Below are 55,930 nucleotides of genomic sequence, written 5' to 3'. Positions count from 1 at the left end.
GGTTCAAACGAGGTGCCGATACATCTGAAGAGTGAAGGGGAACCCCAAGAACCCTACCAGAGCGGAATCCAGGAACCTGAGTCCTAAGACGTACAGGGGGGACCTTTTGGACGACCTCAAAGCTGCAGTCCCTCATGATAACCCTCGTCTCAAAACCGGTTTCTTCCCCCAAAAAATCGGAGATGATAGATTTTAGAACGTCCTCCGGAGCGCTTACAGATGGGTACCCTCTAGCACTCACGCGAAGCCTGAGGATGTCCCTGCCAGTAACCCCGTGGAGCAACTTGCCATTGAGTGCCATGCGCTCGATTGCAATCCCGGAGAAATGTGCCCCCTTAACTATCCTGGGGACCGCACCTTCAACGCGAAGGGCTATCTCCGCGGGGAGATTTGACAGGCTGGCAGAGTACTTAAAGACAACAGCTGATGGAGTACTCTTCTTTTTTTCCGCACCATTGGAAGGGTGGAGGAGTTCGAGAAACTCAAGCTTCTCCAGAGAATACACCTCAACGTTCTCAAGGTTCTCAGAGAGGTGAGATTCAATGGGTATTACTTTACCGCTCCCATCAACCAGGAATGCTCTCCTACCATTAACCACTACCAGTAGGGGCCTTCCGAAGAACGGGCGGAGAGACTCAAGAAGGGCATTCTTTCCAATTTTAGTGTACATTGCAAGCTTTCCATTTTATCACCACCGGTGACACAATATCGGGATGTTCACAGAAATCTCCAAAATTTAATAAACATTTCGCGGGGAGAATCACGGGATAAATAATCTCCTGAATAACGACGGCCCGGGTCCCTAAATACTCCCAAGACGAAGTAATTAATGACCACAATTAGGTTTTTTGCTCCTAATATCACATAAATTTTGTAACAATTAGTTAAGTGCATACCCCCAATTTTCCGAGTAACACCCCTATTACCTCAACAGAATGAAACACGTATTATATGGTGATATCAACATGTTGAAAATTTTACGAAAATTTTATAACTGGAACGACCCATTCTTAAAACTGAAAACCAACACAAGGGGGGACCGATATGAGGACTAAAATCGACAAGGTCGATATCAAGATAATAAAGCTCCTCTCCCAGAACGCAAGGATGACGTACAAGGAACTTGCGGAGAGGCTTGGAACGACTAGGCAGAGGATATCGCGCAGGATGGACAAGCTTGAGCGCAACGGTGTTGTCATCAAGTATACGGTTATTCCTAATTTTGAGAAGCTCGGCTACCTCCACGCCATACTCGGCATAACCCTCAAAGCAGGTGTTGACCTGGACGAGATTGTGGAGAAGCTGAAAGGGATAGAAGAGATCAAAGTGATCGAGAAGGCGATAGGAGCCCACAACATCGTCGTCCACGTAGTAACTCAAAGCGATATGAAAAAGATGCAGGGGATAATAAACGCAATCTCCAAGGAGATACCGGGCATAGAGCACATGGACATAACTTTCATAACCGAAGTGTGCAAGCTCGAAGTTTTCTGACTCATTTCCTCTTCTGTCCAATTTGTCCTCGACAATAGTCGAGGGAAAGAGTAATAAACGCTTACTCTCAACCGGTTCAACAAGAGAGGGCACAAGCTCCCCCTTAAATCCCAGAGAGGTGACAATAATGCTATCTCCCCACGCACTCACTGCGGGCTCCATATTTGTATTAGCCCTTGGCGTCGTAGCCTTGAGACTTCATGCTCTCGACGGTAGGGGGGCGGCCGGTGCGGTTGTTCTAGGAATATTCCTCCTATGGCTCGGAGGGGTATACCCGTTTCTCGCAATGATGGTGTTCCTCATGATAGGAGTTGCCGCAACGAAGTACCGGTTCGAGGAGAAGGTTAGAAGGGGTTTTTCCTCAAAGAGTGAGAGGGTGCGCGGCCTTGGGAATGTTCTCGGTAACGGTCTCGCGGTGGTGGTCTTCCTAGTGGTTGAGATGATCACCCGGCAGGACATATTCTGGGCCGCAACGTTCTCGGCGATAGCCACCGTCAATGGGGACACCCTAGCAAGCGAGCTTGGAAAGGTGTTCGGGAGAAGGCCCAGGCTGATAACCAACCTCAAACCCGTCAAACCGGGCACCAACGGTGGTATTTCGCTCCCAGGAGAGTTCTTCGCGTTGGTGGGGGCTGCCCTTATAGTCCCCTTTGCCCTGCCGCTCACATCGCACAAGCTCCTCATGGGCGCGGCTATAGTAGTGGGCGGCTTCGTGGGGGTAAACCTGGACAGTCTCATCGGTGCGACCCTTGAGAACAGGGGTATAACAGACAACAACACCACCAACTTCACAGCATCGCTTCTCGGTGGGTTGGTGGGGGCGCTCACCTTCACCGCCCTGGGCGGATGATGAAACGGCGGATTCCCTTTTCTTCCGAAAGCCTCGTCCTTTAGAGTGGGAGGCAGTAATTGAGAAAGCAGCCTTCAATCAGGAAAGCAAACTATTTTAAGCTTCATAACCCATACCATACTTCAGTATGAAGCGGTCAGTAACCCTTAAGCTCCAGCCCTCGAAGGTTCAGGAGAAAGCCCTTTCCGAGTTAGTTCTCACTAGCTCGAAAGTCTGGAATAGGGTGAACTATCTTAGAATACAAGGATTCTTCGAGGGAAAACCCATAGACTTCCTCAGAACCGAGAAAATAGTTTATGAAGAGTTCAAATCCGAGATAGGCTCGGCAACGGTTCAACAAATTTGCAGGAAAAACACCGAGGCTTGGCGTTCATTCTTCTCCCTCCTTCGGAACAAAAGAAGCGGAGAACTCCCCGGCTGGCTCAAGCCGAAACCTCCAAACTACATCAAGGATGGAGGCTTAATCGTTCTAAGAAACGACCAATACGGAATTGAAGAGAACAAACTTATTCTAAAAGGCCTTGGAAAGTTCAAGCGCTTAGAAGTCCAGTTCAAGGGCAGAATTCACTTGAAGGGGAAGCAAGGCCGGTTGGAGATAACTTTCGACCCCGTGAGGCGAAAGTGGTATGCTCACATCTCATACACGGTGGAAGAAAGGCGTTATGGCCAAGAGGGGGTTAAACTTCCAAGAGAACCCTTAGGCAGTCTCTCCGCTGGAATTGACCTCGGAGTGAACAACTTAATGGCCGTTTACGTTGAAAACGGGGAGAGCTTCTTAGTGAACGGAAGACCGTTGAAAAGCATAGCCTTTTACTGGCAAAAACGGATAGCGGATTATCAATCCAAAATCAATAAGTCTGGAGCTAAGAAGAGTAAGAAACTCTCCAGAATGCACCAGAAGGCTAAACTTCAGGCGAAGCACTACATTAACACGGCGGTAAGGCAAACCGGTGAGAGGCTTTATCACCTCGGAGTTTCCAGAATTGTAGTTGGCTACCCGAAGAGCATAGCTAGGAACTCTGACAGGGGTAAAAAGCAGAATTATCTCCTATCTCACGTTTGGCGGTTTAACTCAGTCATTAAACGTTTAAAGGAAGCCTCTGAAGAGTATGGTATCCAGGTTTTGGTCGTCAATGAGGCTTTCACTTCGAAGACTTGCCCCGTTTGCGGGAAGCCCCACGAAGGGGCTCGTTTCGTTCGTGGATTGTTTAAGTGTCCCGAAACGGGGCTTGTCTTTAATGCTGATTTAGTTGGAGCCTTCAATATTTTGAAAAAGGTTGTGAAAACCATAACCCCGAATCTGAGCGGTCTTTACGCTCAGAGGAGGGGTAATTGGCCGAAGACCCGGCCAGAGGGGTCGAAGACCCGCTTTAACTTGGGCCTGAATGAGACCCCTCAAACCTCTCTACCAATGGCGAGGGGTTAATCCTTTAAGGTGGGGAGGAGGCCAGGATAGTTTTAAGGCATCAAGCTTTTATAGTGGGAGAGAGAAGGATAAGGGGTGATAACATGAAAGCTTACCTATCCGAGAACGTCAGGGGCGTCTACGCTTTTGATGAAGCTGGAAACCTCATCGCGAGCAAACCTTTCACCGAAAACGCAGAGGTAAAGCTCAACAGCCTCCTGAATGGAGAACCGTGCGATGGGCTATTAGGCCTTCTCGACGGACTAAAAAGTGATGGATACGACGAGTTCATCGTGGAGGATGCAGAACTCGGGAGAAGACTCAAGGAACTCGGATACAACGCAACCGGCGAGTTCCCAAACATAGCAGGGGAGAGGCTCCGCTCAAACCCCGCGGAGTTCATGGGCGAGAACTGGTTCGAGGAGTACTTCAACGTGGGCGTTGCCCTTACCAGGATGCGCATACAGGAGCAGAGCGGGGCAAGGGACAAGATGGTCATCCAGGCCATAGAGGCCCTGGACGACATAGACAAGGTCACAAACCTACTTATCTCACGCCTTAGGGAATGGTACGGCCTTCACTTCCCGGAGCTTGATGAACTCCTTCCAAAGCACGAACAGTACGTGGCGTTCGTGAGAACAGTGGGTTCCCGCGAAAACCTGAGTGAGGAGAAGTTGAGGGAGCTTGGTCTCTCCGAAGCGAAGGCGGAGAAGATCCTTAACGCCGCAAAGAACTCGATGGGGGCTCTCCTGGGTAAGTTCGACGAGAGAATCATTGTAAGGCTCGCGGGCGAGATAAACGACCTCTACAAACTCAGAAAGGAGATAGAGGACTACCTTGAGACGGCTATGGACGAAGTTGCTCCAAACATCAAAGCCCTCGTCGGGGCGAAACTTGGAGCGAGACTCCTCAGCCTCGCAGGCGGGCTGAAAGAGCTGGCCCTAATGCCTGCATCAACTATACAGGTTCTGGGAGCGGAGAAGGCCCTCTTCAGACACCTCAGGAGCGGTGCCAAGCCTCCAAAGCACGGCGTCATCTTCCAGTACCCGGAGATAAACCGCTCGCCGTGGTGGCAGAGGGGTAAGATAGCCCGCGCCCTCTCAGGCAAACTGGCGATAGCAGCTCGCGTCGACTACTTCTCCGGAGAATACATCGGAGAGGAGCTCAAGCAGGAAGTTGAAGCGCGCATCAGGGAGATAAAAGAGAAGTACCCCAACCCGCCGAAGAGGAAGGCCAAGTCCGAAAAGAAAAAGGAAAAGAAGAAGTTCAAAGGCAAAAAGGGCAAAGGCAAACCGGAGAAGGGCAAAAAGTTCGAAAAGAAAGAGAAGAGAGAGAAGTTTAAAGGCAAGAAAGACAAAGGCGGCAAGAAAAAGAAGGAGAAGAAGGGCAGGAGGTGAGCTGAATGCGCATAAAACCCCACAGGTTCCCCGGAGTTTTCACGTTCGTCGATGAGGATGGAAGTGAGAAGATAGCGACCAAGAACCTCGTTCCAGGTCAGAAGGTCTACGGCGAGAGAACCGTAAAGTTCGAGGGCGAGGAGTACAGGATATGGAACCCCAACCGCTCCAAGTTAGGCGCAGCGATACTCAACGGCCTCAAGAACTTCCCGATAAAACCCGGCACGACCGTCCTCTACCTCGGTATCGCCAGCGGTACGACCGCCTCCCACGTCAGCGACGTCGTCGGCTGGGAAGGAAAGGTCTTCGGCGTTGAGTTCTCACCGAGGGTTCTCAGGGAGCTCGTTCCCCTCGTTGAAAAGAGAAGGAACATAGTCCCCATACTCGGCGACGCTACAAAGCCCGAAGGCTACCGTGCGCTCGTCCCCAAGGTGGATGTAATCTTCGAGGACGTTGCCCAGCCGAGCCAGGCGAAAATCCTGATAGACAACGCGAAGGTCTACCTCAAGAGCGGCGGCTACGGCATGATATCAATAAAGAGCAGGAGTATAGATGTGACAAAGGAGCCGGAGCAGGTGTTCAAGGAAGTCGAGGAAGAACTATCGACGTACTTTGAGATTGTGGAGAAAGTCTCGCTTGAGCCTTACGAGAAGGACCACGCGCTCTTTGTCGTTAGAAAGCCTTGATGAGGTTTTGATTGATGCTACCCTTTTCTTTGAATTTTTCACTTCTTAACCGTTTAAGAGTCGGCGTTTCTATGGCGCTCCCAAAAGGGCGATCAGGGGGAGGGAGAAAAGGGCCACAATCAGAAGGGGCAGGTAAAGGCCCAGAAACCTCAATTTTGATTTTACGGATTGATAGAGCCGTACTAACTCATCCGCAACCTGAAATGCCTGGGGAGGAACATCGATTGGTTCATCAACGAGCGGTTCAACCCCAAAGCTTTTTCCATCCCACCTTAACACAGCCAGCGCGATCCCCTCAACGTTCCTCATGGGAATTTTGGGATCCAGGTGTCTCAGGTTATCTCCATTCGTTTGAATCGTCCTCCCATCCGTCCAGACGAGACGGTGGACGAAGTTTCCGGCTCTGGACATGTAGCGCGCCGGGATCCGAACGTCGAGCACCATTCCGGGCTTGAGCTCCTCCGGAACCTTCTTTGAGATTAGAACGACGTCTCCCTCAAAGATCGTAGGGTTCATGCTCGTCCCTTGGACAGTGCTTAGCTTGAAATCAAGAAAATTCCTAGGTCTTAGGAGATATATCAAGATGGACTGGACCGTGTGTCTGGTGAGGACGAAGACGGAAACCGAGAACGACCCCAGAATCGTCAGCTTCGTGGTTGAATCAAATGGCGCCGGTCCGTTCAGGACGGTGAAGGTGAAGAGGAAGGGGAAGAAGAAGCGGTCGTAGAGCCAAGAGGCATGGAGCCTCTCAAAAACGAAGGCATCAAGGAGGGTCAGCAGGGACGCGGTTATGAGAAGGCCGTCTCCGATGTAAACCAGGGTGTACCAGAACGGGGGCTTTGAAGTTTTCCCCGCGAGGTAGAGGTGATTTGAGTACTCGAAGTTTGCCGCTATGAGGAAGAGGAACAGGGAGAGAGCGGCGGAAGAGCCTATTCTCAGGAGCATTCTAAGCAGGAGGTTAACGCGGGTGTCCCCCTCCTCGTACTTCCAGATGAACAAAGACCACAGGGCAAAAAGGATGAGCGCAATAGTCCCCATTACGGTGGCTAGGGCAAACAGCTCAGGGAGGCCCTGGGGTAGGATAATCCTCCAGTAACTGAAGAGCAGTCCCACGCCAGCGCCCGCCAGAAATGCAATGTTGGCGCTCCTCAGGACATTCTCACTGCTCCCATGGGATATCAGTCCCATCACCGGTTTACATTCATTTAAGGATTAAAAAGTCTTCCTGAAATAGTAAAAAATATGTTAAGTGTGTCTATCGTCAATCGTCTAAAAACTCTTTCACTTTTACCGAAAGACTTTTATAAGCCCTCCTCCAACTCCAAGAGGACATTTTCAAAGCTTGAAGGTGGTGTCATATGAGAAAACTCCTGAAGCCCAACAGAGAAGTGGGCATAATAGGCTACGGTGCCTACGTTCCAATGTATAGAATCAAGGCGGAAGAGATAGGACGCGTCTGGGGCTCCACCGCGTACCCAATACAGGAGAAGTCCGTGCCAGGACTTGACGAGGATACCATTACAATAGGGATAGAAGCAGCAAGAAACGCCCTGAAGAGGGCTGGCATTGACCCCAAACTTATCCGGGCCGTGTGGCTCGGAACTGAGAGCAAGCCCTACGCCGTTAAACCGAGCGGAACCGTTGTCGCCGAGGCGATAGGAGCCACCCCCGATTTGAACGCCGCCGACTTTGAGTTCGCCTGTAAAGCCGGAACCGAGGCCATCCAGGCAGCAATGGGATTTGTAGGCTCTGGAATGGCCGACTACGCGATGGCCATCGGTGCCGACACATCCCAGGGAAGACCGGGCGATGCCCTCGAGTTCACGGCTTCGGCAGGGGGAGCCGCTTACATCCTCGCCCCGAAGAGTCCTGAAACTCTTGCTTATTTCGAGGCGAGCTATTCTTACGTTACGGACACCCCCGACTTCTGGAGGAGGCAGCACGAGCACTACCCGAGGCACGGCAACCGCTTCACCGGTGAGCCGGCCTACTTCCACCAGATAATAAACGCCGCCAAGACCCTCATGGAGGAAATGGGCTACACTCCGAGCGACTTCGACTACGCGGTCTTCCACCAGCCGAACGTCAAGTTCCCTCTCACCGCCGCCAAGATCCTTGGAATCCCGAAGGAGAAGGTTCTTCCGGGCCTCCTCAGTGGAATAATCGGCAACACTTACAGCGGCGCAACTCTCGTCGGCGTTTCAGCGGTTCTCGACATAGCCAAACCCGGAGACAGGATTCTCTGGGTGAGCTTTGGAAGCGGTGCCGGAAGCGACGCCTTCAGCCTCGTAGTTCAGGACGCTATAGAGGAGAAGAGAGACCTAGCTCCAAAGACCATGGAATACGTGAACAGGAAGAAGTACATCGACTACGCGCTCTACGCAAAGGCAAGAAGGAAGTACATTGTATGAGGTGGTTGAAATGGAGAAGCCCGTCATAATTGGTGCAGGTATGGTACCCGTCGGTGAGCACTGGAGACTTTCACTTAGGGACATAGCCGTTGAGGCCCTCCTAAACGCGATGGATGATGCTGGAATCGACAAAGTTGACTCCCTCTACGTCGGGAACATGGCCTCCGGCTCCTTCATAGAGCAGGAAAACCTCGGCGCCCTCATAGCCGACTGGGCCGGGCTCGGCCACATCCCTGCGGTTAAGATCGAATCCGCCTGCGCCTCAGGTGGTGCTGCGGTTCAGGAAGGTACAAAGGCGGTTATGAGCGGACTCGAGGATGTTGTGGCGGTAGTCGGCGTCGAGAAGATGACTGACGCCTGGCCGAGTGACGCAACGAGATACCTTGCCTACGCCGCAGACGCTGACTGGGAGCTCTTCCACGGCGCGAGCTTCGTCGCCCTCAACGCCCTCCTCATGAGACTCTACATGAAGGAGCACGGCTACACAGAAGAGGACCTTGCTCACTTCGCCGTCAACGCCCACGCAAACGGTTCCAAAAACCCATACGCTATGTTCAAGCGCCCGATAACCGTTGATACTGTCCTTAAGAGTCCCTACATTGCCGACCCGCTCAAGCTCTTCGACGCCTCGCCGGTCTGCGATGGTGCCGCGGCGGTGATAATAACCTCAAAGGAGAAGGCACGGGAGTTAGGAGTTCCAAAGGAAAAGATGGTCGAGGTAGCCGGCTTTGGAAGGGCCATAGACACAATAAACCTCGCGAACAGGGAGGATCTCCTCACGCTCACTGCAGCCAAGATAGCGGCGGAGAGAGCCTATAAAATGGCCGGGGTAACCGCTAAGGACATCGACTTCTTCGAGGTCCATGACGCCTTCACTATCATGGCAGCGCTCAGCCTGGAGGCCATTGGCGTTGCGGAGAAAGGTAAGGGTGCCCTCGTTGCTAGGGAAGGACAGATAGCAATAGACGGTGACTACCCAATACAAACGATGGGCGGTCTAAAGAGCAGAGGACACCCTGTTGGAGCCACTGGTGTTTATCAGACGGTTGAAGCCGTTCTTCAGCTTCGCGGAGAAGCTCCCGAAGGGATACAGGTTCCCGACGCTGAGGTTGGCCTTACCCAGAACATAGGTGGAACCGGCTCAAACATAACCATAAACATCCTTAGGAGGGTCTGAAATGGGGAAGCCGATGCAGGTTGCCCGTCACTGGAGGCACTTCGGTGAGAAGTACAGGTTGGTCGGCGGAAAGTGCGAGAACGGACACGTTTTCTTCCCAGGAAGGGAAGTCTGCCCAATCTGCGGCTCAAGGAACGTTGAGCCCTTCGAGTTCAGCGGAAAGGGCAAGGTAATAAGCTGGACCCTAGTTAGGAACCCGCCGAGCGGTTTTGAGTACTACAAACCATATCCACTCGCCCTGGTCCAGCTGGAGGAGGGACCGGTCGTCCTTGCCCAGCTCACGGACGTCGAGCCTGACCAAATCGACTTCGGAATGGAGGTCGAGATGGTCACGAGAAAGGTCAGGGAGTTCGACGAGGACGGAATAATCCTCTACTCCTACAAGTTCAGGCCGGTTCTAAAATGACGGCCGTTTCCTTTTAACCTATTTCCTTTGAAACGGAAAAGAGAACAAGTTAGACGTTCTCAAGGAGCATTTTCTCGCCGTTCTCAAACTCCAGCTGGAGCCTTCCGCGCTCCATAATCACCTTTGTCCCGTTAACGACAGCCTCTATCCTGTCTCCATCGGGTTCCACACCGAGCATCCCCGCTATCTCCTCGACGCTCTTCAACGAGCCCTCCATTGTGGTTTCAAGGGGTCCTTCATCCCCGAATATACGAACACGGAGCTTACCCCCATCTTTTTTGATAAAGCTTTCCTCGTTTATTCCCTCAACAGAATCCTTAACAGGGGGATGTATACATGGCATCTCAATCACCATCCGTATTTCGACTTTTAGCTTTATCATTCTTTTCATTCTTTTTCAAGTCTAAGACCATTCTCCTCCAGATCCTCTCCTTCCCGACAACCCTGAAGCCGTACTCCTCATAAAAGTGTTTGGCCCCCTCGTTCTTCTCCCCAACCCACAGTTCAATCCGGTCGTAGGACTCTTCCAGGTACCGGAGACAAGTGTCCATAAGGGCCCGCCCGATTCCCTTTCCCTGGAACCTGGAGTCTATTACAAACTCATGCACCGCCCCAACCGATCTCTCCTCGTACTTGCTGTGCCAGTCTCTATCGCACACTATGAAGCCAACTATCTCGCCCCCAACCTTCGCCACGAAAAAACCGTCCTTAGCCTTCACCCAGCACCAGCGGAGATATCCCCTAGCGTAGTCCACGCCCTCTCCCCCGTATTCACGCAGTCCCTCGTATCCGTCCATGTATATCTCGACCAGCCTCTCCAGGGTATCCCTGTCGAACTTCTCAAGCTTTTCTATCTTAACTCCCTTCATCAATATGGCCTCATCGTCGGGTTTAAAAAGTCTGACGGCTACTTTAAACGGAGCAAGAAGGTGGTAAAGATGGGAAAAGAGAAGCCGAAATACTGCGAGATATGCGGAGCTCCCATCAGGGGACCTGGACACATAATCCGCATTGAGGGGAGTGAGCTCCTCGTCTGCGATAGATGTTACGAGAAATACGCCCACAAAAAACCCGGAACGTTCAGCATAATGCCCACCGGAAGGCAACCGACCAGGAGAACGTACTCAAGGCCCCCTTCCAGGCCCAAACCTGCACCAAAGCCCAGAACCGAGAGGCCCCTAGTTGCGGAGGAGATCGTTGAGGATTACGCTGAAAGGGTTTATCAGGCAATACAACGGTCAAAGAAGAGCTATCAGGAACTGGCACAGGAGATAGGCTTATCCATGAACGACCTGCGTGCGATAGCCCACGGGCACCGCGAACCGACGATAAAAGAGGCAAGAAAGCTGGAAAAGTACTTCAAAATAAAGCTCATAGAGAGCGTCGAAAGCGAGGTTCAGGAAAAGAAAATCATCCCCAGAAACTACGAGCCCACCCTTGGGGACATAGCCAACGTCAGGATAAAGAAGAGGAAGAAGTGACGCGCTGCCTCAACACTGCGAGAGAGACAACTAGATACTAAAAATCGCCAAGCCTCTTATTCCTCTTCTTCCACTCCGTTATCTCCTCTCCCTTCGTCTTCTTCGGGGGGTGGAACCCCTTAAGCTTCTTGAAGCTGCCCCAGGAGCGCATAAGTTCCTCCCAAGCGTTCTCGTCCGGGGGGATAACTAGGATATGCGCGGGAGGGTGGATGTCCATGAGGCGCCCTATTACTTTGGCCGGCGGCAGGTCAACCTGAGCCACAACATGTGCGTTGAAACGCTTTCTCGGCTTCTCACCACTAATTTCCTCAAAAATCCACTCCGAAAGAGCAGGTGAAATTATCCGCGGATCCCCCAAGATTTTCATACCTCCATACCTGACGAGGTCAGAGAGGGCAACGCTCGCCTTGTGAAAGTCATCGGCCCTAACAAGCACTATCGTGTTTCTCATGCTCATAGCATTCACCAAGAAATAGTTGTGTGGGAGCCATTTTAAGCTTGCCTTAGAAAAGCTTAAGAGGAAAAATGCAAACTTTACAGGAGGTATCCACATGAGCGCAGGATACGATGTTGGGTCTCTTATCTGGTGGGTGTTTCTCCTGTATTTCCTGTTCCTCCCACTGTGGCCACAGCTACAGTACAGACAGCTTCAAGCGGCCAGAATTAGGATATTGGGGACGCTGGCCAGGAAGAGAGACTCAACAGTTATAACAATGATACATCGCCAAGAGAGCATAGGTTTCTTTGGAATCCCTCTTTACAGATTTATCAGCGTTGAGGACAGTGAGGAAGTGCTGAGAGCCATACGAACCGCACCGAAGGATAAACCCATAGACCTAATAATCCATACCCCAGGCGGCCTAGTCTTAGCGGCAACGCAGATAGCAAAGGCCCTTCACGATCACCCAGCGGAGACCCGCGTTATCGTTCCCCACTATGCGATGAGTGGTGGAACGCTTATAGCACTTGCAGCGGACAAGATAATAATGGATCCAAACGCAGTTCTCGGCCCGGTCGACCCCCAACTCGGACAGTACCCAGCACCAAGCATAGTCAGGGCAGTAGAACAGAAGGGAGCAGATAAAGCTGATGATCAGACCCTTATACTCGCCGACGTGGCAAAGAAGGCGATAAAACAGGTGAGGGATTTCATATTCTACCTTCTCAAAGACAGGTACGGTGCGGAGAAAGCAAAGGAACTCTCCCAGATACTCACAGAGGGCAGATGGACGCATGACTATCCTATAACCGTTGACCACGCCAAGGAACTGGGCCTCCACGTTGAAACCGACGTTCCGGAGGAGGTCTACACCCTGATGGAACTCTACAGGCAGCCGGTCAAGCAGCGGGGAACCGTTGAGTTCATGCCCTACCCCGTGAGGCAGGAGAGCAAAAAGTGACTCCTTTTCCTTTTTTAATGAATAAAAGGGTACATTGGAATGGTTTTCCATGCATTGCTGACCTAAACGTTTAAAAACCCAAGGTGCCTCATTTATAAGGGGTTTTTAAACCCACCACCCGGAGGTGTAAGCCTTGGTAGATATGAGCAACGTTAAGCTCAGAATCGAGAATATAGTCGCTTCTGTTGACCTCTTTGCCCAGCTCGAACTTGAGAAGGTTATAGAGATATGCCCCAGTTCAAAGTACAACCCCGAAGAGTTCCCCGGAATAATCTGCCGCTTCACGGAGCCTAAGGTTGCCCTGCTGATATTCAGCTCCGGAAAGCTCGTTGTTACCGGCGCCAAGAGCGTCGAAGACATAGAGAACGCAGTTAACAAGCTGACCGACGTCCTGAGGAGGAAGGTGGGCACGAAGTTCACGAAGCCCCCACAGATTGATATACAGAACATGGTATTCAGCGGTGACATCGGTATAGAGTTCAACCTCGATGCCGTTGCCCTCAGCCTTCCCAACTGCGAGTACGAGCCCGAGCAGTTTCCGGGCGTAATATACCGCGTCAAAGAACCCAAAGCCGTGATACTCCTGTTCTCCTCCGGGAAAATCGTCTGTTCCGGTGCAAAGAGCGAAGACGATGCCTGGGAGGCCGTTAAAAAGCTCATAAGGGAGCTTGAGAAGTACAATCTCATAGAAGAGGAAGAGGAGTGGTGATATTTCCTTCCGCTCTCCATTCTATTTCGTCAGGTTGAACAGCTCACCCCTGTTATCCCCTGGAGCAAGATGGCTTCCTCATAGAGGATTCTCTCATCAAGCGCCTCAATGACCACTACACCCTTTCTCGGGGAATACACCCTGTTTCCCTCAGCGCCGTCAAGGGGGCCCCTGAGTATGATTAGGAGATGTTTATCGTTTCCAATCTTCCCCCTTCCAATCTCTATTTTGTCCCAGGTTGAAAGCCAGCGGGAGGACACCTCCCTCGAAACGTGCTCAAGGGCGAATCTCCGGGCAAAGGAGTCGTTGTAGCCCATCTCCCTAGCGGTCTCGTAGTAGTAAGCACCCAGGAGTTTGCCGATTAGGCAGGAGACGGAGGAAGCAGCCAGCGTCCTGAACTGGCATTTCCCGGTCCTGTCGCAGTAATCTTTAGTATCACCGGTTCCAAGGATTATCGTTACCCGAGAGTACTTGTGATATAATGTGGAGTTTATGAAGGCCAAGGGGTCCCCCACGGATGAGGAACCAACCTCCACAGTGGTGTTGCCCATTTGAACGTTGACCACGGATTTCATCTTCTCATCGAAAAGTGAGTTGTATAAGGAGTAACCTGAGAAAACCCAGAGTGAGGCCCCAAAAATTAGGAGCAGAACGACGGAAAGAAAAATGAAGGTAGAGCGCCGCATCCGGACCACCAAAAAGGAAAGGTCAGGAGAGGCCGGCTATGTACTGCATCAGGATTACCGCGGCTTCCCTCGTGGCCTTCGGCGTTGAGCCCGCCACTATGATGACTCCCTTGTCTCCAAGGAGGCTGCAGTGCGGGATATAGCCTAAGACCGGGTAGTCTCCGAACCAGACCCTGAAGTCAACGGGCAGGTGGTAGTGCCCGAATATCATCGACGTGAGCAGGTTGTCCTTGTTGGAGCCCACGAGGATGTAGTTGGAGTCTGGATTGGCGAAGTTGACCTCAGTGTCTAAGATGGTTATCTGGCTGGTCGGCGTGTGAATGACCACCTTCTTCACGCCCTGGACACCTGCCACCACGTAGTCCGTTCCAGGAATTCTATCGCCGACCGCAACGACGGTCTCGTTTATCACTGGAGAGTTCTGGAGGATGGTCACTGTGGCCTTGGCCACCACGAAGCTCGTGTCGGTTATGTTGCCGTCCCTGTTTATGTCGAAGTCAACGTCCTTCTCGTTGAGGGACTTCATGTCAAAGGAATACTTAACCGTGTAAACACCGAGGATGTCGAGCGGGTTCCCGGTGAGCTCGTCCTCGTTCGTGAGGCTTATCTTCTTTATATACTGGCCGTCGGAGTCGACACTTATGAGCCACTTCTGGTTTCCATATTCTATCTCGCTTCCGCTGGTGTAGGTTTTTATGTTTGAGTAGCCGCTGATCTTGGCTATCTTGCCAAGGACGAGGTTCTCGGAGAGTGCCTCAAGCTTAAGCTGAAGTTCAATTGTGTTTCCACTGACGACTACGTTCGTCGGCTCACCCAGCTTGAGAATGAGCGGACCGTAGAGCTCGCCGGTCTTGATGTTCACAACAGTGACGATGGCGGTCTCTTTAAGCGGGTCAGCACCAACGAGGGTTATCCTCCACGGGCTGTTGCCGAGCATGGTGCTCTTGTTCTGCGGGAACCAGTCCGTTCCAAGAACCTCCCCAGCGGTGAAGTTTCCGTGACCAACGGAGAAGACCAGGTACTTCTTTCCGAGGAGCGTGAACTCGTCCCCCGCCTCGACACCTGGGCTTACGACGTTCCTTATCGTGGCGTTTGAACCCGTGTCGAGGAGAACGTCGACCATGTTGCCCATCCTGCTTTCGTTGGTAACGGTAGTCTTCTCAGGCACGCCCCATTCGGGATAGGCCTCGCGGATTACCTTCTCAGTCTCGACGGTATAGTTGTAGAGGGTGTAGTCAACGGAAACCACCATATCCCTTGGAGGTATCTCAACATCGGCCTGCTTTGGAGGGGCCACCCCGTTCCAGTCGGCGGGGTCTATCGGAAGGAGGGACAGGCTCCTTATCTTAATGTTCCAGCCGTAGAGGTAGTTGCCGTTAACTGAGTCGCCATTCTTCACGGAGAAAGAGGTGGAGAACGACTTCATCCAGGTGCTGTAGTTGGCGGTGTAGTCCGCGCCATTGTACCAGTAGTCCCCAGGAAGTTCGTTGTAGGACTTGGCCCATCCCACGAGGCCGCTGTTGTAGGGAAGATTGTGGTCAACGGTCATGGTGTCGTAGTCGTAGCGGTATATCACCTGCTGGAACACGGTGCTTACGTTCCCGCCCTTTCTGAGCACCACGGATATGTCCTTGGCCTCTTCCTCCTTGTAGAGGATACTGCCCAGGGCAGCCGCTATATCCGCGGCGCTTGCCACGTCCTGTGCGCTCGAGAAGCTTCCAACCACTATTTTAACGTTCGGAGTCCCGTCCGGGTTAACGAAAAAGCTCTTGGGGACGTTGCTTATGTCATAGAGACCGTTTGGCACTATGTAACTGGACGAAGCTGAAGCCCCACCGATTCCAAGCAACACAAGGAAACCCACAAACAGGGCAAACAGCCTTGCTGCGTTTTTACCCAGCATCTTCATCATATTAACCCCCCGGTCATCATTATCATTCCTCATAGTGGTCTGGCCTTTCTCCTCTATATACTTTTCGAAGGTTTAGAGCCGGAAGGAGAAGACGTCCCTCTCGTAGGCCTCTTCCATCTCCTCCTTCAGCTTTATCCCCATCGAAATGGAGCCCAAATCGCTGAGGGAGTTCTGGAGCTCAGGGAGGGTTATATCAACTACCTCCGGCTCGATTATTTGCACATCGTCTGGCAGGTACTTGGCAACCGCACCCACGAGTGACTCAAAGGAGGATACCACTTCCGCCTCAACAGTAAAACCATCCCCTCCCGAAACGGAGAGGGAGTTGACCCCACATCCCTCAACAAGGAGGGCTTTGGCCAGTATCTCCCTCACTACTTTCTCATCTTCCCCCTTAACCCTGAAGTGAAGCCTGGAGAGTATGTTCCTCCCCTCGTATATCATTTCCCATAGCTCCTCCTCGTCGAAGCCGATTGGGGGCATTGGGACGTCATCGAGCTTGGGCAGGGAGGGCATTACCCCCTTCTCCTTCATAACGGTCGAGATTTCCCCGATGATGTCCTGAAGGATCTTTGAGAGTTTCGCCCCGGCTATCTCAATCCTGCCGGGCCTAAAAACCTCGACCATGGTGGGTGAGTAGGCCACCGCAGCCCGGAAAACTTTGTCCAGAGGGGCCTCAAGTTCAACCTCGACGATGGAGGAAAAGCGCAACGGATCCATCCTCTCGTCCTCTATGACTTCACCGACATCAATCCGCTTTACCCGGAAACGCTCCCTTTTCAGCCTGGCGCTGAGCTCTCCCAACTCCATCTCAACGGAATCCCTTTCTCTTCCCATTATCTCAATGTAGAACAGGACCTCAACGACATCCATTCCTACCACCACATGCCAGGATATTCTTTTTTCTTGTAAGTCCCGACTATTGGGAGCTTCTCACCGCAGTACTCGCACTTTCCATCGGGGGTTACGTGGTACCCGGTTATCTCAAAGCCAACGCGCTCTATCACAGGCCTCCCGCACTTCGGGCAGTACGTGTTCTCCCCAGGATGCCCCGGCACGTTGCCGACGTAAACGAACTTCAAACCTTCTTCCCTCGCGACGCGGTAGGCCATCTCAACGGTCTCCACCGGAGTTGGCAGGAGGTGAAGGAGCTTGTACTGCGGGAAGAAGCGGGAGAAATGCACCGGAGTGTCGTCGCCAAGGTTCTCAACGACCCAACGGGCGAAGTTTCTGATTTCCTCTTCCTTGTCGTTCAGAGTAGGGATTATCAAGTAGGTCAGCTCGACGTGGATTCCAAAGTCTTTCTTCGCTATCACAGCGGTTCTCCTGCTAGGCTCCCCGCTCGGCACGCTCGCTATCTTCATGTAAAATCTGTCGTCGAAGGCCTTGATGTCTATGTTCATGGCATCGATATATGGAGCGAGTTCTCTGAAGGGTTCCTCGTTGATGTAGCCGTTGGTTATCATGAGGTTGTGGAGACCCTCCTTCCTGGCGAGTTTTGCCGTGTCGAGGACGAACTCGTACCATATTACCGGCTCGTTGTAGGTGTAGGCTATGCTCTCGCAGCCATGACGCTTGGCCATCGCGACTACCATCTCGGGGGTCATATCGTGGAGGTAGGGAAAGTTCTCGTCGCTCTGGCTTATCTCCCAGTTCTGGCAGTGTTTGCAGTGCATGTTGCAGCCAACTGTGGCTATCGAGAAGGCACAGGAACCGGGCCAGAAGTGAAAGAGCGGCTTTTTCTCAACGGGGTCCGCAGCAATAGCCGAGACCTTGCCGTAGTTTAGGGTGTAGAGCTTTCCATCGATGTTCTTCCGAATTTTGCAGGAACCCCTCTTCCCCTCATCGATTATGCAGTTCAGGGGGCAGAGTTTGCACCTCACCCTCTTCCCATCAAGGGGCTCCCAGTACATCGCTTCCCTCATGTTCTCACCGAAGAGAATTAGTCGTTGGAAGTTTTAGCCTTTCCCATCCTCCCGCCTATCTCGTGGGGGGTGAGGAACGTTGAACCAGAATCCAGTGAAACTCAATCAGCCTGCGGAGGTTCTCCAGGGCATTATCTCCAGTTCCGAACCAGCAGTCGGGCCTGAGCTTCCTGCTCATTTCAATGAACTCCCACGGGTGGAAGATGTTAGACAACGGGACTCTCGAACTTCCTGTGAAAGCGTTCCTGGAGTCTCCAGGGGAGCCTCGTGACTATCGAGGTGGTGGCGGGAACCTCGGTTATTCCCCCAATCTGGACGACTCCCTTCTTCCACCCCTTGTGTCTCGCTTTGGTAGAGTCGACTTTGAACCCGAGCTGAGCTAGAAGGGGGTAGTACTCGTCGGGAAACTGGAAATTGGGGGCGCGAAAGGAGATAATCTCTCCAAAACGGGTGAGTATTCCCCTGGCCTCCAAAAGCCGTTTTCTGACCTCGTCCATAGACAGCCTGTCAAACCTCTCGTGTTCCAGGCCGTGGCAGCCGAGCTCGTGCTTTTTGGCCGCTCTCCTGGCAAGCTCCGGGAACTCCTCCGCCATCCTGCCCGTGAAGAGGAACGTCCCCTTAATCCCGTACCCCTCAAGGAGGTCCATAACCTTTGGAAGGCCGTACCGCATCCCGTTCTTCGTCTCCGCGAAGGGTGGACAGTCCTGCTCCACGTCAAAGGTGAGCGCAACGATTCTACCCATTCTCCGCCACCTCGTCAAGAACCTGAAGGTATTTTTGCTCCGTCTTCTTGACGATGACCCTCCAGTCGTAGACCTCCTCCACCCTCTTCCTCCAAGGCGGCTCAGCCTTTTGCCGAGGTTCTGATCGTTAAGTATCAGGTAACGGTGTTGACAAAAAGTCCCGCCATTAGGGCTTTGATGAGCTCGACCAGGGACGCATCTTTACCGACCCCCTTTAGAACCAGCTTCCAGCGGAGGGCGTAGATAACGACGCTGATATAGTAGAGAGCGATGGCAATGAGAAGGTAATAGAGGGGGACCCCCTTAACCAGGGATGCATACCTACCAGCGGAGCTAACAACAGACTCGAACATTCAAGTCCTCCCATCCGTTAGAGTATTATTATCAACAACGATGGGAGTAACATTGGGGGGTTATAAGCTTTGCTTCAACGGACGTCGAAACGCTTGTTGAGGTCTCTCTTCCGATACTTTTCAACGCTCTTATGAAGGGCCTCTTCCATGTCGAACCCGTAAAAATTGGCTATGCACGCCAGGGCAAAAAGGGCATCCCCAAGCTCCTCCTCCAGGTTAGCTTTATCGGCTCTCCCCTTTACCCCCTCAAAGGCCAGCATTGCATCGGCGAGCTCCCCCACTTCCTCAACGAGGGCGGCGAGCATTTGGAAGGGGGACCAGTAGCCCCCCATGCGCTCAATGAGTTCATCGACTTCAGTCTGAGGCCTCACTTTTTGGCACCCCAATCTCCTTTATCAGTCCATCTATGCCCTCGCGGAGGCTCTTGGGGTTGGTTCTGTAAAAGCGAATTTTGCCCTCCCTCCTCTCTTCAAGTAGGCCCATCCTCTTAAGGGAACGCAGGTGGTGGCTTATAAGGGTCTGGTCCTGGTCCAGGGCCTTCGCTATCAGGCAGACACACATCCAGCGATTCATGAGCATCTTCAGGATGGAAAGGCGTATCGGGTTGGCCAGAACCTTAACGAAATCCAGGACCTCTTTGGAAACCTCAACCAGAACCTCCTCCTCGGGATCAACGAGCCTGCACTCATCAAGGCACTTGGAAACACTCCTCCTCTGCTTCTCATCGAGTCCGGCAATTAACTCCCTGACCTTCATTCATATCACCATACAAAAGAAGGAGAGAATGCTTAAAAAGTTTCATATGAAACTATGGGTCACAAGGTGCTCCCAACCACCCCGTGGAAGGGGTGTGCCGTCGATATAGACTCCGGCTCCCTTCTCAGCTCGCCCGATGACAGTAAAATCAAAGTCGAGGCCAAGTACATTCTCAGAGGTGACGGTAAAGAGGAGCTCAAACTCCTCTCCACTGGAGAGGGCAACCTCCACCGGATCCAGAGAGAGGGTTTCCGCTACTTTGACCACTTCTTCCCGAATGGGAAGGCGGGCAGAGCTTATCCTAATCCTAACCCCGCTCATCCCCGCCAGGAGATAAAGCTCCTTGGAGAGGCCGTCGCTTACGTCTATGGCCGCGTTAGCTATTCCGCCGAGAAGGATACCCTCACTAACCCTCGCCTTTGGGGAGAGAAACTTCTCGTAGAGTGAATTCCTGATATCTTTAGGAACCTCAAGATTGTGCCTCCACACGAGGTATCCAGCCAGAGCCCTTCCAAGGTCGCCGGTAACGCAGACGAGGTCGCCTGGCTTTGCTCCTGAGCGTGTAAGGGGTTTTCCCGTTATCCCGAGGGCAATCCCGTCTATTATCAAATCGTCGGCCTCGTTGGTGTCGGCGCTAAGGACTGGAACATCGTAGAACTCCAGGGCGTTCTCTATTCCCCTCGCAATTCCTTCGAGGTAATCCGCACCAAGTCCCGCTGGAATCCCCAGTGAAAAGAGGAACCCCACAGGCTTAGCCCCCATAGCAGCTACATCGCTCACGTTCATGGTTACGGCCTTGAAGCCGACCTGCTCAGGCGTCATTATGTCGGGAACGTCCGTTTTTCTGACGAGCATGTCGTTCGTGGCAACCAGCCACTCGTGGCCCATCCTCAAAGCCCCGGCGTCGTCTCCAAGGGGGAGATCCCCCTGTTTTTTCAGGTGTTTGAGGAAAAGGGTGATTATCTCGGATTCCCTCATTTTAGAACCTCCTTAACGGGGAGCACCTTAAAACAGTGCGCATCCACACAGAGTTTCATTTTCTTATATATCAAGAACAGAAGGTCTTTATCTCCCGTTACCAACAAATCCACCTTTGCCTTCACGCAGGCCCAGATTACGGGGTTGTCCTTCCGGTCGCAGGAGATGTTAGGATCTTTTTCCGCTTTGACTACCTTAATAAACCTCTGAATTAAGGAAGAGTAACGCTTAACGCTCCCCTCGGGAAGATTGAACTTTCGAACGAGGACAACCTGCATCTCGTCCAAAATATAACCGGAAACGAAGCACTCATGGTTTCCAAGGATACACTCCCAGAGAAGCCGCCTCTCGTTTCCATGCCAGAAGTAAGCTGAGATTAGGACGTTCGTATCAAGGAGCAGCCTCATTTCCATACCTCACGTCCCTTATGGCACTCCCGACGTCTCCCCTGGTTATCCCAAGCTCCCTGGCGAGCTTCTCTCCCTCCTGCAGGATTTCCTCAACGTTGATATCCAGCTTTTTCATGAGTATCAGGTCCCCCTTCTGGAGCATGAGAAGGTACTCGCCTTCCTTTATACCAGCCTCTCCCTCACTTCCTTAGGGATTACCACCTGCCCCTTTGAGGAAACCCGAACCACTTCCATGTTCTCACCTGTAAGAAATTCTTACTTAGTCAGATTTAACCCTTTCTCGAAAACTTCATCAAACTCACCTGCTTCGGCCTTATCTCCTCGCTCTCTACTTTCACTTCGACTGACTCAAGCTCCTCTATGCTCGCCTTCCTTATCTCCTCCGGGAGCTTAATCTCGCCGTACTTTCCTCCCCCACCGGGAACAACTATGAGCTTTCCTTCGCGGTAGGCCCATACCGCCTTGGCAACCCCCTCGTGAACCTCTGCAAGAGCCTCAACGGGAACATCGACCAAAACCCTTATCTCGCTCCCGAACTCCCTCAAAAAGCGCTCCCAGATGACCCTCACCGATTTGGTCTCCACACCCTTTCCAATCACCATCGCTATTACCTCGGCGAGGGGGGCGAGGTGAAGATAGGGTGGCCTGTCCTCCGGTCTCTCATCCGTATCGGAGAGTTCGAGTATTCTATCCCTTACGCCCTTCTTTATCCTCCCGCCGCATTTGGGGCACTTCCAGTGATAGGCTTTGGCCTCTTCAAGCGTGTACTTCGTGTAGCAACGGGAACAGGCAGTGAGATGGTACTTGCCGAGCCTTGGATCTAAACCGGCGTTGAGGATTATTTCCCTCCCGCCGCGCCTTAGGATGGCTTTCCTGACCTCCTCAAAGGTCGCCTCCTTAACCTCGAAGCGGTTGAACTCCCTTCCAAGTCTGTGGGGCATAGGTGAGTGAGCGTCGCTGTTGCTTAAATAGGTTAGTTTGTGGTGTGCCCTTATTCTATCGGCCATTTCTGAATCTGCGGAGAGACCAAGCTCGAGAAAGTGAATTTTTGCGTCTCCATAAGCTTCTTCAAGGCTGTTGTACTCCTTGTAGAGGCTCGTCCAGGGGGTGAACGCGTGGGCTGACCCGATTAAAACGTCGAGCTCATTGGCAAGGTCTGCGATTTCTGCGGCTGAGAGATTAACGTGCGGCCTACCCTCCCTTTCGATGTTTTTTGAATACGGCTTCAATCTCTCCCTCATCTCACGGACGGTTTCTATGCTCGGGAAAATGAGAACGTGGTGAACCCTTCTGTCGTCTTCCACCTCGGTGGTGAGGAGAAACCTGATTCCTGCCCTTTTGTAGGTTCCCTCGTCGACCTTTTCGGCGTATTTGAGGAGCTCTTCTTCCCAGTTTGGGTTGAGTATGTCCCCGGTTCCGACGAGGCCGAGCCCCTTGAAACGGGCATTTTTCGCTAAGTTAGGTATCGTCATGGCCTTTGAAACGGCCTTTGAGTAGCGGGAATGAATGTGGAGGTCGGCATCTGCAATCATAAACCGTCCTCTCGTTTCATATGTACTTGCTTAGCGTCCTTATGATATCCGTCCTTGTGAGGATACCAACCAGCCGCCGTTCATCGTCTCTGGAGACTACTATTAAACTTCCCCTGTTACTCCGGTCAAGCCTTAGCATGGCATCCCTCAAGTTCTCGTCAGGATACGCTATAACCATGTCCCTGGACATCAAATCACTAACTTTTTTACACTTCTTAGTGCACTTCGTAATGGTTCTGAGAGCGAGTACACCCAGTAATTTTCCATCCTCAACAACAGGGTACGTCCTATGGGAGGTAAGGGCTATCGTTTTCATCACATCAGTTATGTCATCATCTGGGGAGAATGTGATTACTTTCTCAGCAGGGGTCATGGCTTCACCAACTTTTATGTTTTCCAGCATGTCCATCATCAGTTCCTCATCCCCCATCCGCAAACCCTTCTTCTCCAGTTTCAAAGTGTAAATGGACGAACCCTTCAACAGTATATCAAACGTAATGTAACTCAAAACATACATGATAGTTATCGATGGTAACAGATTGAATGCTCGAGTCATCTCCGCGGTCTGAAAGATGGCGGTTAAGGGAGCCCGAGCTGCTCCGGCAAATAGGGCCCCCATCCCTGCCACAGCATATGGGAGGAGAACATTGGGATCGGGATGAGCGGGAAATCCCATCAAAGTCCATCCAATAAACATACCAAACATAGTTCCAGCATACAGTGAGGGTGCGAATATACCCCCACTTCCTCCAGAACCTATTGTAAAGGCTGTTGAGATCATCTTCAATAGTCCCAGAATAAGGAATAGGTATATTGGAAAACTCATCCTCAAGGCAAGGTCTATTCCGTTGTATCCAACACCCATCACCCCAAAGTACATGGGACTTAGGTTGATCCCTTCACTAGTCGAGTAGTAGTATATTAAAATCGCACCGAAAATGCCAGCAACTGGAAATCCAATGGCAGGCTTCACCCAGTTTGGAATCCCAAAGTTCCTCTCGAAAAAGTCCTCAATAAGATAAAAGAGTTTTACCCAGAAGAAAGCAAGAACCCCAAACACTATACCCAACAACCCAAATATCGGAAGAGACCCGAGGCCAACATGAAGCCATGGAAGTGTAGTCTTAAAAGCAGGACGACTTCCCAGAACTTCGGTCACTATACCAGCGCTCACCAACGAGGCAACAAACGCAGGTACAATATCCCTAACTCTTAGCTTGCCCATAACAACTTCCAGCCCGAAGAAAGTCCCACCGATTGGAGCGTTGAATGTACCCGCTATACCAGCCCCAGCTCCCCAGCAGATTAGCGACTTCTTTTTGGCTTCATCCAGGTTGAAGAACTGGCCAAGTATTGACCCGATGGTGCCCCCGATTTGGGCTATAGGCCCTTCTCTACCGGCACTTCCACCGCTACCAATGGTTATTGAAGAAACAAGGAGCTTCATAGGAAGCACCCTCAACCTCACGATGCCGTGCTTCAAGTGAACCGACTCCATAAGCTCCGGAACACCATGCCCCTTAGTTTCAGTAGCCACATAGTAAACAATGGGGCCTATGATGAGACCTCCTACCATAGGGATAAAAAGGAGATTAAAATTGAAACCGTGGTATGTAAAACTCGGAAGGAAGCGATAGAAACTCAAATAGAAAAATTTAATCAGTAACCTGAACAGAATCGCTCCAAACCCACTTCCTACCCCCACCACGAGAGCAAGAAGGATATCAAGCACCCACTCACGAAGGGAATGGCAATGGCTGATCCTTTTGGAGAATGACTCCCCTTCAATTTTAAAGAGATCCCGGGGTTTGAACGTGAACATTTTTTCATCCCTTCTGTTCCATTCAATTTCAGTCTTACTTTAAAGAAGGCTTTTTATCCTTTACCCCCCATAGCAAATGGGGGAAGGCTTAAGCTTTTATAGGTCTTTTCCTGAACTTCCGCTGGTGAAAACATGAAGGTTGAAGGATTCGTTGCAAAGCTTAGGGCGGCCGAGACGATAGGAGAGCTCTTCAAGATACTCCAGGAAAATGGAGCTCCGATAGTTGAGTTTGACTGTCAGAAGTTCCTCATTGTCGTCGAGGGCGACTTTGAGGGACGGGAGTTCTGGACCGAAATAAACGGCGAGAAGGCCAACCAGATCCTTGGGGACGCAATGCTCAACTCATCGAGCTTCCCGTTCAAGTGCAAGAAACCGTACACCGGTGGAAACGTCATATTCGTCAGCTTCGACGACATCGAGGTCGAGAGGTTCCTCGTTGCCTACCGTGACCCTGACTACGGGCTCTTCTACCTCATCGAGAACAGGGAGGCAAAGGAGATAACCGGTGAGGAGTACGAGAAGCTCAAGGAAGAGATGCCCGAGTTCCACGTGAAGGGAATGAGCGATGAGGAACTTGCGGGAATGGGGGCTTTCTTCGGGTAAAAAAGAAGGGACTCATTGAGAGCCCTTCATCTCTTTTATCTTCTTCTTTGTCTTGTTTATGCGCTCGACCTTCTGAGCCGCCTTCGCTGCTTTTGCCTCTTCCATCTCGGCCTTGAAGGCCCACTTCAGCATTGGCGGTGTCACAAGCACCGAGACAGTTATGAATATCAGCGTCGCCGCTATGAACTCCGGGGCATCTTTTGGAGGTATCGCCTTGCCCTGTATTGCAACCATCAAATCAACCAGGGCAACCTCAGTCCTAGGGATTGAGCCGATACCCATCTGAAGCGACATCCAAGCGTTCTCTCTAGTGAGGAGAAAGTCCCTCCCGCGACCCCAAGCGGTTATCCAAGCACCAAAGCCCCTTCCGATGATTTTTCCCAATATTGCTATGGTTGACATAACGGTCGCCAGAATGAGGGCATTCCTGTGCTCAAAGACCGTCATGTTAAGCATGGCACCCGTGTGGACGAAGAAAAAGGGTATGAGGAGGCCATATCCTATCGCCCTAACGTCTTCCATCATGCGCTTGCCCTCTGGGAGCTTTGAGAGGATAAGCCCCATCATGAAAGCGCCCTCAATGGCCGCCGCGAACCATCCCTCGGCCAACGCCGCGAAGAGGAACATCATCCCAATTGCCATTCCGAGGATGCCTTTCTCAATGTGAAGTCTCTCGGCGAATTTAATGTAATAGTCTATGAAATACCATCCGAGGACTCCCGTTATGATGAAGAAAATCACTATCTTAACTGTCAGGTTGAGAAGGCTACCGCTGCCCACTGCGAATATGACGAGGGCTATTCCAAGGAAGTCGTCCATGACACTCGCGCTGAGCGATGCTGCACCGACCTCACTCTTGAGAACCCCAAGGTCCATCATGACGCGGACTGTTAAACCGATGCTCGTCGCTGTGAGGAGAACTCCACCGGCGAAGGCCTCTCTGCTTGGATATCCCATGGTCATTAAGGCCCACCACGCCATGAGAAGTGGGGCGAAAACTCCAAGGACAGTAGAAACCGTTGCAGTAACACCAGTTTTCTTGAGCTGGTCGATGTCGGTATCCAATGCACCGAGAAAAAGAAGGAAGATTATGCCGAGCTTCGCCAAGAAGTCCGATATCTCTATTGCAGTCCCTTGAAATCCCTGTCCCGTGACTAGGGGGAGATACTGTGGAGCAACGTAACCAAAGTAAACAAGGTTACCAAGAATCATTCCCGCTATGAGCTCTCCCAGAACACCAGGGAGTTCAAAGCGCTCTATTATTGAATCACCTATTTTAGCGAGGATGAGCGCTATACCGATGGTGAAGAGTAGCCAAGTCACTGGATCCATTGGGCACCACCCACCCGCATCAGTCTTAGCAGTTCATCGATTAGTATCCTCAGACTAACCTCACCGACAAGCTTATCTCCCTCAACCACCGCGAGAACCTGAGTTTTGTACTTACGCATCTTCATGAGCGCGTCCAGCACGGTCTCCGTGTCCTCTATTGCGAGGGGCTGCTTCTCGGCAACGTCACCGGCTGTGGTCGCACCGCCGAGGAGGGACTTCATAATCCTGCTTGTCATCCCAAGCTTGAAGCGATGAGCCTCTGGAGGTAGGAGTATGTCTATGACATCGAGGTACCTTATGATGCCGACGAGCCTCATTGTTTTTCTGTTCTCAACGACCCAGACATGGTGCCTGGTGCGGAGTATCTTCAACACATCGAGTATGTCTGTGTTTGACTCAACCATGGGGATTGTCTTGAGGTCGGGCGCTATGTCCATAAGCCTGATGGCGTGGAATTTTTCAAGTGCACTCTCTCTGTCCATTCATGATCACCTTGAGATGAAGATGTATATCTTGAGTTTTTAATACTTGCGAGGGATGCACCCGCCAATGAACGTTGTGAGATGTTATACCCGGCCACAGGAGTAACCACCACTAAATAATAAACTCAAAACTCCAAATAGGGACGTTAATGAAATTATGAATACACCAAACTTTAAATACAAAACAAAAAATCGCCATTAAGAGGTTGAGGGGGGTAGACAATGATAATAGATACGATGGCGCAACTTCTGGTTCTCGTCACCGGGATAGGAGTACTCTCAATGATTATTGGAAGGAAATTTAACATATCATACGTTCCGATTTTTATTATCTTTGGAATCATCATAGGGCCAGTTACGTTCCTCGTGTCACGGGATGTTTCCCGTGAGTTTTTTGATTATGTCCGTGTCTTTGGGTTGGTGGTGATACTATTCACAGAAGGACACAACCTCAGCTGGAAACTCCTAAAACGGAACTTCGCAACAATATCCATTCTCGATACCGTTGGACTGGTTATAACAGCGCTTTTAGCAGGGGCATTTTTCTCATGGGTGTTTCATGCCCCATTCCTCATAGGCTTCCTCTTCGGGGCAATAATCAGCGCCACAGACCCTGCAACGCTCATTCCCCTATTCAGACAGCATAAGGTTGAACAGAAAATCGAAATTACAATAGTAACTGAGTCCATCTTCAACGACCCTCTTGGTATAGTTCTGACGGCGGTTGCAGTTGCAATGATAATTCCCAACGCCAGCGGAGGGCTCTTTGCGAACTTAAGCACTCACTTTGGTATCTATGGAGCAGCCGTTGTATACTTTTTATATGAAGTAGTAAGCTCGATTATCATAGGTGCTATTGTCGGACTGTTTGGGTACTGGGCTATAAAGAAAGCCAGAATATTTGATTTTCCAGAGATAGAGCTGTTCTCCTTATTCCTGGCGTTTACCGCGTTTTTTATGGGCGAGAGCATTGAGACTTCCGGCTACCTAGCGGCAACTGTCACCGGCATCGTCCTTGGAAACTATAAGGTGATAGGAAAGTGGCATAGGATCCAGATTATGGACGAAGTCATGGATGCAATAACAAGGGAGGTAGAGTTCAATGAGAGCCTTGCAGCGATAGCAACCGTGTTCATATTCGTTCTCCTTGGAGCAACTCTGAATCTAAAGCTCCTTGGAGATAATCTCATCGCAGGGATACTCATTGCGTTTTTCATAATGCTCGTGGCCAGACCCATAGCGGCGCTTCCTATTCTAAAGTGGTGGAATCTGAAGAGATATCTCTTTATATCCCTTGAGGGGCCCAGGGGGGTCGTTCCATCTGCACTTGCAGCGTTCCCACTCAGTCTAGCCCTGAAGTACCACAGCAACATTCTAACCCCCTACTGGGGCGATGTAATCCTCGCAACCACCGTTATAACCGTTCTGACAACGGTGATCGTTGAGACCCTGTGGGTTCCGTTCCTCAGAGAAAGACTGCTCCAGCCAGAGACCGTCGAAGACAGAATCCTCAAACAGCAAAGGAAGAAAGGGAAGCAAATCATCTCGTAATCCTATCGCCATCCTTTAACTTTTTACCTTTGAGAATGCCCCTATGAAGTAGAACAGCAGCTTGGCCGCCGTTAGTGCCGTTATCTCTCCCAGGTTCTCACCTGCTACTTCCATTATGTCGAAGCCTGCCATCTCCTTCCTTTCGATAAGCCACTCAATAGCTTCAACCACATCCCAGAAGGACAATCCGCCCGCCTCGGGAGTACCTGTTGATGGCACCATAGAAAGGTCAAAAACGTCGATATCTATTGAGAGGTAGACCGGCTCAGGGAGCGGCTTTACGAGCTCGACGAAGGCATCAAAATCGTAGTTCCTCGCATGAACCCATTTTATCCCTCTCTCCTCCGCGAACTCGACTTCTTCCTTCGTCCCGCTCCTTACCCCAAACATGGCCTCCTTAACCCCAAGCTCGCTCACCCTTCTCGCAACGCAGGCATGGTTGTATGGGTTGTCCTCGTAGGAATCGCGGAGGTCGAGGTGAGCGTCGAAGACAACGTAGCTCCTAGGTCTTAGAGCTTCAACGGCTCCAAGCGTTTGAGAGTGCTCACCGCCGAGGAGGATTGGAATGGCACTAGGATTTACCCTCTTAAGCTCCTCAACCGTTTCCCTAACCCTGTCCGCGGTCTTCCGGGGGTCTCCGGCGACGACCGCGATGTCGCCTATGTCCGCTATTGGAAGCTCCGCTATGTCGATGTCGTAGTCAAGGACATAGCTCTCAAGGTTCAGCGTTGCATGCCTCACGAGCGTGGGCCCGAAGCGCGCCCCGGCCTTGAAACTGGTCGTTCCGTCGAAGGGAACACCAAGGATAACGAACCTCGCCTCTTCCGGCTCAGTAAGCGGGAACTCAAGCTTGATGGTATCATACGTGTAGAGGAACTCCATGTTCTCACCTGGCCCCAGAGGCGGCAACGGGTAAAAAAAGGTTTTTGTAGTTGGAGAGCGTAGGTTGTACGGTGACCAACGTGATAAAGGAACAGGTTCTCGAATGGCTGAGAAGCGGAAGCGAGGGGGCGGAGGACATAGTTGACCTGCCCTGGAACGTCAAGGAAGCGGGAGAAAACCGCTACGTAGCTGAGCATCCAAAGATACCGTTTCTCCTGAACGTTCTTTTCATGGACGGCTTCGTGAGGCTCGCGGCTCCCTCCGGCGTGGAGACGATAGCCATGAGGCTTGAGGACAAGGTGAAGGCTTACCACACCCTCCTCGTCCTGAACGAGCGCATGAACCTCCTGAAGTTCACACTCAGCGGGATGAACGACGAGATAACCCTCCGGGTGGACCTAGACGAGAAAACCCTGGGAAAGGAGGAGTTCAACGATGCCCTAACCGCTCTCCTTGTTGGAATGAACGTCCTCATGGACTCCCTCGGTTTAACCCAGGAGTTCCAAGAGATGATATTCGAGAGGCTGGCCCTGATGGTACTGGGGAGAATGCAGAACGGTGCCAGCGAGAAGGAGATAGTTGAGTTCCTTACGAAGAAGGTGGGAATGGAGAAGAAAGAGGCAGAGGCACTTCTGTCAGAGCTCAAAAAGGCCGTCAAGGAGGACGAGAGGGGATACATCTGAAGCAGCTTACCCGGGGGTAAGTAACTTACCGGGGGGTAAGTACATAAATTCGGCAATCTCCCTGAGAAAAGCAATAAGATGCAAAGAGGGGCATCAAAGCCTCAGCATTTCCTTAGCGGCTTTAACGCCGAGTTCAAAGGCCTTCATGTTGACGTCGATCGTCTTCGGCGGGACGCTGATCCTGATGACTTCTTTTATCTCCTCCTCAGAGAGCGGGAAGCCCGGTGTCTGGCTGAGGGCACCGATGAGGACGACGTTCGTGGTTACGATGTTTCCAGCCTCAAGGGCCAGCTTCTCCGCGTCGAAGGCCATGAACTTACCGCCAAAGTCCTCCTCCACGATCTTCTTCATCTCGTCGAGGGTTGGGTAGGTCGCAAGCCCCATCGAGACCTGAACCGGTGGGATAGGCCTCGCGTTGGTGAAGACGAGGCCACCCTTCTTGAGGTAGTTGATGTAGCGGAGGGCCTCGACCGGCTCGAAGGAGAGTATGACGTCGGCCTTACCCTCAGGAACCATAGCGCCGTAGACGTTCTCGCCGAAGCGGACGTAGGCTATAACGCTTCCAAAGCGTTGGCTCATTCCGTGAACCTCACCGACACGGACCTTGTGGCCGGCGTGGAGGGCGGCCCAGCCTAGGAGGTTCGCCGCGGTGAGGATTCCCTGGCCGCCAACACCCGTGATGACAATGTTGTACTCCCTCATTTCACTCACCCTCCTCCTTCATGGGCTCAAAGGCATCGAACGGACATACCTGGACGCATCCGCCGCAGCCCCAGCACATGCTCGGGTCGACCTTCGCCTTCTTGGTCTCAGAATCCCAGTAGATTGCCGGACAGCCGTAGGCGTTGATACAGATCTTACAGCCGGTACACTTGTCCTCGATGACGTGGTAGATGGGCCATTTCTCGCCCCTCCTGCGCATCTGGCCGATCTTGTAGAGGGCGCAGACCTGCCTTGAGACGACGACGCTCACTCCCTCGACCTGGAGGGCCTTCTTCACCGTCTCGTAGGTGGCCTTTATGTCGTAGGGATCAACGACCGCAACGAAGTCAGCCCCCATAGCCTTGGCGACATCTTCTATCGGTATCCTCCTGCCCATGCCGTGCGGCGTCTGTCCTGTTCCCGGGTTCGGCTGGTCGCCTGTCATTGCCGTAACGAGGTTGTCGAGGACGACGATGAGCACGTTGGAGCGGTTGTAGATGGCGTTCGCAAGGGCCGGCAGACCTGTGTGGTAGAATGTTGAATCACCAATGGTAGCCACGATGATCTGCTTCTCCTTTCCGCTCTTGTGCTCCTTCTCGGCAAGTGAGCCGTTGGTTGCTATGCTGAGGCCGTGGGCAACTCCAATTGAGGCACCCATAGCGACTGTGGTGTCAACTGTCTTGAGGGGCGGGAGGACGCCGAGGGTGTAACAGCCTATGTCGCTCGGGAAGATCGCCTTGGGTCCAGCGGCCTTCCTTATGGCGAAGAAGCTGTTCCTGTGCGGGCACGCTGGGCAGAGGCTCGGCGGCCTCGGCGGGACTATCCGGGAAACTTTCTCGTACTTCTCGTCGATCTCGGCGAAGTTTATCGGAGTTCCGATTCCGAGGAACTTGGCTATGGCGGTAACCGCCCTTCTGGTGGTCATCTCGTATACCCTTGGGACGAGGTCCTTTCCGTGGATCGGGATTCTAAGGCCCTTGTCGTAGGCCCAAGTCTTGACCTGCTCCTCAACCACCGGTTCAAGCTCCTCAACGATGAGGACCTTCTCAAGGCCATCCATGAACTTCTCAAGCAGGCCGTAGGGAACCGGGAACGGCGTTCCAAGCTTGAGTACCTTGACGTCATCAACACCGAGCCAGGCTAAAGCTTCTTTGACGTAGGCGTAGCTGAGGCCGGGAGCGATGATGCCGACCTTTGCATCCTCCTTGCCCTCTATCCAGTTGAAAGGACAGTTGTTCAGCTCTTCCCTGATCTTCTCAATCTTCTCAAGGATCTGCGGGTGGAACCTCCTCGAATGGGCGGGGATGTCAACGAACCTCGTCGGGTCCTTCTTGAACTTTCCGAACTTCCTCCTCGCTTGCTTTATATCCTCCGGGAGCTCGCCGAGGACAACGTCGCCCCTCGCGTGGGAGCTCCTGGTGGTCGTCCTCAGGATGACGAAGTGCTTGAACTTCTCGCTGAGGTCGAAGGCGTACTTAACCATTTCCTTGGCCTCGTGAGGGTCGCTTGGCTCGAGAACAGGGACGTTGGCGAACTTACCGTAAACGCGCGTGTCCTGCTCGTTCTGGGAAGACCACATGCTCGGGTCGTCGGCCACCATTATGACAAAACCGCCCTCAACGCCCATGCCGACGGCGCTCATGAAAGTGTCCGCGGCGACGTTCAGTCCAACGTGCTTCATTGCCGTCATTGCCCTGAGGCCGCTCCATGCTGCGGAGAGGGCGGTCTCAAAGGCAACCTTCTCGTTGGTCGAGTACTCCATGTAAACGCCGGCCTTCTCGGCAACGGCCGCCATCGTATCGGTAAGCTCTGAACTCGGCGTTCCGGGGTAGGCGGCGTAAACCGCTATGTTTGCCTCGAGCGCTCCTCTGGCTATGGCATGGTTGCCCAGGAGGAGAACCTTCTCCCCCGGCTTGTCCCATAAAACTATGTCCGTAACTTTCGCCATCTAAACTGCACCTCCAGATACCTCTTTCAGGGAATCCTCAAGTCCAGCTTCATCCAAAAGGTAAAACGCCTTAAGCTCTTCTTGCGGGTTTTGACGCTCGAATTATCAGTTGTCATCCCGCATCCCCTTTAGGAGTTTGTGAGGATCCTTTTCAACTTCGCTAACAAGGTTCCTAATCTTTTCATGGACGTCGTTGATTGTGAGGGGAGCCACTTGAGGAAGCTTTGTCTCCTTCTCCCCAAGTTTTGCGTGGGCCTCCATCCTCACTCCTCCTTCAAGACTCCCCTAGCTTTGGCAAACTCCACCAGGGCATAGGCACCGGCGGCCACATCCCCAGGCCTCTCGTAGCTCGGAATTCCGTTCGCTTCGAGGACTTTCTTGGCTTTCTCGCTCACGTAGCCGGCCATGAAGAGGCCGAGGACGGGCTTGCCGTTGTCCACTTCCTTAACGGCCTTAACAACCCCCTCCGCGTGCTCCGTTGGCGTCATCCCTGCGAAAGTGGGCACGACGCAGATACTTATGAGCATGTCAACGTTGGGATCCTGGAGAAGAAGCTTTGCTGTCTTATAATAGTCCTCTCCTCGGGCGGAGGCTATCATGTCAACGGGGTTCTTCACGGCCGCCATCGGCGGCAGGAACGAGCGGAGCTCCTCAATCGTCCTCTCCGCGAGGTTGGCCAGCTTGAGATCGAGTTTGTCTATTGCATCTGCCGTGAGAACTCCAGGGCCGCCGGCATTGGTCATTATAGCGACGCGCTTGCCCTTCGGGAGCGGCTGGGTGAATGCCCTCGACATGCTTAGCATGTCATCAATGGTGTTGGCGATTATAACGCCGCTCTGCTTGAAGGCCGCCTCGTAGATCTTCCAGCTTCCCGCCAGAGAGCCGGTGTGACTTGATGCCGCCCTGGCGCCGCTCTCACTCTTTCCAGCTTTAAGGACTATCACCGGTTTCTTCCTGGTGACGCGCTTCGCAACCTCCATGAACTTCCTGCCGTCCTTGAGGCCCTCTATGTAGAGGGCGATGGCTTTGTCATCCTCTGTGTCTGCCAGATACTCCATGAACTCGGAGAAGTCCACATCCGCCATGTTGCCAATGCTGACGAATTTGGAGAAGCCGATTCCCTCCTTGACGGTCTTGTAGATGATTCCCGCTCCCAAAGCACCGCTCTGACTGATGAAGGCGATATCACCCTTCTTAGCGTCCATGACGAAGGTGGCGTTCATGTCGTCCCGGGTGTTCATTATACCAACACAGTTCGGGCCGACTATTCTCATTCCGTACTTGTGGGCTATCTCGACGAGCTCTCTCTCCTCCTTTTTGCCCTCCTCGCCGACCTCGCCGAAGCCAGCTGTAATGAGGATTATCCCCCTGACACCCTTTTCGCCGCAGTCGATTATTGTTTGCTTGACGAACCTCTTAGGAACAACTACCACCGCAAGGTCGACCTCGTCCGGGATGTCCTTAACGTTCTTGTAGGCCTTAAATCCCTGAACTTCCTCGTCCTTGACGTTGACGGGGTAAACCTTCCCGGCTTTGTACTTCTTGAGGTTTTTGAAGACCTCATAGCCCAGTTTAAGGGGGTCGTTCGATGCCCCGATAACGGCTATAGCCTTCGGCTTGAAGAAGTAGTCCAGCGTCATCCGTTACTCACCGCTAAAATCTCGGTGGAATCGTATATAAGCTTTCCCAAAACGGGCATCGGAGAATTTTTTGGCATTGTTGAGCTTAAAGATTCTTCTATGGGCAAAAATAGACACTAAAAAGCCCTCAAACAAACACCCGAAACCTTTAAGTAAGCTTCGGTTATTTTATTCTTCGGAGGTGGTGGCAATGGTGAAGGTGAAGTTCCTGGGCCACGCGGCTTTTCTGATTGAGGGGAGCAAGAAGATACTCATAGACCCGTTCCTCAGCGGCAACCCAAAGGCGGCAGTTAAGCCAGAGGAGGTTGAGGTAGACCTCATTCTGGTGACTCACGCCCACGGCGACCACATTGGCGACGCCCCAGAGATAGCCAGGAGAAGCGGAGCCAAAATAGTTGCAATGTACGACGTTGCAAACTACATAAGCGAACAGTCGGGCGGAAAGGTCGAGACGATAGGAATGAACTACGGGCCGACAGAGATAGACGACATCTTTATCGTCCAGGTTCCGGCCTGGCACTCCAGCAGCGACGGTATTCACAGCATAGGCAACGCCTCTGGGTTCATAGTGAAGCTCGACGGAGTGACTATCTATCATGCAGGAGATACGTTCGTTTTCGGCGACATGGCCCTCTTCAACGAGCTCTACGGCCCGATTGACGTTGCCCTCCTCCCAATAGGCGGACACTTCACTATGGGACCAAGGGAAGCCGCCAAAGCGGTTGAACTCCTCAAGCCGAGGAAAGTCGTCCCGATGCACTACAGCACATGGGAGCCAATCGCTCAGGATCCAGAGGAGTTCAAGAAACTCGTCGGTGATAAGGCTGAGGTCGTTATCCTCCAGCCCGGAGAGAGCATTGAGCTCTAAAAATCTTTTGAGAACCTTTTGTTTCCAACTTTTCTTAAACGTATTGACTTTTAAAGGAACGAGTATACCCCTTTAGGGGATTGTATGAGGGTAGGGATGATATTCGACATGGACGGTGTGATATACCGAGGGAACCGACCGATAAACGGTGCAAGAGAGACCATAGCGTTCCTAAAGGGAAGGGGGATTCACTCCATCTTTCTCACGAACAACTCAACCATGATACCCGCCATGTACCGGGAAAAGCTCCGCTCGATGGGCATCGATGTCCCAGAAAAGGCCATAGTTACCTCAGGTCTCGCGGCTAGGCTCTACATGGAAAAACACATGGAACCGGGAAAGGTCTTCGTCATCGGTGGAAAGGGCTTGGAGGAAGAGATAGATGCCCTTGGCTGGGGGATTATAAGCATTGAAGAGGCTAGAGAAGGCGCATGGAGGAGAATCCAACACGTTGTCGTTGGCCTCGACCCGGGCTTAACCTACGAAAAGCTCAAGTACGCGACGCTAGCCATAAGAAACGGGGCGAACTTCATAGGCGCAAACCCCGACACGACTTACCCGGCAGAGGAGGGGCTCTATCCTGGAGCTGGAGCCATAATAGCTGCACTCAAAGCATCGACTGACAAGGAACCACTGATAATCGGAAAGCCGAACGAGCCTGCCTACGAGGTGGCGAGGGAGAAGCTCGGTGACGTCGATGAGGTCTGGATGGTAGGGGACAGGTTGGACACTGACATCGCCTTCGCAAAGCGCTTTGGAATGAAAGCGATAATGGTGCTTACGGGGGTAAGCACCCTAAGCGACGTCACCGAAAGTGAGATAAAGCCGGACCTCATCCTACCCAGCATAGGGGAGCTGAGGGGATACCTAGAAACGGTCGGAGATGCAGAGGATGAGAGTTAATGAGCTCCTTGAAAAGCTCATCTGGCAGGAGAACGAGCTCTACAATCTCCACAAGCTCGGTGAGACCTTTGCGGCCTACGAACGGCCGGAGATGGTGGAGACGTTCCGATTGATGGCAGAGGAAGAGCTCAGACACAGAAAAACCCTTGAGGGCATGCTGACGGGTGAGAGTCTGGAAGGAACGGCCGTTTTAGACTACATGGGCTCTCTCTCAATAGAGCCCATGCTGAGCGACTCTCGTTCCGAGCCATCGAGTCTTGAGGAACTGATAATGGACGCAGTGGTCAGGGAAAAGCACGCATACGAGCTGTACAATAAACTGGCGTCGATACTGGAAGGAACGCTCTCCCAGCTCTTCCGGATGATGGCAGACGAGGAATTAAAACACGCGTACCGTCTGCGGCTCCTGTACGAGGGACTTTAGGTTGTAAAGGGTAAGATCCATTGGAAAATCTGGATAAAATATCCGACATTCTCCTTTTTCAATCCCCCAGATAAACGGGTAGTATATCACAAAAAAATTCGTCATGATGGCAAATAAGAGGGGGGCAAGATATATTTACCCTCATCCCTTATCCTAACTCGCCGTTGATTTTACCTAATGAAATACAAAAAGCGGATAAATCCGACAGGGGTGTTTATATGGCCGTTGAAAAAGTGATGAAAAGGGATGGTAGAATTGTCCCCTTTGATAAGGAGCGTATAAGATGGGCTGTCCAAAGAGCAATGCTCGAAGTTGGAGTAAGGGACGAGAAACTTCTCAACAAAGTCGTCAGAAGAATAGTCAGAAGGGTTAACGAGCTTTACGATGGTCAGGTTCCGAACATAGAGAACATTCAGGACATAGTAGAGCTTGAACTTATGCGCGCCGGCCTCTTCGAGGTCGCCAAGGCCTACATCCTCTACCGCAAGAAAAAGGCTGAAATCAGAGAGGAGAAAAGGAAAGTTCTCAACAAGGACAAGCTAGACGAAATAGACAAGCGCTTCTCCCTCAACGCCCTCCGCGTTCTTGCTTCCCGCTATCTAATCAAGAACGAGAAAGGAGAGATAATCGAGAGCCCAAAGGAACTCTACGAGCGCGTTTCAACTTTGGCCGTTATTCCTGACATTCTCTATGACGAGAGGGTCTTTGACAAGAACGGGGGACACGAGCAGAACTTGGCTGCCCTCGAAAAATACCTAAAAAACCTAGACGAGTACGACGGAAAGTTCTCAATAGGCAGATTCAAGCTAAACAAATGGCACTTCGAAAGGCTTCTCAACCTCTACCGCGAGCTCGCTGAGAAGGGCCAGATGAAGCTCTCCATAGACGAGGTCATGAAGATGCTCGAAAACGGCGCCTTCGACAAATACGAGGATGAGATAGAAGAGTACTTCAGAATGATGACTGGTCAGTACTTCATGCCCAACACTCCCGCGCTCATCAACTCCGGAAGGCCCCTTGGAATGCTCTCAGCGTGCTTCGTCGTCCCGATAGAGGACGATATGGAGAGCATAATGAAAGCGGCCCACGATGTGGCAATGATACAGAAGGCCGGAGGCGGCACCGGTCTCAACTTCTCAAAGCTCCGCCCGGAGGGTGACATAGTCGGGACGACTACGGGAGCAGCATCCGGTCCAGTCTCTTTCATGCACCTCATAGATGCAGTTAGCGACGTCATAAAGCAGGGCGGCGTCAGGCGCGGGGCCAACATGGGAATTCTGGAAGTCTGGCATCCCGACGTTGAGAAGTTCATCCACGCAAAGGAAAAGAACACCGGAACGAACGTCCTCAGCAACTTCAACATAAGCGTTGGCCTCTGGGAGGGCTTCTGGGAGGCCCTGAAGGAAGGGAATAGGTACCCGCTCGTGAACCCGCGCACTGGCGAGAAGGTCAAGGAAATAGACCCCAAGAGCCTGTTTGAAGAGCTGGCCTACATGGCATGGGCAAAGGCCGACCCGGGTGTGGTCTTCTTCGATGTGATAAACAGAAGAAACGTTCTGGAGCCGGCAAAGGGTGAAAAGATACGCTCTACCAACCCATGCGGTGAAGAGCCGCTCTACGACTACGAATCGTGCAATCTAGCCTCGATAAACCTCGCAAAGTTCGTTAAGTATGACGACGAAGGGAAGCCCTACTTCGACTGGGATGAGTACGCCTATGTGATCCAAAGGGTCGCCAAGTACCTCGACAACGCGATAGACGTCAACAAGTTCCCGCTACCTGAAATCGACCGCAACACCAAGCTGACCAGGAGAATCGGAGTGGGAATGATGGGCCTTGCCGATGCGCTCTTCAAACTCGGCATACCCTACAACAGCAAGGAAGGATACAAGTTTATGAGGAAAGCCACCGAGTACCTCACGTTCTACGCCTATAAACAGAGCGTTGAAGCCGCTAAAAAGCGCGGCCCATTTCCGCTCTATGAGAAAACAAGATACAAGGACGGAGAGCTCCCCGTCGAGGGCTTCTACCACCGCGAGATATGGAACCTGCCCTGGGACGAGCTTGTTGAGGAGATTAAACGCTACGGTGTCAGGAACGGAATGACCACCACCTGCCCGCCCACCGGCTCCGTCTCAATGATATCCGATACCTCCAGTGGAATAGAGCCTTTATTCGCGCTCGTCTACAAGAAGAGTGTCACGGTTGGAGAGTTTTACTATGTTGACCCCGTCTTCGAGGCAGAACTCAAGAAGCGTGGCCTCTACAGCGACGAACTCCTCAGGAAGATAAGCGACAACTACGGCTCGATACAGGGACTCGGGGAAATTCCAGAGGAGCTTCAGAGGGTCTTCGTCACCTCGATGGACATTCACTGGCTCGACCACATACTGGCTCAAGCCAACATCCAGCTCTGGCTCACCGATTCGGCGAGCAAGACCATAAACATGCCCAACGATGCAACGGTTGAGGACGTTAAGGCCGCATACCTCCTCGCCTACAAGCTCGGCTGCAAGGGTGTCACCGTCTACCGCGACGGTTCCCTCTCGGTTCAGGTTTACAGCGTTGAAAGCGAGAAGAAGAAGCAGCGCGTCAAGGCAAAGCCTAGCGAGTACGCGGTGGAGAAGCTGAAGGCCATCGTCGAGGCTGAGCCCTGGCTGGCGCGCTTCATCAACGTTGAGGCAATACTGAACGGCACCAACGGGAAAGAGAAGAGCGCCCAAGCAGGAGGGCTGACCTTCTCGGTCTCACACGTCTCCACCCCCAAACCGACTCACGAGCACCCACACCATGCTGAGAAGCCCGACATTCCGGAGGAGAAGATACAAGAGCTCCTTGGCGTTGCCTACTGCCCGGTCTGCTATGAGAAGGACGGCGTTTTGGTGGAGCTCAGGATGGAGAGCGGCTGTGCCACCTGCCCGCGCTGCGGCTGGAGCAAATGCGTCATAAGCTGAGCTTTTTTTTCCTTTTTTTACAAATTTTAACTCACTTTCTTGCATCTGCCAGCATTGACATTTTCTTGTCAAAGCATCCTTTTTAAGACCTATGTTTTAACTTCTGGCACTCAGAGGAAAACCTTAAGTGGGGCTTGTACTGACCCTGGATATTCGGAGGTGTTGAAATGGACAAGGTTTATCTCACGTGGTGGCAGGTCGATAGGGCCGTATTTGCACTCGCGGACGAGCTTAGGAAGAACTTCATGCCGGATGTAATAGTCGGCGTCGCGAGGGGTGGACTCATCCCGGCGGTGAGGCTCAGTCACATCCTCGGCGACCTCGAAGTTAAGGTCATCGATGTGAAGTTCTACAAGGATATCGGGGAGAGGATGGAAAAGCCCATGATAACAATCCCTCTCCACGGCTCGCTTGAAGGTAAGAAGGTCGTTGTGGTCGATGACGTCAGCGACACGGGGAAGACCCTTGAGGTTGTTATCGATGAAGTGAAGAAGGCGGGGGCAAGTGCGGTTAAGGTCGCCTGCCTCAGCATGAAGCCGTGGACGAAGGTCGTTCCCGACTTCTACGTCTTCAGGACTGACAAGTGGATCGTCTTCCCCTGGGAAGAGTTCCCGGTTGTTGTAAGGGAGTGAAGCCCTTTTTTATACGTTTTTTTCAATTGCACCACCATGCAACTCTTTTACTTGCGCTTCTTTTGGTTAATTCCAAAGGCAAAACCAGTTCCGAATAAATTAGCACTTGAAAAAAAAAGGAAGAATTTTTACTAAAAGTAAAAGAAAAAGCTTATAAATATCAAATTTCTAAATTAGGAATATAAAACTTCAATGGGGGTAAACTTGATGAAGTGGAAGCTGGCAGTAGCTATTGGGGTGTTGATTATTCTTGGGATTGGATACATCCAAGCTTCCCCCATCGGCGGCGCCAAGGTTTCCCTCCTCGACGAGAATGGAAAACCGCTAACCGACCACGGGAAAGTTTATTACTCGGTATGGACCTTTGATGAGAACGGAAGCATTAAAACCCTCCAGAGGGGAACACTGAGTGGAGGCATGCTCAAAAGCTTGATCTCGCAGGGAGACGTGATAAAACTCAACCTCGACACGCCGAGAGGCATTGCAAAGAAGATAGGCTCAAAAACCGCTTTCATCGGTGTTGACGTTTGGATCGTTAAAGACGGAAAGCTATACACGCTGCCACCAGACAGCTTTGAAGTCAAAACCGATGAGAGGAACACTCTTGCAAAAAACACTGAACTAAAATTCAACCTTAATGAAGCCAGAAAAACCGAGATTGCAGAAGTTGAAAAGAATACCAGCGTACAGCCCCAAGGCTACCTGAATCCACCATGGTTTGAGTGGAGGACAATCAAGCAGAACCATTATGAAAACGTGACGATACCCATTCTCATAATCCACAACAACGTTTGGAGCGACATCTTTGGCACGGCAGACATCGCGATGACAGTTCAGAAGTACTGGGGGCCGGACGTGACGGTTGCACTCGGAGGGAAGATATCGGAAAAAGTTGAGTTCGATCCAAGTTCGATAACTGTTAAAGCCCTTGGAAGGTCAATAACTGACTATTACGCTGGAGGATATGACATTACAGTGCCCAAGGAATACTGGTGGGGGTACGTGTGGATTAAAGGAACCGTGCACTATATTTATCAGAAAGAGTACATGTGCGAGCGGGATTCCCACGACAACGTTTTCTGCTCTCCAACGGACAACGAGAGGTACTTTGCAAAAATCGACAACTTCGCAATAAATGGAACCCATGGAAATGTTAGAGATATTGAAAGTGGTTACAGTTTAGGGAAGCCACCTTACAACTTCCCAGATGAATGGATGAAAAAGTCCGGAGGAATCAGCGGGAGCATTAACAAAGCGGTTTATATGTCAGATTTCTATGAGGAAATTTACTCTGGAAGCGACGGACACAGCTTTGGTGTTGGAATTCCCGTTGGAGCGATTCTAGAAGCCCTCAGTGATGGTTCCCTTCCACCATGGTTTGCAACTCTAACCGTCGGCTTCAGTGTCAGTGACTACTCAAGCTACGTCATGCTTGGTCATATCAGAAATGAAGGTCCAGAGAGTCAAGTGACCTTCTACGCCATGGAAAGCAAGTACAAAGTGGAAATCCCAGTGCACCACTGGTACGGCACAGTCTACGAAAAGGTAAACGTCCCCATCGGTCTGTACGTGGAAGCTGACTACAGTTGATACCTAACTTTCCATTTTGTTTTCCAAAATCCCTTTAACTCCTTTCTCCAACTTTTCCCGGTGATACCATGAGGGCGTTCATAGCAATAGACGTTAACGATACGGTCAGGGACAACCTCGTTAGGGCCCAGGAGAGAATAGGGAACAAAGCTGCGAAGATAAAGTTCGTCGAGCCTGAGAACCTCCACCTGACGCTCAAGTTTCTGGGAGAGATAGACGAGGCCACCGCAGAAGAAGTCAAAAATGCACTCACAGAGATAGCGAAGAAGCACAGGAAGCACAGGGCGAGAGTGAAGGGAATAGGCGTCTTCCCGAACCCGAACTACGTGAGGGTAATCTGGGCAGGGATAGAGAACGACGAGGAGATAAAGGCGATAGCGGAAGACATTGAGAAGGCCATGAGAAAACTTGGCTTCAAAAAGGAGAAGGACTTCGTGGCCCACATAACCATAGGCAGGGTGAAGTTCGTTAAGGACAAACTTGAACTCGCGATGGCATTGAAAGACCTCGCCAACGAGGACTTTGGGGAGTTTGATGTTGAAGCAATAGAGCTAAAGAAGAGCACCCTGACACCTAAAGGTCCGATATACGAGACGGTGGCGAGGTTCGAGCTTAAAGAGCCGGAGGAGAAGGAATGACGCTTGAAGATGTGATTGCTGAAGTCCTCCGGAGAATCGTACCGACCGAGGAGGAGAGGGCCTTCGTCCGCTCGCTGATGAACGAACTTAAAGATATTGCAAAAGAAACAGCCGAAGAGCTCGGCCTCGATGTTAGGCCATATTTCGTCGGCTCTACAGCCAAGGACACGTACCTTGCAGGAGACCATGACTTCGACCTCTTTTTTGCGTTCCCACTTGATACGCCCTTAGAAGAGCTGAGGGGGAAGGGACTGAAGCTTGGAAAGACCATAGCAAAAAAGCTCGACTCGTGCGAGATAGCTTACGCGGAGCACCCGTACGTGAGGGCTAAATACAAAGGCGTTAAAGTCGATCTGGTTCCCTGCTACGACGTGAGGGACTGGAGGGACGTGAGGACTGCCGTTGACCGTTCAATCCTCCACACGCGGTGGGTGAACGAGAACCTAAAGGGGAGGAACAACGAGGTCAGGCTGCTCAAGCGCTTTCTCAAGGGTATCAAAGCTTACGGGAGCGAGATATACGTCAGGGGCTTTTCAGGTTATCTGGCCGAGATACTCGTGATAAAGTACGGCTCCTTCCTGGACGTCCTCAAAAACGCTGACTTCATGCTCAGGCAGAAGGTAATTGACCCAGCGGGTTGGCTGAGGAAAGAGCCCGAAATAGCCATGAAGACCGTGAAGAGAGGGGTAGATGAGGACAGGCCACTGGTCGTTATTGATCCTGTGGATCCGAGGAGGAACGTCTCAGCAAACCTGAGCTGGGAGAAGTACGGGCGCTTCTACTTCAAGGCAGGAGAGTTCATCGAAAACCCATCGGTTGAGTTCTTCTTCCCGAAGGAGGACTTTATAGGAGACTATCTGGCAGAGCTGAGGAGAAAGGGGACGCACCTCGTAACACTGCTCTTTAATGTCCCGAAGATGGTGGACGACCTGCTTTTCCCTCAGTTGGAGAGAAGTGCGAAGGGATTCGAAAAGGTCCTATCAAAGGAGGGCTTTGGGGTCTTGGGATGGAACATCGGTAGGGTAGAAGCCGGAAAAGCCTTTATAATGCTCGAACTCGATAGAACTGAGAGGGCAAGCGTTAGAGTGCATCCCGGTCCAGAGTTCTTCACGGAACGGGGAAGGGATTTCTACAGGAAAAATGAGAGGGTATGGCTCGTGGGCAAAAGGCTCTACGCGGAGAAGGTTGTGAAAGAGTCCGTGATTGATGTTGTCATCGAACTGCTCGAAAAGAGCCAGGTTGCCCTCGGAAAGAACCTGAGAGAAACAATAAAAGGAGCAGACATCCTAGTGGACTACGTGCCAAAAGATCTAGAAGTGGAGGCGTATCTGTTTTTAAGTAGGAAAAAGGAGGGGCTAAAAGTTTAGGAGCGGTGTTCACACCACTCCATGTTTTCCCAGTGACCGTGCGCCTCACCAGGTATGTGGCCGGTATCTGCAACCGCCTCATCGTAGTTGTAGAGGATTCCCAGGGCGTCCTTGACTTCATCGGGCAGGGCCTCCTTCCCGGTGTAGAGGGCCGCCCTCGTTACGACGTTGTAGGAACTCTTCGGAACTTCGCTCTGGAGGGACTCGAACCATGCCTTTTCGGTTGTCTCCCATCCCTCCAAACCGGAGAGTTTGTAGAGGTCATAGTCATAGTAGAGCTGCGGAAAAGCCAAGAGCTTCATGTACTCAAGGAGGAGGAAGTTGGCCCTCTCCCCGAGCCCCTCCTTCATGTAGACCTCCATCAGCTCTATGAGGGCCTTGCTCATGACCGCGACGTTGCCGAAGGTAACCCTCGTGTCGATGTTCTCCCAGAAGCGCGGACAGGAGTGGTTAGCCAGAAGCATCAGGTAGTAGATTCTGCCGAGTTTCATGGCAAGAGTTGGGTCAACGCCATCTATGGGCTCCATGATGTAGTCAACCCCAGTCTCCATCTCAAAGTACTCGTAGTGTTCGCGGAAGAAAGCCCTTGAGTACCTTACGAGGAACTTCTGGATTTGCTCTCTGCCGGCCTCGGGCTTCTCCTTTTTGATCAGATCACTAACACCGAAGCGTATAGCCCTGTTCAGCTCGCGGAAGAGCTTGGTGAATGCATACTTCCAGAGCTGGGAGACTTTTTTGCCTCTGTAAAAGCGATTTATGACTTTGCCATCTTCACGCCTCATCCCAAGCCATCTCATGTCCCCGGTTCTGCCGTCAACGCTGAGGTCGTAGTAGTCGCTCCAGCTGGAGTAGTCTTTTATGTTTATTCTGAAGTACTCGCTGCACTCTCCCTCGAGCTTTTTGTACTCACCTTTCTTCTTCCTGCGAATGAATTCAACGGCATTTACGCCTTCAACACCCTTCTCGTCCAGTCCCTTCATCCACCCAAGGAAGCGATCTAGCTGCTGTGGATTAGCAAGAAGAGCCTCAAGGTCGCTCGCAAGGTGGATAAGGTAGGGTATCCCCTCCCGCTCCTTGAACACATCGACCCTGCCTTCCGCCACGGCGCGGATTAAACCCTCCACATCAAGGGTATTGAAGGCGAAGGAGTCGCTGAGCTGGTGATCCCTGCCGAAGGCATATGCGGTTTTCTCCCCCGCGCGGTATGTGTTGCAGGAGTACTTCGCCTGGGGGATGTTGAGACCAACGAACTGCCGCTCGTCGAGAAGGAAGACTACCCCCCTCCCGGCGGCGGCCTTTGCGATGATCTCCGCCGTCTCTTTCGTGATGACTGCCTCAGGAAGCCAGTAGCCAACGACGTCAGAGTCCCCAATGAATGGAGCGTAGAAGTCGAAGGAAACCCTAGCGAGAACCTCCTGGTCAAACTTGCCAAGATGCGGCATTATGGGATGGAAGGGTGTGGTGGGGACTACCTCAACGTGAGTCCCAAGAAGCTCCACTATCTGGGCATATATCCTAGGCTTGTACTGGAGTATCATGTAGAGGGTGAAGGGTTCAAAATCAACGCTGACACTCTTCTCAGGTAGGCCCCCCAAGACTTCTCCGGCATACTCGTAAGCCTTTATAACAGCCCTCGTCCAGTTCCGTCCCTTGACATCGATATCCCTAATTTTCAGTGAAACTGGGCTGAGCCTCTCGGAGTACTTTATCGGATCCCACCCGGAGCCATCGTGGACGTAAACTATGTCCCCCGGCTGGTAGGCGTGAAAGTGATAGGAGCGCTTCATCATCATGCACATCACCGTTAGGAGATTTTCTCGTAATCCTTATGGAGGTTTCTATCGTCTGAATAAGGCACTGCTACCCACCATTGCCCGATAACCTAATAAATGTGTACATCAAAAATACTATGGTGGAATGATGAGGAAAGATGCTAAGGACATACTGGGGGAAGAACTTGCCAATTATATGGAACTCCTCAGGGCAAAGGTTGCTTTTGCAGAGGAGCTTTACGGAATTAAAATGAACTATGTGCCACTCGTCATTGAAGAACCTGTTGTCATCCTCGACAAAAACGACGGAAGGATAAAGTGGCTGAAGGACAAGCGAGAACTCACGGAGAGGGAGTTCAAGGAACTCGCCGAAAAGATACGGAAGAACCTCGAATCTGGCTTCGTTGAGATGCTCCTCGCGATGAACATGGGATGCGTCAATGGGCCCGGGGAGTAGCCCCAAGGTTTATAAATATGCAGACATAGCGAGCCCCATGAAGCGGGCGGAGCTTATACTCCTTAGTATAACAGCCATATGGGGTTCCACGTTCCCCGTTATGAAAGTTAGCCTGAACGGAGTCTCCCCTGTTTTGCTCCTCGCGTATCGCTTTGGTATAGCCTCCGCCGTTATGCTGCTTCTCTTCGGCAGGAGGGCTCTTAAAAGGGACACCCTAAAAGCCGGGTTCCTGCTCGGAATAACCCTCTTCCTCGGTAATGCCTTCCAGATAGTCGGTCTGGAGTACACGACTCCCACCAATTCGGGCTTCATAACTGCCCTCTACGTGGTTTTTACCCCGTTTATCGCGTATTTCCTTCTCGGAGACGAGATACGGAGGGATGACGTGATGTCCCTCCTCCTGGTTATCCCCGGCCTTTACCTGATTTCAGGGGCAACCCTCCACATTGACTACGGGGACGCACTTACAGTCCTGTGCGCCATCAGTTTCGCGTTCCAGATCGTCCTTGTTCACAAGTACAGTGGATTGGACTACCTGAGCCTGTCGTTCTGGCAGATATTCTGGAACTTCGTTTTTTCCACAGTATACAGTGTCTTATTCGAGGGGCTGGAGATACCAAAGGGCACCACCACATGGTTTGGGATAATATACCTTGCGATCTTCGCTACGGTGCTCACATTTACCCTTCAGGTTAAATACCAGGGAGAGACGAGGGCCCAGAGGGCGGCCATGATATACTCAGCGGAACCCCTTTTCAGTTATTTCACATCGTTCCTGTTCCTGGGAGAGGTTCTCAATATGAAAGGCAACCTCGGTGGCCTTTTAATCCTCGCGGGAATATGGAACGAAGTTAGGAAAGGATAACCGCTCATTTTATAATTACACCCGCCGTACTCCGGGAAGGTGAAGAAAATGAAGTTTGAAGTCACATCGCGGGATGATATGAACGCACTCTCAAGGGAGCTCAGCAGGGCTGGAATAATGAACCGCAAAGGGGAGTTCGTTAGAAGGGAGATTTCACACTACATCATCGTGAGAGATGAGTACAGAGAACTCCTAAAAAAAGCGGGAGAGATTGAACCCGTGGAGGAGACACTCTCGGAGCTGAGAGAACTGTACGAGGAGCTGGTTGCCCCATTGGAAGTAGGGGAGGAAAAGGCAACGGAGCAGTTCTTTGGGGAGGGGGAGATAGAGCGGCTGATACTCTTCACTGCCCTAAAGGAAGCAGGGGCCCTCAGTGAGGAGTCGGGAACAGTAAAACTTCTCAGAAAGCCAAAGCTTGAGGAGCTCAAGGTGGAACTCAGATTCCCGATAGAGGAAGTGGAGGAGTATCTGGACAAGATGGAGGAAAGGTTCGCCCCGAGGATGGTGAGCGAGGTATCCTTCACGAAGGTCTACTACGTCGAGGTTCTCGAAGTTGACAGGGAACTCATAGAAGCAGCCCTTGAGATAGCGGAGGACTACTGTACGGAGGAGAGCTACGTTGACGCCATGTTCACGGGGATTGCACGTTCCATCCTGGCCGAAACGGTGCTCAAACTTGCTGAGAAGTACAAGAGAAAAGACGAACTCATAGCCGCTCTTCTCTCAAGGGAGCCCCTCTTCGTCGAAGGTGAGGACGAAACAGTGTACGTTTACTTCGATGAAGAATCCCTCGAGAGCTTCCTGAAGGAACTCCAGAGCCTGGGGTACATAAAGGTCAAAGGGAACCGCGTATGGGCCTGACCTTAAACCTTAAAAATTCAGCTCGGAGTTCAATAATGACGGGGGTGGTAGGTATGAAGCTCAGGGCCATAACCTTCGTAGACAGGGATGGAGAGCTCTACTACCGCTGCCCCAAGTGTGGAAGGATCTTCAAGAAGAGCAAGGATTACACCAGACACGTGAACAGGGCCCATTGGAAAAAGTGAGCCCGACACGGGATGAGGAGAAGGCCCGCCTGAATCGTGATGAACGGTTAGGGCTTTCCGACCGCCACAATTTTTATTCTATCCCCGTAGCTAAACCCGTTTTTATCTTCTGGGTAGAACTTGAGGAAGGGCAGAACCTTTCCGTCGCTCTCCTCCCACTCCCCAACTATCCAAGAGTAGTCCCACTTCTTCGGCTCCCTAAGTACTTGGTTCGCAAGGAACCATACCCCAGCAGCCACGGCATCCCAGCACACCCCTTCTACAACCAGAGCGGGAGTGCCGTTGACCTCGACGAACTCAATAACAAAATAGCCCTTTCTCACATCTCCCTCTTTCTCCCCCGCCTTTATGGTCTGGTAGTACCTGAACGTTGGACCTGTAACCGTGGAGTAGTTCACCTGAACTGGGAGCAGGAACCCACTCTCAAGCCGGGCTATCAGCGGGTTAACTGTGGAGTTCCCTACGATAAGTTCCACGGTTCCATTTACTGCGGAGGAACGGTTACCAATTACCTCACCAATCCACTTGGTCATTCCCTTCGGTGCGGCCCCCGCTATTATCTTAAAGCCCCTCTCAGTGTCCAGTGCAGATAAAGTGAGAGCCTTATACGGGTAGGGGGAGTGGCAGAGAGAGGAGACGCAGAAGTCGGGCGAGGGGATTCCACCAAAATCCCCCCTAACTGGGTGAAGGTTAACCCCACATGCCCATCCAAGGAAGGAAAGTGCCTGGGAGTTAAATGGCGGTAAGGGTGAATCATTAATGTATACAAGACCTGGGCCCACGTGTGAAACCAGCCGGATATCAGCCTTCGTCCAGTAGTAAGGGTAGTCATAGATAGCGGGGGGACGGGCCACGTTGATAACACTAACCATTATACCGACAATAACGAGTGCGACTGCCGTTCTTTTGAGGATTCTCCCCTTCACTGAGAAAATCTCCCTGAGTTCATCAGCCACATACGGAGCGGAGATAACCACGAGGTACTGGTAAACCCTGATGGCCCAGTTTGTAAAGCCAAAGCTGCCAAAGTTCCTCGGCACGACAACGGAGAGGAGAAGTGCACCCAGCTCAAGGAGAATGAGAAGAGATGTTAGTAAAGCGAGCGGTGTCATCGCTCCCTCTGAAAGCTCCTTCAGAAGCCCCCTAAGTAAGAGAATGGCGAAGATTATGTTCCCCATCTGCATTAAGAAGAGCAGAGTCAGTTTACCACCGTATACTGCCAAATAGCGCGGGGCCCCCAGGTAGAACTGAAAGAGGATTGCGGATAGAATGAGAAGGACGGCGGCATTAAAATACAACTTCCACCTCCTGCGAAGCTCGTCAATTAACAGGTTCAGCAATCTTTGGAGCAAACCGTATTTCTGTTCCTCACAACGAACCACGATTCCGAAAAGAAGCACTAAGAGAAACGTGATAGCCACCGTTGCCTCTAAGTGCCTTCCAGCGTAATTCAAGAGGGAAAGGGAAGAATGTTTCAGGAGCCATTTTACTGAAAAGACCATCATCCTGTACTGGGGAAGGAGGAAAAAGGCCACGACTCCCACCCCTGGGAGTGTGGTTAAGAGGATATACTCTTCCGTCCCTATTCTTCCAGCGAGGAACTCATAAAGAAAGAGAGTCCACGAAAGGATAAGAAAAATGGCAAAGGACAGCACGTGGGAAAACATTAGGGCTATCCAGAGAAATGCGCCAAGAAGAAGTGAATGAATCCAACTTAATTCCCCATCAATAACCTTTCTAACCCACAAGAGAAGGGCCAAACCAGAGAGGAGGCCAATCTGTTGGGGCCTAACCGCATTCGCTGACCATATATAGTGGCTGCTCAGTAAGAGAGCTATTAGAAGGTATTCTGCGGATGCAAACCCATCAAACTTTCTGTGAAATGCTACCACAGCGAAGTAGTACATCACAAAGAGGGAAGCCGAGATGATAAGGAGGGACACCACCGGTTTTCCGGTGAGAGCATCAAACAACCTCAAGAGAAGAGGGGTAACAAGACCTGAATACTCCCCCCCAACCTTAATTGTGGAAAGGTAATAAGCCTCATCAAAAGTTGTCGTTATCCTGTTCGACCCAAACCGAATGAACGTCCAGATTGACACCAGCAGAAGCACGGATGAAAATTTCCACTTTTGGCGGAGGAACGACCCCGACAAGGCTAAACACCGTTAGAAGTTGGTGTAACACTTGTAGAAAAAGAAAGTTTGGAAGAGGGCGTTCAGCCCTCAACTACTACTCCAATATCGTCGGTTGGGCTGAACCCGGTGGTGTCCTCGCTGCTGAACTTGAGGAACGCGGGGCTGTAAATCATGTGGTCAGTGTCCTTCCAGTAGCCGACGACGTAGTTCTTGCCCTGGAGCTCGGCGAAGTGCTGGCTGAAGTAGTAGGATGCTGCCCAGGTGCTGTCGGCATCGGTACCGTAGATCATGTAGATGGTGGCGTTGGTGTTCGGATCAACGACCTTCTGGATAATCCAGTAGCCCTCTGTGACGTTCCACCATGGAGTTGGAGCGGTCCAGTTGGCCACGGTCTCGTTGCCGACGACTATGCTGATTGAGCCGTTGTCGTTGGTGACCATCTTGGCCTCTCCGAAGTTCTGGTAGTAAGCGGTTATGCTGTTAACGAGAGGCCCACCAACTGCAATGATCATATCGTTGGCGGTGAGGGTGCTGATGTTTATCTCGTTGTCGGTGTAAGCTGGCTGGACTCCGATTAACGTCATGAGGAACGACATTGCCTGATAGTCTGCCGTGTGGAGCGGGTTGTTTCCGGTGACGATCTTCACGTTGTGGGTATGGGCATCGCTGACGAAAGCTGCAAGCCCTGTGGGTTTGACCTGGCTGGTCACAACAACATCGGCGGTGCTGGTCTTGAACGGGTAGACCACTGTGTCAGCATAGCCGGTGCCGTCGCCGTAGGTGGCAACTACCCTGTACTCAGTGCCGTTGAGGGTAGCTGGGACGTTGCCGAATGAGTAGTGGCCTTTTCCGTCCGCCGTGGTCTTGAGCTCGTTTCCAGCGTAGTCTGTGGCGGTGACCCACTCGTTACCCTCCTTCTTCTGGAGCTCGACGACTGCACCCGGCAGGAGGTTGTTGTTCGGGCCAACAACGTCACCGGAGATGCTGCCAACTCCTCCGAAGGAGACGGTGTAGCTCTCGGTGGTCATATTGTCGTAGGTAGCCCAAACCGTGACGTCACCCATGTAGTTTATGAGCTTATCAGGGGTGGCCCCAGCGGGAGCGGCCGAGTAGACTCTGAACGTAACTGTACCGTTCTCGTCGGTGGTGCCGTTAGCCGGTTCGAGGTACGCTATGGCCGGGTTGTCAATGTGGAACTGTACCTCCTCACCGCTTATTGGAGTCGGGCTGCTGGAGTAAGCTCCAGTAATGTTGCTCTTGTAGCCCTGGGCATCGGCTATTATCTCCTGAGCCAGGGCCTCCTTATCGTTCTCACTGAGGTACGGCAGGCTGTCCACCATACTCTGAACGTTCTGCTCGAAGGTCTGGAACTGCTCGTCGAACTGCCCGCTGATGTTGAGGTACTTCATGTAGAGCCTGGCCTCGAACTCGAAGTACTTGCCGTTCTGGGCCGGCTGGATGCTCATGTCGGTGAGCTTGGTGAGCTCTATGTACTTAGTCGGAGTGAAGGTGAAGGTGTATGAGGTGCTGTTCTCGGCGGAGATAGTCTCTTCTGTCGTGTTGACTATGTACGGGGTGAATGGAACTGCCCACAGAGTGAGGGTAGCCGGACTGGACGGGATAACGTAGACACCCGGAGCCGGGAGCCTGTAGCTGGATGTGGTTGTCCTTATCGTCTTAGAGACATTAGCAAGGACGTTAATAGTAGTTCCATTAACGGTCACGTTATAGTCGTAGCTGACTTTTACCGGGGACGTCCAAGTTCCGGTGAGGTTCTTAACCACATGCTCAGTGATGGCAAGGTGATCCTTTGCGATTGACTCTGGGACTGCTATCATGTACAGCGAGAGGCTCTTAACGACTGGTATTGAGAGTACTGTGAGCTCGTTCTCAGTTGGGTTGAATGTAACCAAGCGTGGGTTGGTCGGGATACCGCTGTTGCTGATCTCATAGGAGTAAACCGGGAAGTACACAGAGCCGTCTATTGACCAGTACAGTGCCACTGTCTCGTTTGGAACACGTGTGGTGCCCTCGTAGAACACGTTCTTGACGTAGACATAGGTTAGGCCTGTGAATCCCTGTGGAGGCACGACGTCCACAATTGTGGTGTTGCTCTTTCCGTAGAGCGTTGCAGTTATCGTGTAGTTGCCTATGATCGGCGCGAAGAGCTTGAGGTTCTCCAACATGGCAACTCCATTGACCATTCTGACCCCCTTAACTCCGTAGACCTCGCTCGGGACTATGGTTGTGTTGCTGAACAGTGGGGTCAGCTGGACGGTACCGTTTATCATAGCTACGCTGTTTGTCTCGTCGTCGATGGCATAGACCGTAACATTTGTTGGAATTAGTGCACCGAACGGTATTGATTTCTTGGTAGACTCTACAACAATGTGCCACGGTGCAACATGGAACGTGTCGGTCATGGTAACGTTGTATACAGTATCGTAAGCAACGACCGTGTAGTTCCCAGCCGGGAGGGTGACATTAGCGGTCCAGATAGTTCCATTCTTGCAGGGAGCCAGGTTAGTCAGTCTCTGACCAGTAGCGTTGGCGATGTAGACGTTGAGGTTGTGGTAGTCTCCACCGTTGTAGGTTATCTTGGCAACTACGGTGCTTGGGACTCCCGCATAGAGTTTCTTAGTGGTTACGTTGAGCGTAAGGAGGTTCTCAACGGTTATGTTATTGGGCACGGGCCCGCTAATGGCCGGGTAGTCGTTGGCGTAGACGGTGATGTTTCCAACACCGGTCTGGTTGAGCTCGACGGTGCCGAAGTCAACCGGGCTGGCGTTGACGTTGGCGGTAAAGGTGATGTTACCTGGGAGGTGGATTATTATTGTGGTGTTGCCGGTGTAAGGAACGGTCTCGTTGTTGTCGGCGATGTACTTGAATCCAACCTGAATTGGGTTCTTGTAACCTGGTGCAGCGTATAGCTTCTCTGGATAGGTAACGACGACCTTCCAGCCGTGGATTATTGCGTTCTCCTCCACGCTCTTGCCGTGGGCATTGTCGATGACTGCGAAGGTTGCGTTTCCAGCGTTCTCAGTTGTCAGGTTCTCAAGGGTAATGCTTCCCTGTCCGTCGGTAACGGTAATCGCATCGGTGCCAACGACGCCGGTGAGGTTGTACTCCACGGTGTCGGTTCCGCTTATCTTAGCGATTCCGCCGGTGACGTCATCGATGTAGGTGACGTTAACGGTGTAGTCCTGCGGCATGTAGGTGTACCACTCGGTCGGGCTGAGGGACATCTCCATGTGCCAGTCGTGCACCGGGATGGTCTCCTCGGGGCTCATCTCACCGGAGGCCACGTCGGCCGCGTAGACTGTGATGTTTCCGGCCATGTCGGAGACAACGCCCGTGAACGTGGCGCTGCCCTGTCCGTCGGTGATGGTAGCCTGCTGGGTAAGGACGGTTCCGTTCGGAAGCTGGAGGAACACGATGGCCTGACCGTCAAGCATGCTGTCGCTGTAGTGGACGTCAACTGTTATGTCGGTCGAGACGTTGGTGTAGACGAAGGTGACCTTCGGTATAACGGCAATGCTCCAGTTGATGACCGGTATCTTGAGGAGGGTGCTCTTGCAGTATCCAGTGTCAACCTTGACCTTCACGTAGTCTCCAGTTGGGGTGATCTGACCGAGGTCAACGACACCGATGGCGCTGTTGCTACCGACCGGGACGATGTTGACCTGGGTGGTGTTGGTTTTGTTCCCGTTCTCAACGGTCACGGTGGCGACGTCGTTGATTCCCGCGCTGTAACCGACTATGAGGGTGAGGTTCTGCGGGAGGTTCTTGTAGAGCTTGCCTGGGTAAGCGTTGACGTAGACGCCCCAGTCCTTAACCGGGACGGTTATTGGGTTGACACCGGCGTATGAGATGTCCTGGTACGCGGCGGTAACATAAAAGCTCTCACTCGGAAGCATCGGGTTATCAACAGCTACCGTGACGGTGTTGTTTCCGATGTAGTTGTTGCCGTCGTATGTAACCGTTATCGGAATGTTGAGCGGCAGGCTAACCTGTTCACCGGTGACATTGTCGTAGGTAACAACCTTGAAGACGACGTCAGCCGGGACTCCTGCCCAGAGGTAGCCACTTGAAGTGTAAGCGCTGGAAACAACCTCCGGAACCACGTCAATGCTCCAGGTGTGGGTCGGGATATGGATATCTTCGAGTGTAACCATCGGGTGCGTGCCATAGTAGGCGTCGACAAAGATGTCCACCCCTGCACCGGGAGTGTCGTCCTCAACGGGTATGGTGACGCTATTGGTACCAGCTACATTTATGACGCTGAGGTTCTGGTCTATGTAAGTTATGTTGAGGGTGATGTTGAACGGAAGCCTGTCGCCACTGGCGTTGACCGGGATCGCCTGAATAGTGACCTCCTCCGGCACGTACTGGTAGAGGTAGCCCCTGCCTGATGCGAGGCTCCATGTGAGGTTGACGTGCCAGTTCTTCATAGTTATGGTAAAGGTCTGGCTCTTGATGAGGTGACCGTTGTAGTAGACTTCCACAGTGTGAGTCTCGTTGCCGGTGAGCTCAACGTTAATGCTGTCAGTAACGTTGCCGTCAACCTTGACAACAAGGTCGTGCGGGTTAACGGCAGTCACATTCGGTTTAACCGTGAAGTTAATCTCAGTCGGCACGTACTTGTAAGCCCAAGTCCGTGACGGAGTAATAGTGACGTTCCACGGGAGGACTGTGAGGGTCTTGCTCTCCATGGCTATCTTGTGCCCGTTGTAGAAGATGCATGCGGTGTAGGTTACGTTACCAGTGCTGTCAGTCGGGATCGTGAAGGAAGCGGCGTTTGACGTGCTGTTGTAGATCACGTTTCCGTTCTCCTTTATGACGAGGGTAACCTGCTCGCTCGGAACCGTGCTCACACTGACGCTACCGCTGGTCGGCACGTACTGGTAAGCCTCGCTAGGAACATTCCAGTTGAAGTTGACCTGCCAGTCCTCAACCGGGACAGTGGCGTAGCCAGTCCACTCTGGGTTCTCAATGCTCTTGACTTCAACGAGGATGTTGCCCATGTCCGCAGCGGTGAAGTCGATGTTATCAATCGTAGCGTAACCGTCGACAACGCTCACAATGCCGCTGTAGATCACATTGCCGTCCGAGTTGAGTATTGTCACGTTGGCGTGTCCGCTAACCGCGTAGTGGTAGTCAATGCTAACGTTCATGCTGTTGTCAAGGAACCTGTAGACAGTACCGCTTGTCTTGACGCTCACGTCAATCCTGTGCTCGGCCGGGTAAACCGGAACCAGCTGGGTGAACTCCTTGCCTGAGAGTTCGTCAACGACTATGACCTTGGCAACACCGCTCTGGGATGGAGTAACGTTCTCAATGACCACAGTGCCTTCCTGGTTGTCGCCCACGCCGCTAATGAAGCCCTCGCCAGTTTTCACAGTGTTGTCCGGGAGGACGAGCTTGACGGTAACTGGGTCACTGTCCCACCACTGCCTCGTGGTCGTGACGTGGACGGTGAAGTTGACAGTCTTGCCCTGCTCGAGCTCTGGGTACGTGCTGAAGTAGAGGCTCCATGACTGAACATCGAAGGTTATCTCGCCGCCGCCAACAACGTGTCCCCTGTAAGTAAGGGTCACATTGTAAGTCACGGTACCGGGAGCCTGGGCTGGAATGGGCACGTGAACTTCATTCTCGTCAGCAGCGAGTACTGCACCGTTCTGCGTGACTGTAACGTTAACTGGTACACCCGGTTCACTGTATGCCTGCACATCCACTCCGTTGTCGATCCAGGCGTACACTGGATCCCTGTCAAAGTAGTACTCGAAGTCAGCGCTCCAGTCTTGTGGTGTAACCGTGTAAGTGTCGCTTCCAACCTGGTGACCATTGTAGGTTGCGATAACGTTGAAGGTCATAGCATCCTCTGGGTTAGTAATCGGAATCCCGATAACCTGCCCGTTGA

General features: G+C 52.0%; 56 protein-coding genes (1 of these 56 cut by a window edge). 26 read left to right on the top strand and 30 right to left on the bottom strand.

Going from position 1 to position 55,930, the window contains the following annotated elements:
• Nucleotides 1-670 carry the 5' portion of a hypothetical protein gene (locus E3E29_RS07480; protein WP_167910378.1) on the bottom strand. The gene continues 251 nt to the left of window position 1, outside the view, so 670 of the gene's 921 nt are visible here — the first part of the coding sequence; it begins with the start codon at nt 668-670; its stop codon lies beyond the left edge, outside the window.
• A 374-nt stretch (nt 671-1,044) separates the two neighbouring features.
• Here E3E29_RS07480 and E3E29_RS07475 point away from each other — a divergent pair, with 374 nt between their 5' ends.
• The 5 genes from E3E29_RS07475 to E3E29_RS07455 all read left to right on the top strand — a co-directional run bounded on the left by E3E29_RS07475 (nt 1,045) and on the right by E3E29_RS07455 (nt 5,832).
• Nucleotides 1,045-1,494 (top strand): Lrp/AsnC family transcriptional regulator, encoded by a 450-nt coding sequence (locus tag E3E29_RS07475; RefSeq protein ID WP_167910377.1) that lies wholly within the window; start codon nt 1,045-1,047, stop codon nt 1,492-1,494.
• 127 nt (nt 1,495-1,621) lie between these two features.
• Nucleotides 1,622-2,344 (top strand): DUF92 domain-containing protein, encoded by a 723-nt coding sequence (locus E3E29_RS07470; protein ID WP_167910376.1) that lies wholly within the window; start codon nt 1,622-1,624, stop codon nt 2,342-2,344.
• Between the two features lie 127 nt (nt 2,345-2,471).
• A complete protein-coding gene (locus E3E29_RS07465) occupies nt 2,472-3,770 on the top strand; it encodes an RNA-guided endonuclease TnpB family protein (protein ID WP_167910375.1) in 1,299 nt (432 codons plus the stop codon).
• 83 nt (nt 3,771-3,853) lie between these two features.
• Nucleotides 3,854-5,146, top strand: a complete 1,293-nt coding sequence (locus tag E3E29_RS07460) for a C/D box methylation guide ribonucleoprotein complex aNOP56 subunit (protein WP_167910374.1) — start codon at nt 3,854-3,856, stop codon at nt 5,144-5,146.
• A gap of 5 nt (nt 5,147-5,151) precedes the next feature.
• A complete protein-coding gene (locus tag E3E29_RS07455; RefSeq protein WP_167910373.1) occupies nt 5,152-5,832 on the top strand; it encodes a fibrillarin-like rRNA/tRNA 2'-O-methyltransferase in 681 nt (226 codons plus the stop codon).
• A gap of 69 nt (nt 5,833-5,901) precedes the next feature.
• Here E3E29_RS07455 and E3E29_RS07450 read toward each other — a convergent pair whose 3' ends face one another.
• Complete coding sequence (locus E3E29_RS07450) at nt 5,902-7,020, bottom strand: S24/S26 family peptidase (protein ID WP_167910372.1); 1,119 nt, start codon at nt 7,018-7,020, stop codon at nt 5,902-5,904.
• 170 nt (nt 7,021-7,190) lie between these two features.
• On the opposite strand from E3E29_RS07450, the gene E3E29_RS07445 reads away from it, so the two are divergent.
• From E3E29_RS07445 to E3E29_RS07435, 3 genes are read left to right on the top strand one after another with little or no spacing between them, the layout of a single operon-like run.
• A complete protein-coding gene (locus tag E3E29_RS07445) occupies nt 7,191-8,243 on the top strand; it encodes a hydroxymethylglutaryl-CoA synthase (RefSeq protein WP_167910371.1) in 1,053 nt (350 codons plus the stop codon).
• Nucleotides 8,244-8,253: 10 nt separating this feature from the next.
• Nucleotides 8,254-9,420 carry a thiolase domain-containing protein gene (locus tag E3E29_RS07440; RefSeq protein WP_167910370.1) on the top strand — a complete coding sequence of 389 codons (1,167 nt, stop codon included), beginning with the start codon at nt 8,254-8,256 and terminating at the stop codon, nt 9,418-9,420.
• Nucleotide 9,421: 1 nt separating this feature from the next.
• Complete coding sequence (locus E3E29_RS07435; protein WP_167910369.1) at nt 9,422-9,826, top strand: Zn-ribbon domain-containing OB-fold protein; 405 nt, start codon at nt 9,422-9,424, stop codon at nt 9,824-9,826.
• A 49-nt stretch (nt 9,827-9,875) separates the two neighbouring features.
• On the opposite strand, the gene E3E29_RS07430 is transcribed toward E3E29_RS07435, so the two are convergent.
• Together E3E29_RS07430 and E3E29_RS07425 are read right to left on the bottom strand one after the other, a co-directional pair.
• Nucleotides 9,876-10,181: a hypothetical protein gene (locus tag E3E29_RS07430; protein ID WP_394352986.1), complete on the bottom strand. Its 306-nt coding sequence runs from the start codon at nt 10,179-10,181 to the stop codon at nt 9,876-9,878.
• A complete protein-coding gene (locus E3E29_RS07425; protein ID WP_167910368.1) occupies nt 10,171-10,695 on the bottom strand; it encodes a GNAT family N-acetyltransferase in 525 nt (174 codons plus the stop codon). Before E3E29_RS07425 ends, E3E29_RS07430 begins: the two co-directional genes overlap by 11 nt.
• Before the next feature lie 69 nt (nt 10,696-10,764).
• Between E3E29_RS07425 and E3E29_RS07420 the strand changes: the two genes are divergently transcribed.
• The gene (locus tag E3E29_RS07420; RefSeq protein ID WP_167910367.1) at nt 10,765-11,307 is read left to right on the top strand and encodes a multiprotein bridging factor aMBF1; all 543 of its coding nucleotides are present in this window, start codon (nt 10,765-10,767) and stop codon (nt 11,305-11,307) included.
• Nucleotides 11,308-11,344: 37 nt separating this feature from the next.
• Here E3E29_RS07420 and E3E29_RS07415 read toward each other — a convergent pair whose 3' ends face one another.
• Nucleotides 11,345-11,758: a DUF356 domain-containing protein gene (locus tag E3E29_RS07415; protein ID WP_167910576.1), complete on the bottom strand. Its 414-nt coding sequence runs from the start codon at nt 11,756-11,758 to the stop codon at nt 11,345-11,347.
• Between the two features lie 100 nt (nt 11,759-11,858).
• On the opposite strand from E3E29_RS07415, the gene E3E29_RS07410 reads away from it, so the two are divergent.
• Together E3E29_RS07410 and E3E29_RS07405 are read left to right on the top strand one after the other, a co-directional pair.
• Nucleotides 11,859-12,707, top strand: coding sequence for an ATP-dependent Clp protease proteolytic subunit (locus E3E29_RS07410; protein ID WP_206205838.1), 849 nt, complete (start codon nt 11,859-11,861; stop codon nt 12,705-12,707).
• 133 nt (nt 12,708-12,840) lie between these two features.
• Complete coding sequence (locus E3E29_RS07405; protein ID WP_167910366.1) at nt 12,841-13,416, top strand: TATA-box-binding protein; 576 nt, start codon at nt 12,841-12,843, stop codon at nt 13,414-13,416.
• A gap of 29 nt (nt 13,417-13,445) precedes the next feature.
• Here E3E29_RS07405 and E3E29_RS07400 read toward each other — a convergent pair whose 3' ends face one another.
• The 15 genes from E3E29_RS07400 to E3E29_RS07340 all read right to left on the bottom strand — a co-directional run bounded on the left by E3E29_RS07400 (nt 13,446) and on the right by E3E29_RS07340 (nt 24,533).
• Nucleotides 13,446-13,991: a hypothetical protein gene (locus E3E29_RS07400; protein WP_240922816.1), complete on the bottom strand. Its 546-nt coding sequence runs from the start codon at nt 13,989-13,991 to the stop codon at nt 13,446-13,448.
• 133 nt (nt 13,992-14,124) lie between these two features.
• Nucleotides 14,125-16,014, bottom strand: coding sequence for an S-layer protein (locus tag E3E29_RS07395; protein WP_277346694.1), 1,890 nt, complete (start codon nt 16,012-16,014; stop codon nt 14,125-14,127).
• Between the two features lie 72 nt (nt 16,015-16,086).
• Complete coding sequence (locus E3E29_RS07390; RefSeq protein ID WP_167910364.1) at nt 16,087-16,887, bottom strand: hypothetical protein; 801 nt, start codon at nt 16,885-16,887, stop codon at nt 16,087-16,089.
• A gap of 2 nt (nt 16,888-16,889) precedes the next feature.
• Nucleotides 16,890-17,939, bottom strand: a complete 1,050-nt coding sequence (gene amrS, locus E3E29_RS07385; RefSeq protein WP_167910363.1) for an AmmeMemoRadiSam system radical SAM enzyme — start codon at nt 17,937-17,939, stop codon at nt 16,890-16,892.
• Nucleotides 17,940-17,994: 55 nt separating this feature from the next.
• Nucleotides 17,995-18,153, bottom strand: coding sequence for a hypothetical protein (locus E3E29_RS11840; protein WP_240922815.1), 159 nt, complete (start codon nt 18,151-18,153; stop codon nt 17,995-17,997).
• Nucleotides 18,146-18,682 carry a polysaccharide deacetylase family protein gene (locus tag E3E29_RS07380; protein ID WP_240922814.1) on the bottom strand — a complete coding sequence of 179 codons (537 nt, stop codon included), beginning with the start codon at nt 18,680-18,682 and terminating at the stop codon, nt 18,146-18,148. The genes E3E29_RS11840 and E3E29_RS07380 overlap by 8 nt, the downstream gene beginning before the upstream one ends.
• A gap of 134 nt (nt 18,683-18,816) precedes the next feature.
• On the bottom strand, nt 18,817-19,035 hold the full coding sequence (locus E3E29_RS07375) for a lysylphosphatidylglycerol synthase domain-containing protein (RefSeq protein WP_167910362.1): 219 nt from the start codon (nt 19,033-19,035) through the stop codon (nt 18,817-18,819).
• A gap of 74 nt (nt 19,036-19,109) precedes the next feature.
• Nucleotides 19,110-19,406 carry a nucleotide pyrophosphohydrolase gene (locus E3E29_RS07370; RefSeq protein WP_167910361.1) on the bottom strand — a complete coding sequence of 99 codons (297 nt, stop codon included), beginning with the start codon at nt 19,404-19,406 and terminating at the stop codon, nt 19,110-19,112.
• Entirely contained in the window at nt 19,390-19,791 is a 402-nt protein-coding gene (locus E3E29_RS07365; protein ID WP_167910360.1) for a helix-turn-helix transcriptional regulator, read from the bottom strand. Before E3E29_RS07365 ends, E3E29_RS07370 begins: the two co-directional genes overlap by 17 nt.
• Before the next feature lie 42 nt (nt 19,792-19,833).
• Nucleotides 19,834-20,769 (bottom strand): thiamine-phosphate kinase, encoded by a 936-nt coding sequence (locus E3E29_RS07360; RefSeq protein WP_167910359.1) that lies wholly within the window; start codon nt 20,767-20,769, stop codon nt 19,834-19,836.
• Complete coding sequence (locus tag E3E29_RS07355; RefSeq protein WP_167910358.1) at nt 20,766-21,176, bottom strand: putative toxin-antitoxin system toxin component, PIN family; 411 nt, start codon at nt 21,174-21,176, stop codon at nt 20,766-20,768. The genes E3E29_RS07360 and E3E29_RS07355 overlap by 4 nt, the downstream gene beginning before the upstream one ends.
• Nucleotides 21,160-21,321 carry a hypothetical protein gene (locus tag E3E29_RS11835; RefSeq protein ID WP_240922813.1) on the bottom strand — a complete coding sequence of 54 codons (162 nt, stop codon included), beginning with the start codon at nt 21,319-21,321 and terminating at the stop codon, nt 21,160-21,162. The genes E3E29_RS07355 and E3E29_RS11835 overlap by 17 nt, the downstream gene beginning before the upstream one ends.
• A 20-nt stretch (nt 21,322-21,341) precedes the next feature.
• Nucleotides 21,342-21,413 (bottom strand): AbrB/MazE/SpoVT family DNA-binding domain-containing protein, encoded by a 72-nt coding sequence (locus E3E29_RS11830; RefSeq protein ID WP_240922829.1) that lies wholly within the window; start codon nt 21,411-21,413, stop codon nt 21,342-21,344.
• Between the two features lie 35 nt (nt 21,414-21,448).
• A complete protein-coding gene (locus E3E29_RS07345; RefSeq protein WP_167910357.1) occupies nt 21,449-22,711 on the bottom strand; it encodes a TIGR00375 family protein in 1,263 nt (420 codons plus the stop codon).
• A gap of 16 nt (nt 22,712-22,727) precedes the next feature.
• Entirely contained in the window at nt 22,728-24,533 is a 1,806-nt protein-coding gene (locus E3E29_RS07340; protein ID WP_167910356.1) for a chloride channel protein, read from the bottom strand.
• Between the two features lie 132 nt (nt 24,534-24,665).
• On the opposite strand from E3E29_RS07340, the gene E3E29_RS07335 reads away from it, so the two are divergent.
• Nucleotides 24,666-25,136, top strand: coding sequence for a hypothetical protein (locus E3E29_RS07335; RefSeq protein ID WP_167910355.1), 471 nt, complete (start codon nt 24,666-24,668; stop codon nt 25,134-25,136).
• 12 nt (nt 25,137-25,148) lie between these two features.
• On the opposite strand, the gene E3E29_RS07330 is transcribed toward E3E29_RS07335, so the two are convergent.
• Together E3E29_RS07330 and E3E29_RS07325 are read right to left on the bottom strand one after the other, a co-directional pair.
• Entirely contained in the window at nt 25,149-26,468 is a 1,320-nt protein-coding gene (locus tag E3E29_RS07330; protein WP_167910354.1) for a cation:proton antiporter, read from the bottom strand.
• Nucleotides 26,456-26,950 (bottom strand): CBS domain-containing protein, encoded by a 495-nt coding sequence (locus E3E29_RS07325; protein ID WP_167910353.1) that lies wholly within the window; start codon nt 26,948-26,950, stop codon nt 26,456-26,458. Before E3E29_RS07325 ends, E3E29_RS07330 begins: the two co-directional genes overlap by 13 nt.
• A gap of 222 nt (nt 26,951-27,172) precedes the next feature.
• On the opposite strand from E3E29_RS07325, the gene E3E29_RS07320 reads away from it, so the two are divergent.
• Entirely contained in the window at nt 27,173-28,501 is a 1,329-nt protein-coding gene (locus E3E29_RS07320) for a sodium:proton antiporter (RefSeq protein WP_167910352.1), read from the top strand.
• Nucleotides 28,502-28,516: 15 nt separating this feature from the next.
• Here E3E29_RS07320 and speB read toward each other — a convergent pair whose 3' ends face one another.
• Nucleotides 28,517-29,383: an agmatinase gene (speB, locus tag E3E29_RS07315; RefSeq protein ID WP_167910351.1), complete on the bottom strand. Its 867-nt coding sequence runs from the start codon at nt 29,381-29,383 to the stop codon at nt 28,517-28,519.
• A gap of 83 nt (nt 29,384-29,466) precedes the next feature.
• Here speB and E3E29_RS07310 point away from each other — a divergent pair, with 83 nt between their 5' ends.
• Entirely contained in the window at nt 29,467-30,066 is a 600-nt protein-coding gene (locus tag E3E29_RS07310) for a DNA-binding protein (protein ID WP_167910573.1), read from the top strand.
• A 93-nt stretch (nt 30,067-30,159) separates the two neighbouring features.
• Here E3E29_RS07310 and E3E29_RS07305 read toward each other — a convergent pair whose 3' ends face one another.
• From E3E29_RS07305 to E3E29_RS07290, 4 genes are all read right to left on the bottom strand, one after another.
• Complete coding sequence (locus E3E29_RS07305; RefSeq protein ID WP_167910350.1) at nt 30,160-30,768, bottom strand: indolepyruvate oxidoreductase subunit beta; 609 nt, start codon at nt 30,766-30,768, stop codon at nt 30,160-30,162.
• Nucleotide 30,769: 1 nt separating this feature from the next.
• Nucleotides 30,770-32,716, bottom strand: a complete 1,947-nt coding sequence (gene iorA / locus E3E29_RS07300) for an indolepyruvate ferredoxin oxidoreductase subunit alpha (RefSeq protein ID WP_167910349.1) — start codon at nt 32,714-32,716, stop codon at nt 30,770-30,772.
• 105 nt (nt 32,717-32,821) lie between these two features.
• Nucleotides 32,822-32,977: a hypothetical protein gene (locus E3E29_RS07295; RefSeq protein WP_167910348.1), complete on the bottom strand. Its 156-nt coding sequence runs from the start codon at nt 32,975-32,977 to the stop codon at nt 32,822-32,824.
• Nucleotides 32,978-32,979: 2 nt separating this feature from the next.
• The gene (locus E3E29_RS07290; RefSeq protein WP_167910347.1) at nt 32,980-34,356 is read right to left on the bottom strand and encodes an acetate--CoA ligase family protein; all 1,377 of its coding nucleotides are present in this window, start codon (nt 34,354-34,356) and stop codon (nt 32,980-32,982) included.
• A 190-nt stretch (nt 34,357-34,546) separates the two neighbouring features.
• Between E3E29_RS07290 and E3E29_RS07285 the strand changes: the two genes are divergently transcribed.
• The 8 genes from E3E29_RS07285 (at nt 34,547) to cca (ending at nt 43,732) form a co-directional block, all read left to right on the top strand.
• On the top strand, nt 34,547-35,224 hold the full coding sequence (locus tag E3E29_RS07285; protein WP_167910572.1) for a metal-dependent hydrolase: 678 nt from the start codon (nt 34,547-34,549) through the stop codon (nt 35,222-35,224).
• An 84-nt stretch (nt 35,225-35,308) separates the two neighbouring features.
• Nucleotides 35,309-36,127: an HAD-IIA family hydrolase gene (locus E3E29_RS07280; RefSeq protein WP_167910346.1), complete on the top strand. Its 819-nt coding sequence runs from the start codon at nt 35,309-35,311 to the stop codon at nt 36,125-36,127.
• Nucleotides 36,117-36,551 carry a ferritin family protein gene (locus E3E29_RS07275; RefSeq protein ID WP_167910345.1) on the top strand — a complete coding sequence of 145 codons (435 nt, stop codon included), beginning with the start codon at nt 36,117-36,119 and terminating at the stop codon, nt 36,549-36,551. Before E3E29_RS07280 ends, E3E29_RS07275 begins: the two co-directional genes overlap by 11 nt.
• A gap of 218 nt (nt 36,552-36,769) precedes the next feature.
• On the top strand, nt 36,770-39,505 hold the full coding sequence (locus E3E29_RS07270; RefSeq protein WP_167910344.1) for an adenosylcobalamin-dependent ribonucleoside-diphosphate reductase: 2,736 nt from the start codon (nt 36,770-36,772) through the stop codon (nt 39,503-39,505).
• Nucleotides 39,506-39,672: 167 nt separating this feature from the next.
• Nucleotides 39,673-40,137 (top strand): phosphoribosyltransferase, encoded by a 465-nt coding sequence (locus E3E29_RS07265; RefSeq protein WP_167910343.1) that lies wholly within the window; start codon nt 39,673-39,675, stop codon nt 40,135-40,137.
• 207 nt (nt 40,138-40,344) lie between these two features.
• On the top strand, nt 40,345-41,727 hold the full coding sequence (locus E3E29_RS07260) for a hypothetical protein (RefSeq protein ID WP_167910342.1): 1,383 nt from the start codon (nt 40,345-40,347) through the stop codon (nt 41,725-41,727).
• Between the two features lie 68 nt (nt 41,728-41,795).
• Entirely contained in the window at nt 41,796-42,365 is a 570-nt protein-coding gene (thpR, locus tag E3E29_RS07255) for an RNA 2',3'-cyclic phosphodiesterase (RefSeq protein ID WP_167910341.1), read from the top strand.
• Nucleotides 42,362-43,732, top strand: coding sequence for a CCA tRNA nucleotidyltransferase (gene cca, locus E3E29_RS07250; RefSeq protein ID WP_167910340.1), 1,371 nt, complete (start codon nt 42,362-42,364; stop codon nt 43,730-43,732). Before thpR ends, cca begins: the two co-directional genes overlap by 4 nt.
• Here cca and E3E29_RS07245 read toward each other — a convergent pair.
• Nucleotides 43,729-45,525, bottom strand: coding sequence for a glycoside hydrolase (locus E3E29_RS07245; protein ID WP_167910571.1), 1,797 nt, complete (start codon nt 45,523-45,525; stop codon nt 43,729-43,731). The two genes, cca and E3E29_RS07245, sit on opposite strands and share 4 nt — an antisense overlap.
• A gap of 127 nt (nt 45,526-45,652) precedes the next feature.
• Here E3E29_RS07245 and E3E29_RS07240 point away from each other — a divergent pair, with 127 nt between their 5' ends.
• Genes E3E29_RS07240 through E3E29_RS07225 form a run of 4 tightly spaced genes read left to right on the top strand, consistent with a single transcriptional unit; the run spans nt 45,653 to nt 47,872 of the window.
• Nucleotides 45,653-45,961 carry a flavodoxin-dependent (E)-4-hydroxy-3-methylbut-2-enyl-diphosphate synthase gene (locus E3E29_RS07240; protein WP_167910339.1) on the top strand — a complete coding sequence of 103 codons (309 nt, stop codon included), beginning with the start codon at nt 45,653-45,655 and terminating at the stop codon, nt 45,959-45,961.
• 37 nt (nt 45,962-45,998) lie between these two features.
• Nucleotides 45,999-46,826 (top strand): DMT family transporter, encoded by an 828-nt coding sequence (locus tag E3E29_RS07235; RefSeq protein ID WP_167910338.1) that lies wholly within the window; start codon nt 45,999-46,001, stop codon nt 46,824-46,826.
• A 48-nt stretch (nt 46,827-46,874) separates the two neighbouring features.
• A complete protein-coding gene (locus tag E3E29_RS07230) occupies nt 46,875-47,687 on the top strand; it encodes a hypothetical protein (protein ID WP_167910337.1) in 813 nt (270 codons plus the stop codon).
• Nucleotides 47,688-47,740: 53 nt separating this feature from the next.
• The gene (locus E3E29_RS07225) at nt 47,741-47,872 is read left to right on the top strand and encodes a C2H2-type zinc finger protein (RefSeq protein WP_167910570.1); all 132 of its coding nucleotides are present in this window, start codon (nt 47,741-47,743) and stop codon (nt 47,870-47,872) included.
• Nucleotides 47,873-47,919: 47 nt separating this feature from the next.
• Here the strand turns inward: E3E29_RS07225 and E3E29_RS07220 are convergent, their stop codons facing one another.
• Nucleotides 47,920-49,407 (bottom strand): hypothetical protein, encoded by a 1,488-nt coding sequence (locus tag E3E29_RS07220; RefSeq protein WP_167910336.1) that lies wholly within the window; start codon nt 49,405-49,407, stop codon nt 47,920-47,922.
• Between the two features lie 683 nt (nt 49,408-50,090).
• A complete protein-coding gene (locus E3E29_RS07215; RefSeq protein WP_206205836.1) occupies nt 50,091-55,883 on the bottom strand; it encodes a carboxypeptidase-like regulatory domain-containing protein in 5,793 nt (1,930 codons plus the stop codon).
• Nucleotides 55,884-55,930 lie beyond the last annotated feature (47 nt).

This window comes from Thermococcus sp. Bubb.Bath (assembly GCF_012027595.1).
In the GTDB taxonomy this organism is placed as follows: domain Archaea; phylum Methanobacteriota_B; class Thermococci; order Thermococcales; family Thermococcaceae; genus Thermococcus.
This window is presented reverse-complemented; position numbering and strand designations above follow the sequence as displayed.

Excerpts from the sequence above, each read along its gene's own strand:
- E3E29_RS07475 (WP_167910377.1), top strand. The coding sequence starts at position 1,045 with ATGAGGACTAAAATCGACAAGGTCGATATCAAGATAATAAAGCTCCTC.
- E3E29_RS07470 (WP_167910376.1), top strand. The coding sequence starts at position 1,622 with ATGCTATCTCCCCACGCACTCACTGCGGGCTCCATATTTGTATTAGCC.
- E3E29_RS07465 (WP_167910375.1), top strand. The coding sequence starts at position 2,472 with ATGAAGCGGTCAGTAACCCTTAAGCTCCAGCCCTCGAAGGTTCAGGAG.
- E3E29_RS07460 (WP_167910374.1), top strand. The coding sequence starts at position 3,854 with ATGAAAGCTTACCTATCCGAGAACGTCAGGGGCGTCTACGCTTTTGAT.
- E3E29_RS07455 (WP_167910373.1), top strand. The coding sequence starts at position 5,152 with ATGCGCATAAAACCCCACAGGTTCCCCGGAGTTTTCACGTTCGTCGAT.
- E3E29_RS07450 (WP_167910372.1), bottom strand. The coding sequence starts at position 7,020 with ATGGGACTGATATCCCATGGGAGCAGTGAGAATGTCCTGAGGAGCGCC.
- E3E29_RS07445 (WP_167910371.1), top strand. The coding sequence starts at position 7,191 with ATGAGAAAACTCCTGAAGCCCAACAGAGAAGTGGGCATAATAGGCTAC.
- E3E29_RS07440 (WP_167910370.1), top strand. The coding sequence starts at position 8,254 with ATGGAGAAGCCCGTCATAATTGGTGCAGGTATGGTACCCGTCGGTGAG.
- E3E29_RS07435 (WP_167910369.1), top strand. The coding sequence starts at position 9,422 with ATGGGGAAGCCGATGCAGGTTGCCCGTCACTGGAGGCACTTCGGTGAG.
- E3E29_RS07430 (WP_394352986.1), bottom strand. The coding sequence starts at position 10,181 with ATGGTGATTGAGATGCCATGTATACATCCCCCTGTTAAGGATTCTGTT.
- E3E29_RS07425 (WP_167910368.1), bottom strand. The coding sequence starts at position 10,695 with ATGAAGGGAGTTAAGATAGAAAAGCTTGAGAAGTTCGACAGGGATACC.
- E3E29_RS07420 (WP_167910367.1), top strand. The coding sequence starts at position 10,765 with ATGGGAAAAGAGAAGCCGAAATACTGCGAGATATGCGGAGCTCCCATC.
- E3E29_RS07415 (WP_167910576.1), bottom strand. The coding sequence starts at position 11,758 with ATGAGAAACACGATAGTGCTTGTTAGGGCCGATGACTTTCACAAGGCG.
- E3E29_RS07410 (WP_206205838.1), top strand. The coding sequence starts at position 11,859 with ATGAGCGCAGGATACGATGTTGGGTCTCTTATCTGGTGGGTGTTTCTC.
- E3E29_RS07400 (WP_240922816.1), bottom strand. The coding sequence starts at position 13,991 with ATGAAATCCGTGGTCAACGTTCAAATGGGCAACACCACTGTGGAGGTT.
- E3E29_RS07395 (WP_277346694.1), bottom strand. The coding sequence starts at position 16,014 with ATGATGAAGATGCTGGGTAAAAACGCAGCAAGGCTGTTTGCCCTGTTT.
- E3E29_RS07390 (WP_167910364.1), bottom strand. The coding sequence starts at position 16,887 with ATGGATGTCGTTGAGGTCCTGTTCTACATTGAGATAATGGGAAGAGAA.
- amrS (WP_167910363.1), bottom strand. The coding sequence starts at position 17,939 with ATGAGGGAAGCGATGTACTGGGAGCCCCTTGATGGGAAGAGGGTGAGG.
- E3E29_RS07380 (WP_240922814.1), bottom strand. The coding sequence starts at position 18,682 with ATGGGTAGAATCGTTGCGCTCACCTTTGACGTGGAGCAGGACTGTCCA.
- E3E29_RS07375 (WP_167910362.1), bottom strand. The coding sequence starts at position 19,035 with ATGTTCGAGTCTGTTGTTAGCTCCGCTGGTAGGTATGCATCCCTGGTT.
- E3E29_RS07365 (WP_167910360.1), bottom strand. The coding sequence starts at position 19,791 with ATGAAGGTCAGGGAGTTAATTGCCGGACTCGATGAGAAGCAGAGGAGG.
- E3E29_RS07360 (WP_167910359.1), bottom strand. The coding sequence starts at position 20,769 with ATGAGGGAATCCGAGATAATCACCCTTTTCCTCAAACACCTGAAAAAA.
- E3E29_RS07355 (WP_167910358.1), bottom strand. The coding sequence starts at position 21,176 with ATGAGGCTGCTCCTTGATACGAACGTCCTAATCTCAGCTTACTTCTGG.
- E3E29_RS11835 (WP_240922813.1), bottom strand. The coding sequence starts at position 21,321 with ATGCTCCAGAAGGGGGACCTGATACTCATGAAAAAGCTGGATATCAAC.
- E3E29_RS07345 (WP_167910357.1), bottom strand. The coding sequence starts at position 22,711 with ATGATTGCAGATGCCGACCTCCACATTCATTCCCGCTACTCAAAGGCC.
- E3E29_RS07340 (WP_167910356.1), bottom strand. The coding sequence starts at position 24,533 with ATGTTCACGTTCAAACCCCGGGATCTCTTTAAAATTGAAGGGGAGTCA.
- E3E29_RS07335 (WP_167910355.1), top strand. The coding sequence starts at position 24,666 with ATGAAGGTTGAAGGATTCGTTGCAAAGCTTAGGGCGGCCGAGACGATA.
- E3E29_RS07330 (WP_167910354.1), bottom strand. The coding sequence starts at position 26,468 with ATGGATCCAGTGACTTGGCTACTCTTCACCATCGGTATAGCGCTCATC.
- E3E29_RS07325 (WP_167910353.1), bottom strand. The coding sequence starts at position 26,950 with ATGGACAGAGAGAGTGCACTTGAAAAATTCCACGCCATCAGGCTTATG.
- E3E29_RS07320 (WP_167910352.1), top strand. The coding sequence starts at position 27,173 with ATGATAATAGATACGATGGCGCAACTTCTGGTTCTCGTCACCGGGATA.
- speB (WP_167910351.1), bottom strand. The coding sequence starts at position 29,383 with ATGGAGTTCCTCTACACGTATGATACCATCAAGCTTGAGTTCCCGCTT.
- E3E29_RS07305 (WP_167910350.1), bottom strand. The coding sequence starts at position 30,768 with ATGAGGGAGTACAACATTGTCATCACGGGTGTTGGCGGCCAGGGAATC.
- iorA (WP_167910349.1), bottom strand. The coding sequence starts at position 32,716 with ATGGCGAAAGTTACGGACATAGTTTTATGGGACAAGCCGGGGGAGAAG.
- E3E29_RS07295 (WP_167910348.1), bottom strand. The coding sequence starts at position 32,977 with ATGGAGGCCCACGCAAAACTTGGGGAGAAGGAGACAAAGCTTCCTCAA.
- E3E29_RS07290 (WP_167910347.1), bottom strand. The coding sequence starts at position 34,356 with ATGACGCTGGACTACTTCTTCAAGCCGAAGGCTATAGCCGTTATCGGG.
- E3E29_RS07285 (WP_167910572.1), top strand. The coding sequence starts at position 34,547 with ATGGTGAAGGTGAAGTTCCTGGGCCACGCGGCTTTTCTGATTGAGGGG.
- E3E29_RS07280 (WP_167910346.1), top strand. The coding sequence starts at position 35,309 with ATGAGGGTAGGGATGATATTCGACATGGACGGTGTGATATACCGAGGG.
- E3E29_RS07275 (WP_167910345.1), top strand. The coding sequence starts at position 36,117 with ATGAGAGTTAATGAGCTCCTTGAAAAGCTCATCTGGCAGGAGAACGAG.
- E3E29_RS07270 (WP_167910344.1), top strand. The coding sequence starts at position 36,770 with ATGGCCGTTGAAAAAGTGATGAAAAGGGATGGTAGAATTGTCCCCTTT.
- E3E29_RS07265 (WP_167910343.1), top strand. The coding sequence starts at position 39,673 with ATGGACAAGGTTTATCTCACGTGGTGGCAGGTCGATAGGGCCGTATTT.
- E3E29_RS07260 (WP_167910342.1), top strand. The coding sequence starts at position 40,345 with ATGAAGTGGAAGCTGGCAGTAGCTATTGGGGTGTTGATTATTCTTGGG.
- thpR (WP_167910341.1), top strand. The coding sequence starts at position 41,796 with ATGAGGGCGTTCATAGCAATAGACGTTAACGATACGGTCAGGGACAAC.
- cca (WP_167910340.1), top strand. The coding sequence starts at position 42,362 with ATGACGCTTGAAGATGTGATTGCTGAAGTCCTCCGGAGAATCGTACCG.
- E3E29_RS07245 (WP_167910571.1), bottom strand. The coding sequence starts at position 45,525 with ATGATGATGAAGCGCTCCTATCACTTTCACGCCTACCAGCCGGGGGAC.
- E3E29_RS07240 (WP_167910339.1), top strand. The coding sequence starts at position 45,653 with ATGAGGAAAGATGCTAAGGACATACTGGGGGAAGAACTTGCCAATTAT.
- E3E29_RS07235 (WP_167910338.1), top strand. The coding sequence starts at position 45,999 with ATGAAGCGGGCGGAGCTTATACTCCTTAGTATAACAGCCATATGGGGT.
- E3E29_RS07230 (WP_167910337.1), top strand. The coding sequence starts at position 46,875 with ATGAAGTTTGAAGTCACATCGCGGGATGATATGAACGCACTCTCAAGG.
- E3E29_RS07225 (WP_167910570.1), top strand. The coding sequence starts at position 47,741 with ATGAAGCTCAGGGCCATAACCTTCGTAGACAGGGATGGAGAGCTCTAC.
- E3E29_RS07215 (WP_206205836.1), bottom strand. The coding sequence starts at position 55,883 with ATGACCTTCAACGTTATCGCAACCTACAATGGTCACCAGGTTGGAAGC.